Genomic DNA, 57,671 nt, shown 5'->3' with positions numbered 1-57,671 from the left:
TGTTGTTTTACCTACCCCAGTTGGTCCTACAAGCACTATTCTACCTTGTAACTTTGGGCTAGTAACATGAATCATTTTTTTTAATACGTTTTTCAATTTATTAATTTCATTGTTCTGTTTGTTTTCATCCTCAGATTTGTTATATAGAGTGTCCTCATCTTTAATTTTATTCATTATATTTTCAATGATTTGTTGCTCAACATCATTTTCTTCAAGTAATCTTTCTACATCGCTTTTATCATTATCAGAAGGCTCACTGGCTAGTGATCCTTCTCTAGTAATTGCGAGTTCACTCGCAAGCGATAGTTCACTCGCAAGCGATAGCTTACTTATCATATTCTTCATTTTCATTATTTCACTCATTAGGTTATTTGAATTATTATCATCTTGTTTTTCACTCTTTTGAAGCTTGTGCAAAGAATTCTCATTTGTTTCTTTATCTAATGCTTGAACCTCTTTAGGATAAACTTTAATCGCATTTTCCTGCTGCTCAACTTTTTTTATTGCTTCGATACTACTAAGTGCATTGCTACTAATCCCATTGCTACTTAATCCGCTATTGCTTAGTCCATCGGTCTTTAGTATATTGCTATTCAATACACTATTATTTAATGAATTATTTTTTACTACATTCTGGTTATTCTCATTAGTTTGATTTTCTACAGCCGCAGTAACTTCAATTATCTTTGAGCTAAACAATCCTTTTATTCCTGGTTTTCGTATTTTTCTTTGACTTATAATTACAGCGTCTGTGCCTAGTTCATATCTTATTCTTGTCATGGCTTCGTTCATGCTACTTACTATGTACCGTTTTATAATCATTGTAGAGTCACAACTCCTTCAGTTTTAATCTCAACTTCATTCGGTATCTCATTAAGAGAAAGCACGCAAACATTAGGAAATACCATTTCAATTAACCTTCTAAATGCTGGTCTTATTTTTGGAGATACTAGTATTACTGGTTGATTATTGTGAAAATAAATTGTATTAATATTATTCTTAATAGAATTTAGAATTTTCCCGGTTGTATCTGGATCTACTGCTGGGAAAGACCCTTGTATAGATTTTTGAATATTGTTTGATATAATATTTTCAACTTCAGGTGCAAGCGTTATTATTGTTATGCTTCCATTCTCATCAACAATTTCATTGCAAATACTTCTTCCAAGAGAAAAACGCACATATTCTGTTAACACTTCTATATCTTTAGTTATTCTAGCATTATCTGCTAATGACTCGAGTATTGTTACCATATCTTTTATAGCTACTTTTTCTTTTAAAAGACTCTGAAGAACTTTCTGCACTTCACCAATAGTCATAAGGTCTGGTATTAATTCCTCAACTACAGTATTATATTTCTCTTTTACCGAATCAATTAGTAGCTTAGTTTCCTGCCTACCTAGAAGTTCAAAAGCATGTGTTTTTATGGTTTCTGTTAAATGAGTTACCATTACGGTTGTTGGGTCTACTACTGTAAGTCCCTTAATCTCAGCATCTTCTCTTTGATCATTATTTATCCATACTGCAGGAAGTCCAAAGGTTGGCTCTATAGTGTTAATACCTTGAATTGTAACATCTTCAGAACCTGGATCAATGCATAGTAACATACTCGGCATTAAGCTTCCCTTAATTATCACTGTACCACGAATTTTAACTACATATTCATTTGTTTTTAATTGCAAATTATCTTTTATTCTAATTGGTTGAACAACAATTCCCATTTCCAGTGCGCATTGCCTTCTTACCGATGCAATCCTTTGTAATAAATCCCCCCCGGTAGCCTCGTCCGCTAGGGGTATTAATCCATATCCTATTTCTATTTCCATAGGTTCTACAGATATCAGGCTCATTACATTTTCAGGTTCTCTATTTTCTGTTTCGTAATTTTCTTGTTCATCACTTTCTATTTTCATAATTTTTTGATCTTTTTCATCTTTTCCTAAGAAATATGCACTCGTAGCCATAGCAATCGATAGTATAATGAAAACAACATGGGGCATTCCTGGAATTGCAGCCAAAATAAGTAATGTAACTGAACCTAATGCAATAACTTTTGGAAATGCAGTAAGTTGCGTAGTTATTTGGGTTCCTAAATTTACATTACTACCAGATCTAGTAACCAAAATACCAGAAGCAGTTGATATTAATAGTGCCGGAATTTGACCTACAAGGCCATCTCCTACTGTAAGTCGTACATAAGTTGTTGCCGCCGTTCCAATTGGCATTCCAAGCATTACTACACCTATAATTATCCCGCCAAAAATATTGATTATTGTAATAATTATGCCAGCTATTGCATCCCCCTTTACGAACTTAGATGCTCCGTCCATAGCGCCATAAAAACTAGCTTCATCTTGTAGTTTTGTTCTTCTTTCTCTTGCCTGTTCTTCAGTTATAACGCCTGCATTTAAATCAGCATCAATACTCATCTGTTTACCAGGCATGGCGTCTAGAGTAAATCTTGCAGAAACTTCTGATACACGACCTGCACCAGCTGTAATAACAACAAATTGTATAATTATTATTATTAAGAAAATAATTACTCCAACTACATAATTACCACCTACAACAAAGGATCCAAACGCTTCAATTATATCACCTGCATAAGCCTGCGTTAATATTAGCCTTGTAGATGAAATATTTAATGCAAGTCTTAAAAGTGTTGTAATAAGTAGCAATGTTGGAAATACTGAAAACTGTAAAACTTCTGTTGTAAACATTGTTAGTAGTAAAATTACAACTGCCAGCGTAATATTAATCGCAATTATCACATCAAGAAGTGCTGGTGGTAATGGAATAATTATCATTAAAACTATTCCAATAACGCCAAATGCTACTAAAACATCTAAATTATTTTTAATATTATATCTTGATTTTTCAGCCACAAATATCATCCTTTACTTTTTTTTCTTGAGTTTATATACCACTGCTAGTATCTCTGCTACGGCTTGATACATATCCGTTGGGATTTCTGAGCCTACATCTAATTCCTTATATATTAACCTTGCTAAAGGTTTGTTTTCTATAATTGGAATATCATTCTCGCTTGCAACCTCTTTTATTTTTATAGCAACATTATCCGCGCCAATAGCCACAACTATAGGTGCGCCTTCGGTGCCTTGCTCATATTTAATAGCAATAGCTAAATGAGTAGGATTTGTAATAACTACTGTGGCATCAGGTACATCTTGCATCATTCTATTAGATGCCATCTCCCTTTGCTTTTGCCTGATTTTGGATTTAATTTGTGGATCTCCTTCTTGCTGCTTATATTCTTCTTTAATCTCTTGTACACTCATCTTTAATTCTTTATTATGTTTATAATGCTGATAAGCAAAATCAATTATAGATATTATAAGCATAATGAGGCTAATCTTAAAAAATATTTTCACTACCAAACTTCCGAATACACCTAAAATTGCTTCAACTTTAAGACTTCCATATGTCATCATATCTAAATAATTATCTTTAATAAAGCTATAAGATACATAGCCTATAGTTGAAACTATGGCTAAATTTTTAATTAGGTCAACTACAGATCTCATAGAAAAAATCTTCTTAAACCCGCTTATAGGATTTAATTTTTTTAAATCTGGTTTAAGTGGCTCTCCAGTCAATAGAAAACCAGTTTGTATTAAGCTTGCAACTATTCCCATAATCATAATGGGAATTACAATTGGTAAAATTATAAGTCCAAATTTCATTAGTGATACAAGTAGTACCGTCTTAAAAGTAAATTCAGTAAGAGAAAATGATAAATAATTGCTTAGAAAAAGGCTTAACGTATTTTTTATAGTAGAGAAAGCATACTCCCCAATAGTAATCATAAGAAGTGTTACTGTAAGAAGCGTAAATGTTGAAGATAATTCCTTCGACTTTGCCACTTGGCCTTTTTTCTTTGATTCACTTTTCTTTTTTGGAGTAGCCTCTTCAGTCTTTTCACCACTATCCGCTGAAATAAAAACAAGCATGGGTATTACCTTATAAAAAGCTTTAATTATATCAGGAATAGTATAAAAAGAATTTACTATTAGATTAAGCATTGCAGGTAAAACTAGAGAAAAGCAAGTCAGTCCTATAAGTATTTTAATTGGCATACCCAATATCATAATATTTAATGATGGTACTGTTCTTGATACAAGTCCCATGCTTAAATCAGTTATAATAATTATTGAAATAATTGGTATTGCTATTTTAAGTCCTAGTGTGAAAAACTGTATAAAAATTTTCACCATCATCATAGCAGTCCCCTGCGATAATATAAACTTTCCGATTTGGACAACGTTAAAAGAATCAATTATAGCCCTAATTAACATATGATGACCGTCCACAACAAAAAACATTACCATACTTATCCTATAAAGTAACGTTCCAAGTAAAGTAACGTTCTCATTAGATACAGGATCAAACATACTCATCATAGAAAATCCAACTTGAAAATCCATAAACTGACCAGCCATTTGTGCTGAGAAAAAACAAAACTTTGTTATGTACCCAAGAAGTAGCCCTGTGATAACTTCTGATATACAAAATATTATTAGCGTCCCATTAGTATTAATTAAATTCACATTTTCGTAATTAACCCCTGGCATAATTAAAAAAGTGAAAACAGCACAAAATCCGACCTTTACAAGTGCAGGAGCAGACTTAGGGAAAAAAATTGGAATACTCATAAAGAATGCTGATATTCTTAAGAGTACAAATATAAATCCTAAATAATAAGCTGTATCCATCAATTCTTTTCTCCTAACCTCCCATATTAGCAATAAGTTCAAATATTCTTGTTGTAAAAGAAATCATTAAGTGAAGCATCCAACTTCCCATTAATAATCCCATAAGAGCTACAGCAACTAATTTCGGAACAAATGTTAATGTTTGTTCTTGGATTTGTGTAGTAGCTTGAAATATACTTATTATTAATCCTACTAAAGTAGCCGTAACTAAAATAGGAGCTGATAATAAGATTGCAGTTGTAATAGCATCCTTTACCACAGACAAAACAATATCCTCAGTCATTTAATTCACCTCAACTAAAACTCATAATCAATGATTTTACAAGTAAATTCCAACCATCAACCATAATGAATAACAATAATTTAAATGGGAGGGAAATCATAACTGGTGGTAACATCATCATTCCCATAGCCATTAATATACTTCCCGTAACAATATCTATAATAATAAAAGGTATAAATAGCAAAAATCCCATTTCAAAAGCTCTTCTTAGTTCACTTATTAAAAACGATGGAACCACTGCATATAATGGTACTTTGTCATATGTAACTTTTGGTTTTCCATTTGTAAGTATTTCTTTGCCATTTGCGTCAACTTCATTTGTAACTGTATCTTCTAGGTTCCCAACTTCTAAAAAAAGTTTCAAGTCTTTTGCTCTAGTCTGTTTTAGCATAAAATCCCTCATGGGCTTGGACCCTTTTTCAATGGCAACCTTTTGAGTTATTTTACTATTTAAATATGGAGTTAAGGCATCATTATTAACTTTTGTAAAGGTTGGTGCCATAGTAAAAAATGTTAAAAATAATGCAAGTCCAATTATAACCTCTTTGGGTATTGCCTGTTGAACCCCTATGGCACTTTTAAATAAGGATAGCACTATAATTATTCTTACAAAACTAGTGGACATTATAATAATTGATGGCAATAGGGTAAGAACTGTAAGAAGCATTAATAGCTTTATATTATCAACATATTCTTTTGGCGTATTTGCATTATCAACCGAAATATTAATATTAGGTATTGGTAATGTATTAGCATTTACTACTTGTACCCCTACGATCCCTATTATTATCAAAACTAGTGCAAAAACAAATAAGTTTTTATTTTTCATTTTCATAATTAACTTCCTCTTTAGTTTTCTTTTTCAGAATATGTTTTTTAAATACTTCCTTAATGTCTTCATATTGAGGTAGCTCTTTAATGCTTTCAATACTAACAATTTCTTCCTTTGGCACTTCGAACAAAACACTAATTTCTTTTGAACTAGATGACATAGCATATGCTTTTTCACCAATTTTTACAACTAGTATGCTATTTTCCTTAGACAATGCAACCCTGTCTAATATTTTCATATATCTACCATTTTGTAATTTTTGTAGTTTATTCCCACCATATCTTAATGATAAATATAAAATTAATAATACAAAAGGTAAAAATATTATAATCTTAAAAATCAATATCCAAAATTGTCCATCCATTTTATCACCTACTTATTACTATAGAATTAAAGTATATATTTGAAATTTTTCCTTTTGTTAAAATTGGATTTAATCTAATTATCAAGTCTTTCTTTACAGTGACAACTCCGGTGTCGCTAAAGTCAGCACTTTTCTTTGTCCTTAGATATGAATTGACTGTGTCCCTAATAATTGGTAACTTTGTTGTAATTTCAGCAGTCAAGTCCGAGTTTTCTTCATACCCAATATAAACTGTGCTCTTAAGGTACAATAGTCCACCATCGTCTAAAAGATTCACTAAGAACTCATCTAAAGAATAAGTTGATTCAACAACTACTTTTGTTTTTGCAGATGTTGTTACTATGGACTTACCTCCTAGAAAATACATAGCTGCAAAGGCCCCACCACCAACAACAATTAATAATAATAAAACGATAATAACTTTTTTAAAGACATTGCCTTTTTTAGGTTTCTCACTCATTTTGTAATGTCCTCCTTTTGATTTGCTACAATTAAGATATTCACTCTTCTATTTAAAGCCCTGTTTGCATCACTGTTATTCGCTATAATAGGTTGGTATTCACCGTAAGCAATAGATTTAAACCTCTCAGGTTGTTTTTGAGCTTTGTCACCTACAAAATATTCAAGCACTTTTAACGCTCTTGCGGAAGATAATTGCCAATTATTTTTATATTCACTATTACTTATTGGTATATTATCTGTATGACCCTCTACTACAATATCATTAGAAAATGTTTCAATTAATGAATTTATTGTATTAAGCACTGGTTTACTCTTATCTAAAATTTCTGCTTTACCACTTTCAAATATAATATTTTCTCTAAGTTGAATAATAACTCCTCTACTATCAGTTTTTATCACTACCGTTGTTTCCATGTTTTTACTTTTTATAAAACTTTGAACCTTTTCATAAATGGCATCTGTATTATCAACAACTGCCTCAACTGGCGTCGTTTCTCCAACTAATGGGACTTCTCCACTTTTTGCATTCAAATCTAAAACGGTTTTTCCACCCTCACCGGTTAATACCGATTGCATAGATGATGCAATTTGCTTGAATTTTGCGGCATCGACCGTAGAAATCGAATATAACAATACGAAAAAGGTAAGTAAAAGTGTCATGGTATCTGAAAATGTTGCCATCCACTCATCTGTTCGTAACTCTTCTTTAGGCTTTTTCTTTCTAGACATTTTCGCTCACCTCGACCTCACTTGCTTGCTGCAAAATAAATTTAGCTCTGTCTGAAGGTGATAAGTAAGATGTCAATTTTTCTTCAACAATTCTTGGATTAACTCCAGATTGAATTGCAAGAACTCCTTCAATCATCATTTCACGACTATTTACTTCTACAGTAGATTTATAGCTTAAATTTTGCGCCATAGGACTTAATACTAAGTTAGCAAGTAGTGCACCATAAAATGTAGTTATTAATGCTTTTCCCATACCAGACGCAAGCGCTGTGGAATCAGTTAAATTAGCAAGCATTTGAATAAGTCCTATAAGCGTACCAATCATACCAAAAGCTGGTGCATACCCTGCCCAAGCTCTTAACATATTTATTCCATCACTATGACGTCTTTCCATTTCCCCAATTTCTAGCTCCATAATATCCTTTATTGTATCAGGTTCTAATCCATCAACTACCATTTGAAGTCCTTTTTTTAAAAATTGATTGTCTAGTTTTTCCATTTCATCATCAAGGGATAAAAGCCCCTCGCGTCTTGCTTTTTGTGATAGCTCTTTAAAACTCGTAATAATATCTGTTCTAGCCATTGTATTTTCTTTAAATGATTGCACAATAACATTAAGTACTCTCTTCATCTCTGAAATTGGGTAAGCTATAATTAGTGCCGCAAAAGAACCCCCTACTGTAATTGCTATTGAAGATGGATCAAAAAATATCTTTAGATTAGCTTCACCAGCTGACATACCCCATAAAATCAACGCAGCTCCTGCTACAATTCCAATACTGGTCAATAAATCTTGTTTTTTCATGCCACTTCCTCCTATAACTCCCCGATAAATATCCTATGTTTATATTTTAATACTTTCTCAATTACTTCATCTGTACTTTCCATTACTATGTATTTCTTTCCATTAATCAAGGTTATTAATGTTTCCGGCATAATTTCAATTTTTTCTATAACTTCTGCATTTAAAATAAATTCTTTTTTATTAAAACCTGTGAGTCTTATCATAGGCCCTCCTACTAATTATTATAAATTTAAATAATTTGGTAAGTCTCAAATACTAATAGTATTTGAGACTTATTACAAACTGATTTTATCTTTTAGTATACTATCTCTTTAGGCCTATTAACTCCTGTAATATTTCATCTCCTGTAGTAATTGATTTACCTGATGCCTGGAACGCTCTTTGTGCAATTATCATATCTGTAAACTGCTCAGCTAGATCAACATTTGACATTTCAAGCATTTGTGAAAGAACATCACCGTAAGCATCACTGTTATCCTCATCAGGATCAGTTCCAATTCCTGATCTTACTACTGCTTCACCAGAGTTAGATGTATTTTTAAATAAATTTCCTCCAACTTTAGATAAGCCAGCAGCATTTTTAAATGACGATGTTGCAATTTGTCCAAGAACTGACACTTTACCATCCTCTAAGACAGCTTTTATTTGACCATCTTTTTCTATAGAATATGATATAACTCTTAAAGTTTTTGTTGCATCATTAGGGTCTTCGATTTTTTCTGGTATAACAAGTGGGATTAAAGTTGTCTCTGTAGTTAGAGCTTTATTTGCATCAACAAACTTTGGAGTAGCGGCTCCTCCACTATAAGCTAAACTTATATTTGCGCCTTCTTTAACCGCATATCCTAATATTCTTAATCCATCGGAATTCAATAAGTTTCCGCTCTTATCTAAAGTTAAAGCACCATCTCTTGTATAAAACAATTCAACTCCATTTGGATCATCTACTACGTTGTCAGTTCCTAAAGTTATACCATCAGCATTAGTATCTGGTACTTTCCCTTTAGCCACCATTAAATACCCCTCACCATCTATAGCAACATCTAGTGTCCTAGAAGTTGGTTGCATCGCTCCCTGACCTACCATAGTATCTATACCTGAAACTTGCACTCCAAGACCTACTTGTTTTGGGTTAACTCCGCCTTGGCTTGTTCCAGGTGCTCCAGACTCATTAACGCTTTGACTTACCATATCTTTAAACCTAACTCTTGAGCTTTTAAAAGCTGTAGTTCCAACGTTAGCTATATTATTTCCTATTACGTCTAACTTCACCTGATTTACTTTCAATCCACTTACCCCAGAATAAAATGATCTTAACATAATGTTACCTCCACTTTTCTATTTTTTGAATTCCGATATATTAAAAATATAATTATATTTTTTTATAAATCACTTTGCTTCTATCCTTCCACAAAGTTAAGCTCCCTAAAAAGGTCCGGCTTATATCATAACTACACTATCTATATTGGTTATTATTTTTCCTTGACTTTCACTTTTGTCTAATGCAGTAATCACAGTCCTGTTTTTAATACTTGTAATCAGTGCCATGTCCTTGTATAATATCAAGGATTGTTTCACGCCTTTACCCTCAGCCATGTTTATCCCTTCGTTAATCCTCTTCATGTCATCATCGCTAAAATCAATATTTCGGCTATTAAGTCTTTGAGCTGCATGTGAAGACACGGTAAAGCACTCTTCATTTTTTATTTGCTTATCTAAAATTTTATTAAAGTTACTTTTTTCATTACCTGTTTTGTTACTTTTATTTTGTAATCCTCCTGCAGAATACTCTGTAAAGTCGACTGTTGAATATAGTTTACCATTTATCACTCTATATGACATATCATAACATCACCTTACCATATTAATTAGATATTTCTATTCCTGTACACTTGAGATATCCTCATAGCTTATATCTTTTGTCGTTTCTACGCCATCTTGATCATAAGAGATCGTTAGTTTAATTCCAGTTGTATCTTTAAAAGCACTCTTAACAGTTCCCGAGTATGTTTTACCATCCGCTAAAGTTCCTGTCTCAACTTGTTTTCCAATTATACTTATAGCTGAAGAAAATGCCATATTGCCATTTAAATATTCTAATGTATTATCTGGAACATCTATAACATCCGTTAAAGTGTCCGCTGGAAAATCCTTTGTAGTCCCGTCTGAAAGTTTTACTGCCATATATATTGCTCCTGCTTCTTGGAAAACCGCCTGAACATTCCCTCCATATTGCATTCCTGATGAGTCATAACTACTAAAAGCTACAGTCTTACCAACCAGTGAAGCTGATGTTGAAAAAGATATTGAACTATTTACATTAGTCATCTGCTCTAGTGATGCAAATTGAGCCATTTGAGCTACAAATTCTGTACCATCCTTAGCATTAGTTGGATCTTGGTTAGCAAGTTCTGCTGAGAGTATCTTTAAGAAAGAATTTTGATCCATTTCTTGACCTTTCTTTACAATTTTAGTTCCTCTATCCGTTGCCCTTGATAAACCTGCTAGTTCTGAATTAGTAAGTCCTGTTGTCACATCGGTTGCCATCTTATCACCCCTTAAATATTGATTTGTATTTGGTCATAATTAAACAAATTTATTTACCTTATTCTCTTCTACAACATAGTTGTTGGTTATCTGAGTATCTTCATCATCTAAACCCATATTCGTCGCTTTTTTATTGCTATGGTCTCCATTGCTATTTCTGCTACTAGAACCCTTACCAAAGAAAGTTGAATCCTCATAAATATTTATATCTAAGCTTTGAATTTTTATGTCCATATTTTTTAACCTATCACTGATATCTTGAATATTTTGGTTTAGCAAATTAAAAGTTTCTTTATTTTGAGCTGATATGCTAGCCTTCATAATTCCACTTTCCATAGTAAGCTTAATTGTTATTTCTCCAAGATCCTTTGGATTCATTTTTACAGTTAAATCCTTAATACTATTAATTTCCATGAATTTTATATTTTTAATTACATCTACTTCAAAGTTATTTTTATTAATGACTAAATTGTTTGGTATTTCTATTTTTGGACTTTCCGTAGTTTTTACAGTTTCAAATTGATTCATAAAATTAACTACTTTTGATATTTTATTTTCATCCTTGTTGTCACTAAGCAAATTACTAAGAAATTTTTCCTCAAACGATCTATTGCCTGAAAACTTATTCGCTTGTCTTGAATCATTTGAACTTTGCATTTGACTAATACGTGAAATTTCAGAAATTGTTTTTACAATCTTAGGACTTATTTGCATTTGCTTATTATCATTAAATGATTTTTCCTCACTTTTTACGTTAACACTTTCAAAGCTAAGAGTTCTTAATAAATTTAAATCACCCTTTACAACTTTAACCTGGGTAGTTAGTTTTTGAATCACATCAAGTATTTGAGGTTGAGCCTGGTTATTTCTTGTTAAATTTTCTATCGAAACTATTATCTCCTTAAGATTATTTTTTAAGATACTTTTTGTCTCAGGTGATAATTTTTCTACGCCAACCAAATTTTCTAGATTAATAGGATTAAGTTCATTTCCTTGATTAGGCGTTACCGGCTTTTCGTAAGTACTTTGGATCACTGCACTCAAAGATTTTAATAACTCTTGAATTTGTCCTACTTGAACTTGTGTCACTTTTTCAATAGAACCACTGTTTAGGTTCAATTCTTCTGATGGTTTATCTGTAGCTTTATCACTTACTACAAATTCTTTTTCAGGATCAACTGCATCTTGTTTTAAAACATCAACTGCTACCTCAACAAAATTTATTATCTTTTGTTTTAACTTGCTATTATCGGCAGTGTTACTCAACTCTTTTGTGGTATTGCTTTCCAATTCTGCTCTTTGATTAACTCGTTTTAATAAGTTTAAATCTCCCTTAACCTCTTGAACCTGAACCATTAGTTTTCGCACCACATCAAGTATTTCCGGCTCAGTACCCTTATTTACTTTTAATTGTTTTACTAAATCCACTATTTCACTAAGATTATTTTTTAAAATACCTTTTGTCTTAGGTTGTAGTATCTCTATTCCAACTAATTTTTCTAGGTTAATAGGATTAAGTTCATTCCCTTGATTAGGCGTTATCGGTTTTTCGTAAGTACTTTGGATCACTGCACTCAAAGATTTTAATAACTCTTGAATTTGTCCTACTTGAACTTGTGTCACTTTTTCAATAGAACCACTGTTTAGGTTCAATTCTTCTGATGGTTTATCTGTAGCTTTATCACTTACTACAAATTCTTTTTCAGGCTCTACTGCATTTTGTTTTAATGCATCAACAGCTACCTCAACAAAATTTATTATCTTTTGTTTTAACTTGCTATTATCAGTAGTGTTACCCAACTCTTTTGTGATTTTGCTTTCTAATTCGGGTCTTTGATTAACTCGTTTTAATAAGTTTAAATCGCCCTTAACCTCTTGAACCTGAACCGTTAGTTTTCGCACCACATCAAGTATTTCTGGCTCTGTACCCTTATTTCCTTTTAATTGTTTTACTAAATCCACTATTTCCTTAAGATTATTATTTAAAATATCTTTTGTCTTAGGTGGTAGTGTCGAGACTCCAACTAATTTTTCTAGGTTAATAGGATAAAGTTCATTTCCTTGATTAGGCGTTATCGGTTTTTCGTAAGTACTTTGGATCACTGCACTCAAAGATTTTAATAACTCTTGAATTTGTCCTACTTGAACTTGTGTCATTTTTTCAGCAGAAGCACTGTTTACCTCCAATTCTTCTGATGGTTTATCTGTAGCTTTACCACTTACTACAATTCTTTTTTCAGTCTCCACTGTATTTTGTTTTAACGCATCAACTGCTGCATCAACAAACTCTATTATCTTCTGTTTTAACTTGCTATTATCGGCAGTGTTACTCAAATTCTTTGTGATTTTGCTTTCTAATTCGGGTCTTTGATTAACTCGTTTTAATAAGTTTAAATCGCCCTTAACCTCTTGAACCTGAACCGTTAGTTTTCGCAGTACATCAAGTATTTCTGGCTCTGTACCCTTATTTCCTTTTAACTGTTTTACTAAATCCACTATTTGCTTAAGATTAATATTTAAAATATTTTTTGTCTCAGGTGGTAATGTCTCTATTCCAACTAATTTTTCTAAGTTAATAGGATTAAGTTCATTTTCTTGCTTGGATACCTTTGATACTTCGTAAGTACTTTGGATCATTGAACTTAGAGATTGTAATAACTCCTGAATTTGCACCACTTGAACTTGTGCCACTTTTTCAGCAGAACCACTGTTTACATTCAATTCTTCCGGTAGTTTATCTGTAGCTTTATCACTTACTACAATTTTTTTTTCAGTCTCCACTGCATCTTGTTTTAAAACATCAACAGCTACCTCAACAAAGTTTATTATCTTCTCTTTTAACTTGCTATTATCAGTAATATAATTTATCTCCTTTGTGTTTTTACTTTCCACTTTGGGTCTTTGATTAACTACCTTTAATAAGTTTAAATCTCCCTTAACCTCTTGAACCTGAACCGTTAGTTTTCGCACCACATCAAGTATTTCCGGCTCTGTACCCTTATTTACTTTTAATTGTTTTACTAAATCCACTATTTGCTTAAAATTATTATTTAAAATATTTTTTGTCTCATGTGGTAGTGTCTTTATTGCAACTAATTTTTCTAGGTTAATAGGATTAAGTTTATTTTCTTGCTTGGATACCGTTGATACTTCGTAAGTACTTTGGATCATTGCACTCAAAGATCTCAATAACTCTTGAATTTGCACCACTTGAACTTGTACCACTTTTTCAGCAGAACCACTGTTTACATTCAATTCTTCCGGTAGTTTATCTGTAGCTTTATCACTTACTACAATTTTTTTTTCAGTCTCCACTGCATCTTGTTTTAAAACATCAATAGCCACCTCAACAAAGTTTATTATCTTCTCTTTTAATTCATTGTTATCATATGAGTTATCGGAATTATCATTGGTAAAACCTTCAACTGTAGTCTCACTAGTTTCAATACTCTTATTTCCATCAATTTCTTTATCCAAGTTTTCGATCTTCGTTTTACCCAAAAGTTGTTCTTTATTAGATTGTGTAAGTCCATTACCATATGTTGAACCCTTAGATCGATATTGATGACCATCTAAAATCGTTTTAAATCCTTCTTTTGAATTTGATTTTCTTAGAAAACCGATATTTTTATAATCAGTATTACCACTTGTTATTATATTGTTATTGACGTTCACTTGTCTCACCTCCCTTCCCTTTCATTCAATAAATAACAATTTAATTTAGTATGCCTTACGATTATTTCTAATAAAAGCGAAAAGTGCAAACTCATCATTGCTTTTTTGTTCTATCATATTTTGTTCTTTTAAAAATGCAATCTTCTGCTTTTCTTTTAAAATTTCAACAGTTTTCTTCTCAACTTGACATTTTTTTAATTCTTCTCTTTTTTGCTCTAGTATCTCGCTTTTTTGTTCAAAGACCACTGTATTTTTATCAATTGCAAAACTTAAAGCATTTAAATAGTTCTGTTTGATCTTCTGATGCACGATTGATTGATGTGCATCTATATTTCTATGATTCACATACTTTTCTTGTAAATCAATTATCTCAGTTTCTACCACATCTTTTTCTCTTTGCGCCTGTCTAAATTGAATTTTACTTTTATCTTCAAAATCTTTTCTGATATCAAGAAGTTTTTGTAATCTAAACTTGTATGCACTCTCCAATAAAATTGCTCCTCCTTAAAAAACTTTATTTAAACATATTTTGTAGAACATTTAGACTTACTTCAAATTCTGTATTCTCTTCTACGCCTTGTTTTAAAAAATCCTCTATGTTGTCATTATACTTAATTGCATTATCAATTTTTTTGTTACTACCCTTTACATAGGCACCGATATTTATTAAATCTTCTGAGTCTTTATAAGTTGCCATCAAATCCCTTGCCAAAGATGCTGCTTGTTTATGTTCCGTTGAAGTTATTTCAGACATCAACCTACTAACACTATTTAAGACATCAATTGCAGGGTAATGATTTTTACCTGCTAGTGCTCTAGATAAAACTATATGTCCATCCAGTATCCCTCTAACAGCATCTGCTATTGGTTCATTAAAATCGTCACCATCTACTAGTACTGTATAAAAAGCTGTAATAGAACCCTTATCTGACATTCCGCTTCGCTCCATTAATTTAGGTAGCATTGCAAATACTGATGGAGTATAGCCCTTACTAGCTGGTGGCTCACCTATAGCTAGTCCTATTTCTCTTTGCGCCATTGCAAATCTTGTCACTGAATCCATCATTAAAATTACTTTTTTTCCTTGGTCTCTAAAATATTCTGCAATAGCAGTGGCTGTAAATGCACCTTTTAATCTTACTAGAGCTGATTTATCAGATGTTGCACATACGATAATTGATTTTTTCATTCCATCGATGCCTAAATCTTTTTCTAGAAAATCTCGGACCTCACGCCCTCTTTCTCCAATAAGTGCAATAACATTTACATCAGCTTTAGCTCCCCTTGCAAGCATTCCAAGTGTTGTACTCTTACCTACTCCGCTGCCTGCAAATATACCAATTCTTTGACCTTCACCACAAGTTAAAAACCCATCAATTGCTCTAATTCCTGTAGGTAAAACCTCTGTTATTCTGCGTCTTTTTAATGGGTCTGGAGGCGATGCATTTAGAGAATAAGTTGTATAACTTGTAATCTCATCACCATTTAATGGATTCCCAAGCCCATCAAGAACTTTTCCAAACAATTCATCAGAACATTTGACGCTTAATGGTGTTCCAGTCGGTACTACCCTACATCCAGCTGATATACCAACGAGTTCTCCAAGAGGCATTAAGATTACATCCTTATCTCGAAATCCAACAACTTCGCAGGGAATTTCTTCATTTAATTTATTATAAATATTACACACTTCACCAACAAAAGCTGTTATACCTTGAACTTCAATAGTAAGCCCTATAACATTTTTCACCACACCTTCGGTGTAAGTGTAATTAATTTCAGGGATTTTATTCATTAAATACTCAAAATTTAGAGCTATCATAATGATTTCCCCTTTCTATGTTTATATTTGTTCTTCACGCATAAGCTCTACTATTTTTTCTATGCCATATTGTATACTTAAAATGCTTTTACCAGTTTCTTTTTCAATAACGGCAGTCTCATCATCTAAAAAGTCATCCTCTATTACGAAAATATCTCCTTGAAAAGCAAGTTTTGCTTTAAAGTTTTCAACCTGGCTTTTTACCATTTCAAAATGAGAATTATTAATTTTAATAATATATAGCTTTATATTTCTTTCAGCTTTTAGAGTGTTAAAAATCATTTCATTTAGAGCATCGGCCTGTGTTACTTCTTTCTTTAATATACTTTCTGCTATATTTACAATTAAAGCTTTTATATGATTTTCTTTTTCTATTAAGTAAGCATTATATTCAGCTTTTGCTTTAGTTAATATGAAATCGGCTTTTGCTCTCACACTAGTCGCTTCTTCCATTGCTGCACCAATAGCTTCATTATAAGCATTATCGTAACCTTCCTTACTGCCTTTTTCAAGCCCTTCTTTATATGCTTTTATTTTCGTATCTTCTGCATCTACATAGGCCTTTGAAATGATTTTTCGTCCTTCGAGACGTGCATTGTCTAATATATTGCTAGCAATATTTTGATAACTTTCCATGTTAGCGATATTGCTAGCCTCATTCTCTTCGTTAGTTAAAATTACACAAGTCTCACTTAACTGGGTGTTTATTTCACTATGACCATGTGCTGTAACTCTTGAGTTTTTTATTACTTTAAAAGACAATTGCATTCTCACCACCCCTAGAGAGCACAATTTCTCCAGCTTCATCTAGTCTTCTTAAAACACCAACAATCTTCTGTTGTGCTTTTTCAACATCCACAAGTCTGACTGGTCCTAAGAATTCCATATCTTCTCTTAAAGATACAGCAGCTCTCTTAGATTGATTTTTAAATATAATATTTGTAACTTCTTCTGAGCATCCCTTTAATGCAAGCGATAAGTCCTTCGCATCTATTTCTCTTAAGAATCTTTGTATAGATACATCATCCAATGTGATAATATCTTCAAATACGAACATAGAGTTTTTAATTTGTTCTGCAAGTTCACCATCTTCTCTTTCAAGCCCTTCGGTAATGTTCTTTTCTGTGGTCCTATCTACTTGATTTAAAATATCCACTAGTGATTCAACTCCACCAATCACAGTAGTATCTGTTCTAATTACAGAGGATAATTTTCCATTTAAAACATTTTCGATTTCTTTAATAACCATAGGAGAAATATTGCTCATAGTTGCAATTCTATATGATACCTCACTTTGCAAATCTAGAGGTAGCGCTGCCATTATCTGAGCTGCTTTATCTGCCTGCATATAACACATAATAAGGGCAATTGTTTGCGGATGTTCGTTAACAATAACATTTAAAAGTTGAGTTGCATCCGCCTTCCTTAAAATAGCGAAAGGTCTATACCTCTGAGTCTCTTCCATAACCTTATCCAATATATCCTTTGCTTTTTGAGAACCAAGTGCTTTCGAAAGCAGGTTCTTAGCGTATTCAATTCCACCCTCTAAAATGAAATCCTTTGCCTTATTCATTTCCATAAATTCATCTAGAATTATTTGCTTTTGATCAGATTTAACTGAAGTTATATTTGCAATTTCATAGATTATCTTTTGAATATCTTTTTCCGGTAATTTTTTTAATATACCAGATGAAGCATCCGGCCCTAAAGTTATAAATAATATAGCTGCCTTCTGAATCCCTGTAAGTTTATCACCTTTAGCCACTATTTATCCCCTCTCATCATCTGACAGCCAGGACTTGATTATGTCTGCAACTTGTTCTGGTTTATCTGCTGCATACTTCTTAACTTCATCCTCCATCCGAGCTTTTTTAGACTTGCCTCCAAATTCAATAGGCTCAAATTTTTCTTCAACCTTTGGATCTATATTATCACTTATAATCATATCAATACCCTTTGGAACAGCCTGTGTCTTCTTACTAGATCTACGAATTGCAACTAACACTATAATAAATAACATAATAGCTAATGCTCCATATGCAATGCGAGTGTATAATAATTTCTTTGCAGCCGCTGCATCTGCGTTTTCAATATCAAGCAAAGATTGCTCCGCCGCTTTTTTACTAACAGAATCAAAATTCAGTCCTTCTATACTTATAGTGTCTCCTCTAGTCCCAGAATACCCTATAGCTTGCGCAACTAAATTATTTACAGAAGTTCTAGTAGCTTGGTCCAGATTACCATCTAGTACAACTGAAGTAGTAAGTTTCTTAATTCCTCCAGGTGCCTGCACAACATTTTCCTCTGTTTTTGAATTTTCATAGTTTTTTGTGCCTTCTTTATTAACTATATTCCCATCTTTAGTAGTTGTAGGTGAAGTGTTTTGGGCAGCTGCATCTACAGGGCTAGTTGATAGCCCTGTGCTAGTGCCTCCATTCCATGTTTCATTATCATTTGAACTTACAATTACTCCCCCCTTAGGGTCATATGTAACACTATTCTTAGTAATTGCATCAAAATCAAGCTCTGAATTGACAGAAACCTTCACTCCATCTTTATATATAGGCTCTAGGACTTTCATTATTTTTGCTTCTAAAGCCTTTTCAACTTGAGCTTTTAACTCTTGTTGATCTCCTGTAGATTTCGTTACAGTAACGTCTTCCTCGTCATATAATCCCTCTGTTAAAAGGACAAATTTATCAGATATAATGCTTACATTTTCCTTAGGAAGATTCTCAACAGCACCCGTTAAAAGTGCAACTATTGCTTTCACTTGTGAATCATTAAGTTTAGTCCCTGATTTAAGTATTAAAACTACTGATGCACTAGCAGGTTCCGTTTCTTTAACGAAAGCTGTGCTATCTGGTAAAACTAAATTAACCTTAGACCCTTCAATTTCCGAAAAAGACTTAATAGCCCTTTCAATTTCTCCAGATAGAGCCCTTTGGTACATGATTTTAGTTTCTGTATCCGTTGGCGCCATTTTACTCGAATCAAAGAGTTCAAATCCTTGGCTTCCATTTGTCATAGTGACTTCTGACATAAGTTGCATTCTAAGGCTATCAATATCTGCTTTAGGTACTAATATAGAAGTACCTGTTACCTTATATGAAACTTTTTTTTCATCTAGTTTTGTTAAAATAGCTCCTGAATCCTCTTCTGTCATATTTGAAAATAACACATCATATTTAGTTTGCGATGCTGCTACTATAAACGAGCCAAGAGCTATTATAATAACGCCCGCAAGTATACTATAGGCTATTTTTTTGTTTTTACTTAAATTACCCCAGCCTTGCGAGAATTTATTTCTCATTTCAAGTAGCTTGCCCATATTGTGCTCCCTTTCTATACCTGCATTCTATTAAATGCATCATAGGCATCTACAAGTTTATTTCGAATTTGCACTGCCATTTCGAGTGACAGCTTAGCTTCTGCTGTAGACAACATAACCTTATGTACATCCGTTTCTTCACCCTTTATAAACTTTTGAGTAAGATTATCTGCATCTATTTGTTTAACATTAACTTCATCTAATTTTTCTTTTAAAGTATCCAAGAAACTGGTTCCCGTCGCACTACCAATTGAATCATTTTTATTAACACCATTAAGTGTTGATGCACTGTTTACACCTGTATTATTGATACTCGCATTAATATTCATAAAACGCCCTCCTATTTACCTATTTCTAAAGCCTTAGAAAACATACTTTTTTGAGCATTTATAGAATTTACATTTGCCTCATAAGCTCTTGTAGATGCAATCATATCCGCCATTTCATTCATAATATTTACATTAGGCATAGTCACGTATCCATCCGCATCTGCATCTGCATGTGATGGATTATATACTCTCCTTAAAGGTGACTGATCATCAACAACACCAACAGCCTTAACACCTTTAAAGCTTGTCTTATATGTACCAGTAGATTTATCTATTTCCTTTTCCAAGTTTTCTTGAAATACTGCTATCTTTCTTATGTATGGTTTTCCATTTTCTCCCCTTGTAGTTGTTGCATTTGCTACATTAGAAGCTATTGTATCCATTCTTAGTCTTTCTGCCGTTAGTCCACTTGAACTTATTCTCATTCCCATAAATGCATCATTCATAATCTACTATTTCCCTCCCCCGATAATGTAACTAGTAAGTGAAATTTTACTACTCGCCTGTTGAACCAATGCATTAAACATCAGTGTGTTTGCCGCTTGATTTGTCATTTCTAAGTCTATATCTACATTATTACCATCTTGCCTCATGCTAGTATTTTCATCCCTTTGCACGGTTATATCTCCAGTACTACTACCAGCTTGCATATGTTTATCATTATCGGTTTTCATTTTATTTAATCCCATGTTATCATTTAAAGTCTCCTCAAATGTAACATAAAGTTTTTTATAATTTTCAGTATTGATGTTGGCAACATTATTTGCAATAACTTTACCTCTTAGTGCTGAAGCGTCCATGCTTTTCTTTAATAAATTATAAGTAGCGTCCCCTGTAGAACTTCCAACTATATTCACCGTTCCATCTCCCTTAACCTATTAATTAGACACAAAATGATAAATTCCTTCTTTATATCTATAATTTTACTTTATATAGCTAAATTTGTTTCTAAAAGTAATATATCCCAGTGTGCTACCATTAGTATATACTACTTGCTTATCAGTGTGAACATTTTTTTAATTATTTTTTATTAAATACATTAACTTACAAATTCAAAGCGACATAATTCACTGTTAAAGTGCTTGTTTAAAGGGATATGTTTATCTTGATATAATTTTTATACTGTTCATTCATTGTTTACATTGCATAATTATATTATACATTAATGTTGTAATATGTCTATATATTAGTTGTTTTATCCTATATAAATTAAAGATAATTCAGCGTCTCTAATAAATTCCCAAAATAAATAGAACAAAAAAATAAAAAGAACTCAAAGATACTAAGTTCTTTACCTACTTCTAACGTTCTCTAAAATTCTTAGTGCATCCTGTGGTAATTTATTTGATTGAGCCATCATTGCATTTCCTGCTTCCACTAAAATATTTGACTTAGAATACTCCATCATTTCCGCAGCTAAATCTGTGTCTCTTATACTACTTTCAGCGGTTTCTACTTTATCTGATATATCAATTATAGAATTATAAGTACTTTCAAATCTATTTTCTAACGCTCCAAATTTGCTTCTTGAACTTAGAACAGTATCGAGAGCATCATCTACAAGTTTCAGCGCATCATCTATATTGTTCACATCTACTATCACTCCGCTAGCATCCTTAAGTTTTAAGCCAGTTGTAGTTAAATCAAATCTTGGTATGTCTATTTTTTCTCCTACAGTAGCTCCCGTAACCATTGTTATATTATCACTGCCATCATTTGCACCACCAGATAAAAGCTTAACTCCATTAAATTCAGTATTATTAGCCATGTCGTCTGTTCCATCTAGCATTTGGTCTATTTCCATTTGAATATTTGCTTTATCCGACTCTGTTGTAGTTCCTCCAGCTTGAACTAACAACTCACGAACTCTCTGCAGACTACTAGTTATCCCCTCAAGACCACCTTCTGCAGTTTGAAGCATGCTAACTCCATCTTGAGTATTTCTTGCCGCCATTTGAAGTCCTCTTACCTGCATTCTAAATCTCTCGCTTTGTGCAATTGCATTAGGATTATCCTTTGAACTATTTATTTTAATACCAGAAGATATCCTCCCAAGTGATAAATTTTGTTTAGTAAGATTCTTACTGTATGCTTTATATATATTTAAAGATGCCATATTCTTATTAACTCTCATAAAATCATCTCCATTAAAGTTTTTAGTATGTTTTATTTAGTACTTCACTTAATACTTCGTTTAAAAAGTTGAAAACTTTATATTATTTTGGATAAATGTTTTTTAGCTCACATTTACCTTAATGGAGCATCAAGCGATACATTTTCTACAGGCGTATTTATAAATTTATTAATCCTCACAAAAACATTTCAATACTGGATTATAGTACACTTTTTTTGTATCCTTATTCCCTCTTGATATAATCTCAACATCATATTCAATCAAAGGAATTATATACACAACACCATAATCCAAAGAAATATCAACATCTACAGTGTATTTATTTATCATCTCACTCTTTTGTTTTTCTCTCTCAAGTTTGTATGAATCACATTTTTCCAATAGTTCACTTTTCCTTTTTTCTGTTATGCCTTTTCGCTGCATTAGTTTTAAATTTTCTTTCTCTATTTCATCATAATATTCATCAATTCTTGTGATTTCTCTATTAAATTCTAACCTATTAATAACTTTACTACTACTTTCTTTAGTTATCACATTTATCTCTTCATAAGCTTTTTCAAAAGCCTTAATTGTATCAACTTGAAATGGAAGTTTATAATTATATTGAGGATTATTTTCAATATATAAACTGTTTTTATTTTCTCTAATTTCATTGTCTACTTCACCATTTTGAAGATTTATCCATACATCTCTTAGTTCTTCTAATCTCTCCTCCGATGTATATCCGACTCTATAATTAAAACATATCCATCTTCCCATCACACCTTGCTCATCTAATATTTTCATAGTTCCTCTGTCAATACCAAAATATCTTTTTATTTTTTCTTCAGCTTTGGATAATGAAATATTATCTGCAATAATACAACGCACTGTGCTTATTGCTTTTATGCTAGCTATGTTCATTATTTTGTCAAGTACAAAACTTCCAAATGTTACAAACTCAGATTCAGGATTTTCCTCTGCTACTTCAAAATCAAAAGCTAATAAAATTTCAGTCTTTCCATTAAATATATAACTATATTCCTCGGGTATCATAGCGTAACACAAAGAGTATTCTAAGAGTTCTACCTCACCTCCTATTGCTTGTATTACTTCTATAACAAAATTTTGAAGTCCCATAATTAATTCTCCTCTATATTATCTGAATTAAAAGAATTTCCGAATAAACCCTCATCAAGCTCCTGCATTTTAATATACTTTTTCTTATTTTCAAGAAGTTTTTCTCCTAATTTATCTATTTGCTCATCCATATCTTTCATTGTCTCTGCATTAACCCAAGTGTCCATAATAATTTGGGAAAATTCAGTTTCCTCTTCGATATCTCCTAAAATCATGTCTACTTCACCTATAACCAGTTCAAACATGTTTATTTTCTTATCTAAAAGTTCAAGTATATAATGTTCAACGGTGTTTTGAGCTGCTAAATTATACACATAGACATCTCTAGTTTGTCCTACACGATGTATCCTTCCTATCCTTTGTTCTATTGCCATAGGATTCCACGGTAAATCATAATTAATCATAACATTACAAAATTGTAAATTCCGTCCTTCCCCGCCTGCTTCAGTACATACAAAAATTTGAGCTTTTTCTTTAAAGTATGCAACTTGTTCTTCCTTTTCTTTTCTTTTAAGACCACCATGAAATTCTGCAACAAGATATCCTTCGTTTTGAAGATATTCTACTATGAATTTCTGCGTAACCTTATATTTTGTAAATATGAGCACTTTATCATTTACCTCTTTTATGATATTATGCATTTGTTTTATTTTTGCATTTGAGTATGATTCATTGATTATTAGATTCTCTGCCCTATTACTAAATTCACTAACAATGCTTTTCTCATCGCTTGTAAGCCTTTCATCCTCAGCATATCTTTTAAGTGTAGGAATTGCAGCATAAATGCTACTTCCCATTTGTTCTTGAAGATTTTTTAACGTAAACCGTGTAAGTACACTATTATTTTTACTTATGTATTTTTCACGAATAAACATACTTATATCATCATAAAGCTTTATCTCTTCTTTTAATAAATTCACGCTATATGTAATTGCCGTTCTTTTCGTAAATTTTATATCTACATCGCTTCTTTTATTTCTTATCATAACACCAGATAGTAAACTTCTTAATCTATCCACATTCTTTGCTTGTATACCTTCCTTATCTCCTATAAAGTTATTTTTAAAATAAGTATAGGTTTTAAGCTGACCAGGTTTTAATAACGTTATAAGATTATATAACTCTTCAAGTTTATTTTGAACTGGAGTTGCTGTTAAGAGGAATATATATTTCTTTTGGAGAGTATTTACGAACTTCCAGGCAGTTGTAGTTCGATTTTTTAAATGGTGTGCTTCATCTACAATAACAAGATCATAATGAATCTTAGCTATTATACTACTATGATTTTGTCTTTTTGCAGTAGCAATAGACACAATTACTTTATCGTAATATCCCCATGCCACATCTCCCATATTTTTAAATTCTGGGTCATATGCTTTTATAAAATCTAAATTAAACTTTCTTTTCATTTCAGTGTACCATTGCTCAACAAGAGAAGGTGGTACAATAATTAGTATCTTTCGTGCAAGTCCACGAGTTATATATTCCATCATAGTCATTCCCGCTTCAACAGTTTTACCAAGACCAACTTCATCGCAGAAAAGCACTCTACCTTTAAATCTATTAATTGCAGCTTTTACAGTTTTTATTTGATATTCAAACAATTCAAGGTCTCTTACATATGGAAGGCATAGTAATTTATCGTCATTCACTTTATATGTAAAATCTTGTGCTCTATCATAAAGTTGAAACCACTTTTCGTCTCCTTTAGTCATGTTACATAATTTTTTTATAACTTGCTCCATTCTCTCTCTGTTTTCAATATTTACTTAAAATTTATTTAACTCCGTTTTAGAAGGTTTCTCGCAATTATATATTTTGATCTTATTTTTTGATAAAAACTCTATGAGAATATACTCAGCCTCATACTTTTCAAAAAAACCTTTTATTCCTCTTCCTTCTATAATCTTTTCTTCTCTATTTAGTTTGAACTCTTTACTTTCTCCATCTTCGCTCGTAAATTCTATATTCTCACTTTCTTTTATTTCATCAAATATACTCATATATCTATCATCTATTTTTATTGCAGACAAATCTAGAAGTTCCTTGTTTAGTTTGAATAAATATTTGTACATATATTCACACTCACTTTGAATTTGATTTCAACACTAATTATTATTCTACATTTTTTATTATTGATATCTTCGATTTTAAAATTATATCCGTTAGTTTATGACTTATTTTCTATTTTAACATATTTAGTTTTTTATTTAATAAATACAAAGCAGCAGTTTTTCCGTACTGTCTTGGTCTATTTATTACGAAATATTCTCCTTAAACTAGATCCATAATTTCCTTTAATTTATTATCTATATTAACCATATAATGTTTTTCTGGTATACAAGTTACTGTAATTTATTTTTTATGTATATATATATTCCAAAATTCACACCACAGAATGGGTGCTTGTGAATACTTGCCTAAACTTCTAAGAAATCGCAGACTCCACATATATTTTATACAATTCTATATTCTTGTTTTTAAAGTAAGATAATACTCTATTACTACAAATAAACTTTTCTTTTTCATTTCCTATATACATAGAATAACTACTCCACTGGTAATTATTTGGCATTTCAACCATCTTCGCCCTGACAGGATTTAAGTGTATATATCTACTTGTTTCTAGCACATAGGAATCTTGCTCTATAAGTTCTGACCCATACCTTGCTTGAAAAAGATGTCCAATATAAAGATACTTATTATTAAAGTATTTTGCATAAAACCTATTAACTCTCATCATTAGGTACTTTATATGCTTATCCTTTGTTTGTACTTAAAGATGTACATGATTAGTCATTAAACAATAACTTATTATCTCATATTGGTTTTCTAAAAATTCTATTGCTTCTTTTACAATTGTAATATAAACTTGATAATCTTCATCATCTCTAAAAATATCATTTCTTCTATTCCCTCTAGATGTAATATGGTACATTGCATTTGGATACCATTCCCTTAACTTTCGTGAGCGTTTTATTTTCTCCATAAATATCTCCTGTTTTCATTATTTATTAAAATTATACCCTCTATTGAATTGATATAATCATTATTAAACAATGAAAGTATTTATATTTATCTTTCGACAAAACCAACTAAAAACCACCAGATAGCAGGTAGCATTGCGAGGAAGATTGACGAGCTCGCTAAAGGTTTGCTTGAACTTGCTATTTAATCCCACTCGATTTGTATTAAATTATCTTCATGATTAGATTCAAACTTAATAATTTTAGCTTTATATCCTAAATCAATTAGTCTTTTAGGCTGAAAACCAATAATCTTTTGCCATTTATTACTACAGCATATATATGTCATATTATAGCTTCCACTTTTGGCTGATATTTCTACTTGTGATAATATATCTTTTAACATTTTTTCAATTTCAACTTCGGTTATAATCTTTTCTTCATTTTTATTATTGGCTATAATTTTCATTTCATTGGCTGTTTTAAAACTAGTTACATTTTTATTTGGCTTGTTATTTTCCATTTTGAAACCCCCTATTTAATAGCTTTAAAAGTATTACAATTATAACACATTTTTTAATCACCACCACGCAAAATCTAGACACCTTAATCATTTTCAATTAGTATATTTCGACATAAACCACCAGATAGCAGGTAGCATTGTGAGGGATTGCCTGAGCTTCTTAAGTATGAAGAAAATATTATATTGAAATATTTGTTATAATGAATTAAAATGAAAATATATTAGATAGACAAATGGTAAGGTCAATTAGTAAATATTAGAATTAGTTAGTATTCATTAAAAAGTGTCTAGAATATAATACAAAAAAAGAAGGAGCTAATTTTGTGAATAGAGAGGTTAAATATTCATTAGATGTTAGTTTAAGATTAGAAATTGTAAAAGTAAAAAATGCAATACTTACTAATTTGCATGGCTCAAAAATATTTCTCTTTGGTTCAATAGCAAAAGGTTGTTATTCCAAGTATAGTGATATAGATTTACTTGTTTTAATTGATTCATATAAATCTAAAAGGGAATTAAGACAGGTAAGGCATGAAATAGAAGATTCTATAGAAGATTTAAATATTTCAAAAGAAGTTGATATTAAGTTGTATACAACTGCTAGATATAATGAAATATGTATAGAACCAAGTTTTGAGAAAAGCATATTAGAAGATTTTATAGATATAGGAGGTTGGTAATATGGTACAGCGAGATATGTTTTACTTTGCTGATATTGATGAAAAGTTTATAGATACAGCTAAAGACTGTGAAGGATTAGAAGATGGTGTACTTGTGCATTGTCAGCAGTGCATAGAAAAAAATATAAAAGGAATTATATTAAAAAAGTATGGAATGGTTAGTCGCGAACACAATTTAGTTAAATTATTAGAGGTTCTATATTTAGCTGATTATTCAAAATTAAAAGAGTATAAATGGTTATGCAGAGATTTAAAAGATTTTTATTTTAGCAGACGCTATGCATCGGATGATTATGAATTTTTGACAAAGGATGAATATAATGATTACCTAAAGAAATTTCATACATTATTAAATGAGTTGAAAATAATAAGGGAAGATATTTGTGATTGAACCATCCCTCCACCTGCTTACGCTGCGGTGGGGGCTTCTTTTTTATAAAAAAGTTTGCTTTATCTTTCGACCTAATAACTTAGGTAGCCTTATTCCTTTTGGCGTGATTGCTGTACTCTTGCTTGACTAATTATCATTGATAGTGCCCCTATGTCCATTATATTACCTCCCATTTGCTGATTTAATGCTGTATACAATTATATAATTTCCAAATTATTCACACCTGACGTGCATGTAAAGGGGAGTGCATGTGAATGCTTGCCTGAGCTTGTTAGCTATTTTACTGTTTTTCCCAAGTCACAGTTACCTTAGCGGGGCACAAAGTGACCCACTTGATACGGTATAATAACCGCATTATTTCTTTTCAATTCCATAAAACTCAGCTCCCTTTTCTATTATTATATCATAATCATATTATTAGTAATCATAATTTTTTAAAAATACTTTCATACATATAATATTTTTGTAAAGATAGTAGTGCACAGTTCTACCGCTGATTTGTCATTCTAATTTCCGCCCTATAATATGAAACGTGCCATGTATATGATTGGAATAAATGTAATATTGATTTTAACCACCAGATATGAGCTAGCATCGCGAGGGCTTGCTGCAGTATCAGCTCTCTATTTTACTGTTTTTCCCAAGTCACAGTTACCTTAGTGGGGCACAAAGTGACCCACTTTGACAGTTTTAATTTTTTAAAACTTTTGTTTTTACATTATTTAACAAGTGCCTGGCACCTTTGTGAGGAGGTTTGCCGACGAACTTGCTTTGCTTTCAAGTGTTCATAGCCATCTTCATTACCACTATTCCAGCTGATTGTTGTACTCTTGATTGACTCATTACCATTGATAGTACCCCTATGTCCATTATAATACCCCCCGATTTAAAAGTTTTTATATGATTCCATTTGCAAGCCTATCACCCTAGTTGGTTTAAGTTTAGAAAATTTTTACCCCCTAGCTTTCTAATTATTCGTGACTAGTTATTTTTAAATATTAATGACTAATCGTACTTATAGTCTCCAATAAATTAAACCTTTCCCTTGAGCCTCTGACTTATCAAAAATCCCCTTAACATCTATAAGAACATCTTGTTTTTTCAATTCATCATCATATGTAACTGCAAGCTCATTTAAATTAGAACTATCCCTATACATTAGTTTCAATTTATCTAGAGATAAATGTTTGAACTTATCATGAGAGACTGCTACCACAACAGCGTCCACACTATTAACATCCTTTATATCAATCAGCTCAATACCATACTGTTGAAAAACATCTTCTTTTTTCGCAATTGGGTCATAGGTAACTATATTTATTCCGTACTCCTGGAGTTCCCTTATAATATCAATTACTTTTGAGTTTCTTACATCTGGGCAGTTTTCTTTAAATGTCACACCTAATATAACAACCTTGGCACCTTTAATTTGCTTGTTTGCCTTAATTAAACTTTTAACAGTATACTCAGCAATATATTTTCCCATTCCATCATTTATTCTTCTACCAGCCATTATTACTTGCGAATTAAAGCCTAATTGTTGAGCCCTATATGTTAAATAGTATGGATCAACTCCTATACAATGCCCTCCAACTAGTCCTGGATTGAAGTCAAGGAAATTCCACTTCGTTCCTGCTGCATTAAGTACCGCTCTTGTGTCTATACCCATCCTATTGAATATCATTGATAGCTCATTAACAAATGCAATATTAATGTCCCTTTGCGAATTTTCAATAACCTTAGCAGCTTCAGCTACCTTGATGCTTTCGGCCCTATAAACGCCGACATCTATTATAAGTTCATACACCTTTGCAACCTCTTCCAATGTTTCTTCATCCATACCTGAAACAATCTTTATTATCTTCTGAATTGTATGAACCCTATCACCTGGATTTATTCTTTCTGGTGAATAGCCTATTTTAAAGTCTATACCACATTTCAGCCCTGATTCTTTTTCAAGTATAGGCATACAAACTTCTTCAGTTACACCAGGATAAACCGTTGATTCAAAAACTACTATAGACCCTTTTGTTAAGTTTCTTCCTACTATTTGTGCTGCACCTACAACAGGTGTTAAATCTGGAGTTTTATCCGAATTTACAGGAGTTGGAACAGCTACTATATAAAATTTAGCACTCTTCAAGTCTAGTTCGTTTGATGTAAAGCAAACATTTGTTGCTTTTAATTTTTCATTTCCAACCTCATTAGTAATGTCATTGCCTAATTTATACTGTTTAATTTTCCGTTTGTTAATATCAAACCCAATAACATCTATCTTCTCTGCAAAGGCAACAGCTAATGGCATACCAACATATCCTAATCCTATAACAGCAACTTTCTCTTCCTTATTGACGATGTTTTGGTAAAGTGTCATATTAGACCTCCTTCTGTTTGAAGTTTATTAATCATTACAGAATTAAAACTAACCATTAAAGAATTTGATTTAAAATCTACAGAATTAAATTGCGTACTTCTAGAACATTGATAATTCATATAATGATTTAAGAGTTATCACATACATAGAAATATTGTGATATATATCATTAACTTGTTTTATGATAGCACAGATTTCAACTTAATAACTACTTGTATTCAAAGTGTTCAAACGACTCCAAGTTAACCTAAATGTTTTTAAAACGGCTATTAATTAATTTATTTGCATTATTTTTAAATAAATTAATCAAATTATACTTTTTAATCTCATCGTTTTTGTTTAGTTCTTTTTCCATACTAGTTAATTTCGAATTTATTTCATCATAATTCCATATATCATTAATATTAAAATCTATTTGCACATTATTAATCTTCTTTTTAATTATCAAAACTTTTTGTGATAATCCAAATGAATTTGTAATTAAACATTGTTTATCTAATAATGATATCCAATGTGCTAAATCTTGCTTAATGTTATCCACTATATCCGAGCTTCCAAATACCGATTGTATCATATCAAATGTATTTTGTACTATGTCTGCTTTACCTTTCATAATATCTTTATCAAAAGGATTATTCATAAAAAAAGCAGAAGGTAGCATGCCTATAATCTCTAAATTATTTTCATTTAGAATATTTTCTATATACTTTATATCTCTTATAACTAAGTGTGGAGATACGCTTTTTGAGTTTATTACTGTTATAGGGTCAAAAATTATGATATACCCTTCCTCATTTAATACGTTCGATAAATTTTTCACTACGTTTTTATATTTTTCTTCATCTGTTAAATGTAACAATACATCAGCTGCAAAGATTAAGTCATATTTTTCTTTAGGATAGTCTTCTTTTTCTGATATATCTCCTAGTATAAACTCAAATTCGTTATATTTTCTACTTAATTCTCTTTGTGATTTCTCACTTATATCTATAGCACAATAGTTTATACGAGTAATATCATGAAAATACTCTGTGAAAATCCCAATTCCTGGCCCTAGTTCTAAAACCTTTCTACTTTTAAAACCCCCAAAAATTTTTTTTATTATATAGTCTAACATTTCAAGTCTAGTTTTATATAAAAACATATTATAAGTTTTACCAAGACCTCTATAACCCACACCTTCTATGTCAAAATTATCATTTAACCTCTTATTCCAATATCCTTTGTAATCAAATTGTTCTTCATTTACTTCATTATCATCTTGTGTCATAAGCAATCTTTTCACACTATTTAAAGCGTATTGCATTCCATAGTTATTTTCTACAAAGTCAAGATATTCTTTAGAGTTATATTCTCTATTAGACAACATCGTAATTGCGTCACTTATAGAATTCCAAACATATTTTTCAGGATATATCCCCTTACAGCCGACGAAATTATGTATAATAGGCTTTATTCCTTTGGCCATTGCCTGCATCACGCTCATATTTTGTGATTCTAGTACACTCGTACACAAGATATAATTTTTATCATCTAACCACTTATCTATATTATTCTGCCAACCTTCATTAATTACATTTTTTTCAATCCCAAATGCTCTAATCATTTGCTGAAAATACAAAACGTCCCTATCGTCTTGAAATTGCCCTGCTATGTATAGCTTATATCTATGATCTTTATCATAAATCGCCTTAAACGTATGCAATAGCAACATAGAACCTTTTTTATAATTAATATATCCAACATAGGCTATATTAAAACCGGAATTTCTAACTTGAAATTCATATTCGTTAACGTTAACACCGTTTGCAATTATTGCCGTTTTAGATTCAGCAATTTTGAACTTATTCATAACAATTTTTTTAATACTGTCAGCCACAAATATCAATTTATTAACCTTAGTCCAATCAACTTTAGACGGATATATACTAAATGCCTCATAACTATGTAATCTACATATTATCTTCTTCTCAACTGCCAATGTATGCCTACTCCCGTAAGCCACAAGCTCATCACACCATTCAAACCAACAAATATCAGCCCATCGCATACCCTCATCTATTTGCTTATAGTCTGTAACCCTTATATGCTTAGTCTCAAATTCTTCTGATAAATTATTTATTATATCCCAAATAAATTTATCATCACCTTTATCGAAAAACACAATCTTCTTTTTTAAAATTAATTCTACAACATTTGGATGAATTTTCTTAATGTTTAGTATTATATTACTTATTTCATTTTTTGCCTTAAGATCTCCACATTTTTTTTCTGCAAAACTATAATGTAAAATTGCTTTATTATAATCCTGATATTGTTCGTATACATAGCCGAGATTGTAATTCAGATCAAAATCATCATTATATATATTCACTGCATTAATTAATATGTCTTTTGCATCATCTAGGCGATTTTCCGTTATTGCAACTACAGCTTTCATTGAATAAATTTCGGGATCAGCTTTAATTATATCTTCATACTCATCAATTAATGCATTAGCCTGATTAAAGTTTCCCATCTCTATAAACTCAGAAATACTCTCCTTAATTTTTTTCTTGAATACTTCCATTTCGTTATTTTTTTCTATCGCCCTATCCTTGACCTTGTCCTGTAGTATTTCTATACCTCTTTTCATGTAATTACATGAATCTAATGCTTTTCTAAGATATCTTACATAAATTAACTCACTATTTTCATTTTTATTTGCAAAATGCATATACATTAAGAATAAATCTTCCTCATCCTTCATGCAGTTAATAAGTTCATTCCGAATTATGTTCTCATTATATATTTGATTTAAATATTTTTCTCCAATCTCTAAATATTTTTCTAAAATCTGTGAATACTGTTCGTTATCAATATCCTTATCCTGTAATAGATATACTGCCATAATTTTATAAATTCTTATCTCATTAAGATTTAATTTTGTAATTTCACAATTGTTTAAATAACTATATAAATTTTTCTCGAAATTCTCATGACTAATGGCTAAATAATTGAAATAGTTTTTAATTTTAAAATCGTTAACACCCTGCAAATATTTTACTAGTGATATATTTTCACATAAGAAATAATACAGTATATCTCCAAAATAGTCTGGAAGATTGCTAAAGTTCAAATTGTCTATATCTTCATCTAATTTATACTGTAAATTAGATGAAGATAATCTTACATTATTTAACAAAGAATATTCTGAATCATCCTCCGAAAATATTTTATAGATATTTTCTTTAGTTTTTTTACTTGATTTTATTAAATATACTTCTACTGCATCTATAAAATTGCTTGCTATAAAACTGTGGTTTTTAGCAATATCGCAATAAAAGTTTTTTAATTCATCATATTTATTTAGCTTATCATATGAGGATATGCTTATACTATGAGTTGAATTCAATACCTTTTCTGATTTTATTTTTTTTATGAACTTTAATGATTCTTCATATTTTCCAATTCTTTCATATGAGGTAGCCATATCCAGATATGCATATTCATAAAGCCCTATTGTATAATTTATTATTGAAAGATTATCAGCTACTTTAAAATCATTAAAATCTTTAAGCTTTTTAAAATAAATATTATATGTCTCTATAGCTTCTTCATTTTTATACATCGAGCATTGTGCATTACCAAGGTAATAATACAAGTCAATATAGAAACCCTCTTTTCGGGTTGCTTCTAAACATATTTTTTCTACTTCTCTAAACTTTCCTCGTGTTAAATACATTTTCGCTAAAAAAATACTTACATACATATATTTATTTAAATCAATTCTCTTCGATTTCATCAAATCATAAGCCTTTTCTATTGTCTCTAACGCAAGCTGATGTTCTCCATGCATTGCATAGGAAACCGCTAATTGATAAATATAGTAAATATTTTCTGGATTCTTCTCTAATTCTGTTTTTAATATTCCTGATGTTCTTAAGAATTTTTTATCCATCAATTTTCTATCATTATTTATATACCCATAATGATAGAACTCCGAATTTAACTTGATCATCGGCTTCTTCCACATGGGTTGATTATGAATAGCACCCTCAAAACGAAAGTCCTTATCCTTTTCAAAAATTCTTGCTGCAGTAAAAACTGTAAAATCATCTTCATTATCAATTGAAGTAAAGTTCTTTATAGTAATGCTAGCTGTTTTATTTGTTTTAAGTTCATTAGAATTAAAAAACTGTATTATTCCATTGGGATTGTTTATAATTTCATCTCCATCTATGTAAAAGAACCATTCACCAGTGGAGTATTTTAAAGTAATATTCCTCATCTCAGAAAAATCACTATTCCATTCATGATAATATACCTTATCAGTAAATTCTTTTGCAATCTCTGCGGTGTTGTCAGAAGATCCTGTATCAACAATAATTAACTCTGATTCAATAGCATCTCTAATTGGCCTAAGACTTTCAAGACATTTTCTAAGATATTTAGATTCATTTTTTACCATCATTCCAATACTAAGTTTCATAATTTGCTTCCTCCTAGAAGTTAGATATTATTTTTATACAAAGTTCAGTAAATTCTCTATAAAAATAATAAAAAAAAGAGGTAGATCAACTCCACCTCCTTTTTTTAACAAGAATTATCTTAATAATGCGAGAACTTGTTGTGGTTGTTGATTAGCTTGAGCAAGCATAGCTTGGGCAGCCTGATTAAGAATGTTGTTCTTTGAGAAAGTAGACATTTCTTTTGCCATGTCCACATCTCTGATTCTTGATTCAGCTGATGTTAAGTTTTCGCTTGATGTTCCTAAATTAGCTATTGTGTGTTCTAATCTATTTGAATATGCACCAAGTTTAGCTCTTTCTCCTGATACTGATGCTGTAGCTGCATCAAGAACTTTAATTGCAGCTGAAGCCTTTGTAGCATCAGAAATATCAAGTCCTTGTTCACCATCTGTTGAAACATCTGACAAAGTATCAGTTCCAGTTGTTCCAGCAACAAAAGATGCACCAGAAACTGCTGTAGCCGAAACTCCTGCAGCTGTGGAGCCTGCTGTTCCTGCTAATCCTAAAGCAGCAGCACGCATATCACTAATATTAGCAGTAAACTGTTGTCCTTGATTTGCACCAATTTGGAATGTAAATGCTGATGATGCAGTTGTTGTACCTGTTGCTGCTGTTGTTACTCCTGCTGTACCATTAAGCAATTTTTGACCATTGAACTCAGTGTTAGTACCGATTCTGCTTACTTCTGAGGTTAACTGATTCATTTCTTTTTGTATTTGTTTTCTATCCTCAGTTGTATTAGTATCATTAGAACCTTGAACAGCAAGTTCTCTCATTCTTTGAAGAATTGATGTAGTTTCATTTAATGCGCCTTCACCAGTTTGAATCATTGAAATACCATCTTGAGCATTTGCTCCAGCTTGGTCAAGTCCTCTGATTTGTCCTCTCATCTTTTCTGATATAGCAAGACCTGCTGCATCGTCTCCTGCTTTGTTAATTCTAAGACCTGAAGAAAGTTTTTCCATTGATTTATTAGCATTACCTGAATTAATGCCCATGTTTCTGTTAGCGTTTAAAGCACCTAAGTTGTGATTGATTATCATAATAATATTCCTCCTTGAAATTTTAGTAGGACATCCTTGTCCTCTATTGGTTATCTATAGTTAAGCTCTTTGCGAGCCATACTAACTAAATTGTGAAATGTTGCTTTTCATTTTGTCATTGTTGCTTTTTTATTGAAAATTCATCATCTTGTGATATCAAGGCTTTCAGAGCATTGTAAACATCAAGTTGATTTTCAACAGTTAGGCAACCATCCGCCGTCCAAATATCCGATTCGAATGTTTTTTGTTTTTGTTGCTACTATATATATCGCTTGTATATATAATAACTTTATACTTTATTAAAAATAAATTATAAATTAAACTTTTTTGCTTAAAAAAACTGCTTTAGCCGATATATTGTTATATCCAGCCATCCCCATTTGTTTGTTTTCATTAACTTTTATCTTTTTTAATATTTGCGCTTTTCTAGTTTTCATATCAAAATCTAATTCTTTTTCTAAATCCTCTATTGCATATTTTGTATAAAATTCTCCAAGTTCTTCTTTTAGATAATTTTCTTTATTTATATCATCTAAAATTATCTGCCTTTGCGCAAAGATTTTATCCATTTTTTCATATTCCTCAACTTTAACTGTTTGAATGATAGTCAAAGTGATATCTTTATATTTAATAAATTTTTCTTCTAAACTCAATTTATCACCCGCTTTATATTGATCGAATTAATATTTGCTACGCCCTACTATATTTTTTTCTTTATGAACTTGTTCCCATCATTGAGCTAAGTGCACTCTGTTGTGAATTCAAAGAATTCATTGCTTTTTCGAGTGCTGTGAATTTAGCATAATATCTTGTTTGAGCATTCTCAAGTTGCGTCTGAAATTTACTAACATTTTGTGTCTTACTATATACTTGATCAGGTAATGTATTTTTACCAGCAGCACCTGAAATACTAAAATCATATTGTTTATTGACAAATATATTCATGTAACCGCTTAAGGTATATGTACCATCTTTCCCTAGTCCAGGTGATGCTACATAGTCCCTCAATATGCTGTCCATTCTTGTGAATATGCCATCTTCCTTATATTTCTTTGAACCTATATAAGCTTCATTTGTAGTTAAAGAGCTACTAGAACTTCCAATAAATAATTTCTTAAAATCTTCCAAGTTATTTTCAATAACACTTTTTAATTTTGCCTCATCTTCATCCTTAATTACTAGTTTACCACCATCTATAGTATCTGATGAAGTTCCTATGCCTACAGCACCACTACCATAACTTCCGAAATTTAATGCTACTTTTCCTGAAGTGGCATTGGCACTGTCATAACTACTGTATACAGGTGAATAAAGTGTTCCCCTTAGTTGAGTTAATAAACTACTTAAATAGTCATCGTTTTTAAGTATTCCAACCTTTGCTTTAGCTTCCCAGGTTTTAATTTGGTCCTCACTCATACTTGTTCTTTGATCATCTGTTAATGGAGCATAGTTTTTATCTTTTTTTTCTGTTAATTTGGTACTAATTGTTGCTAGTATTGTATTATAATCCTCAATAAATTTTTTCACATTACTAACAACAGTATCTGAATTTGCTGTTACTGTTACATTTGAAGTTTCATCTGCTTTACTAGCTCCAACAAGATTATAGGCAACTCCATTTATGGTGAATTTATTAGAACTTTGAGTAGTTGTTATTGCTGATTGTCCTGGAGCAGTAATAGATACTATAGCATCTGTTCCTAATTTTGTTATTGTGTTTGTATTTGTTGTAACTTCATTTGGGGCTACTCCTGTAGTTTCTGAAGTTGATACTTCTCCAGTTAAACCTAACTTTGTTAGTATACTATCTGTTACATCAGTTGTAGTCTTTGACTCTTCTATCTTAAACACAGAAGTAGATCCGTAATTTTTTGATTGAAATGAGACTTTTCCAGTTATATCATCTATTCTCATTGTAACTGCTCCACCAGTAGCACTCTTAACTTTATCCATTAAATCCTTAATCGTCGATGTACTAGTTGAAGTTATAATTACTGGTTTTGCATTCGTAGCTGCATCATAGGATAGAGAAAAACTAGTATTTGTTGTAATTCCCAAATCTGATAATTTGGAAGCTGATGATATTCCACTATTAATAGTGGTATCATTTATATCCGTTATAGTATTATTAGCATGAACCAGGTTAATTGTATCTGTATTGTAAGAAGCTTTTGTAAACTTAATAGATTCAATATTGCCCTCTTGAACATAAGCTGCAGTAATTTTGCCATTTAAAGCAGAACCTGCAATGTTTTTGTTTATTTCCGTTACTAAATCCTTTGTTGTAGTTGCAGTTAGTATTGGCAATATAACTCCACCTGGTATTGCAACTCCGGGTATAGTATTTCCATCTGTATCCACACTGCTAGCTGTTGTTAAATCAAATCTTAGGCTTTTACCAGTCCAGTTTGCAGCTGTTACAGCTATCATTGAGTTCTTTGAGGTACCTTCAATTTTAGCTTGCTCAGCTAAATTCGTAACATTCACTTTATAAGTTCCAGCCTTAGCAGCCGATCCTGAGGTTGCAGAAACTACAGAAGGTTCATCAGTTGCAGCTGTATTAATGTTAAAAGAATCTCCAGACATCATATATTTACTAGAAAGTGGATCAAAATAATCCTGTAAACCTTTTACACCTTTAATAATTTCTCTATACCCTTCCTGCTGCCACTGCACTGTCTGCTTTGATGCATTTGCTTTATCTATCTTAGATTGATAGTTTGAAACCATAGATTTAACTAATGCATCTGTGTCAATACCGGATGCCATACCAGATATTCTCATTAAATTAGCACTTGAAGTAGCAGTACTATTACTACTAGGATAAATACTAGCCATAATTAATCACCCCTTTAAATTTTTATCCTACTTGCTTCCTTTAGATTTTTTATAAGCTTCACTCCAAGTATCACGGACGTCATCAATCAGCGGGATTATTTCATTCATGATTTCTTCGCTTTTCTTAATATTAGCATCCGTAAGCCTCCGAGTTATAAACTCATAAACCTGCATTAAACTTTTTGCCCATTCCCCGCCTTTTGGCACATCCAAAGTTGCCATTAATTCAAAAAATATATTTTGTGTTTTCACAATGTTTTCATGAGCCTTTTTAACATCTTTGTCGATTATGGCCTGTCTACCTATCTTTGAAAACTTTGCTGCTCCTTCAACTAGCATTAAAAGCAATTGATCCTTTGATGCGAAATTTATACTATTGCTTTTATACGTATTGAAGGCATTTCCATATGCGTTCATTGCCATGTTTTTCCCCCTACTTTTTTGTATCTATAAAATTACCAATATTTTTTTGCTCTTCTTCTAAGACCTCTTTAAAAACCTCTACCTCATATTGAGTATTTCTATATGCTCCCACAGCTATTTTGTGTTTTTTCTTATATTTTGAAATCTTATACTTAAACTCTTCGTAGGAACTTGAATTATCGCTTGGATTTCTATCTTTATTTACAGTGATTGATTCTTTCCTATGAATTACACCAGACTTTGTCGTATCCTTAACCCGCTGTCTTAATTCAACATCAATTTTATTTAATTTAAATTCCATAATAGCCCTCCTATCTTTTTTCTAAGGGGTTATGCCTTTTACTATAAATGCTAAGCTTTTTTATCAACTAGAATACCAGCCATTTCGCACATTTTGGCTACCATGTCTAATATTTTTCTTGAGGGAATCTCTTTTATAACTTCATTAGTATCATTATCAATTACGCTTATAACCATTTGATTAAGCACATCATGCTTTTGATATTGTACATGAGTGCCTTCACCAACTAGAAATTTATTTATTCTGCTGACTGCATTTTTAATTTCTATTTCATTATTTTCTTTTTCACTTAGTGAATTATTGACTTCAGTTGGTTTTGTAATTTTAGGATTTTCTGGAGTTTTATAAAATTTATCTAAATTCGTCGATATATTTTTACTACTACCTCCTATTTCCATCTTTACCCTCCATCTTATTTTTTTAATTTTTCTAAATCCGAAACATCGAAAACTATAGCTCTTTTATTCTCATCAGTGACTTCAACATAAAGCTCTTTTCTAAGTATTCCAACTTCTCTTGGTGCATTTATAGCAATTTTTACAGATCCATTTTCAATCTTAATTATAGTTATTTCAACGTCATCACCTATCAATAGTGATTCACCTTTTTTTCTACCTATTACAAGCATTTATCTGACCTCCTAAATCATCACCTGCGGTGCTACATTAACGACTTCAGAAGGAAATTTACACTTCCACTGAAGTTTTCTGTTGTTATAGTGTTTGACTGTTACTTATAGAAACGGGGGTCTTCCCTTCTGAAGTGTCGTTAAATAGAGGTTCCTTTATTTTGTATTTTTCATTATCAAGTATTAATTGTTCACCTAATTTCTCTTTTATATTAATAATGATTGGCGCCTTTAAATTAGTAGTCATATTCTTTATCTCTGAACTTAAAGTTACTGTAGTTAATACTAATACTTCTTTTGGACTCTCTATTTTAAGTTCCAATACATTGACGTCAGGTATTTTAAACTCATAATCTTGTATTACAGAATATGGAGATACCAAAACTAACCCAATCTGGGCATCTTCAATTGAATGCAATATACTGAAAACCTCATTGCTTTCTAATGGAAAAATTATAAATTTCTTCAACATTTTAAACCCTGGTATACCTTTTTTAAACTCTATAACATCCTCATTACTATAAACTCTAATTCCATGATGTTTAGTAACTAACTCCATAGTTCAAATCAACTCCTTTGTAAATAACTACTTTTATTTTTCTACACCTTTAAAGATAATCAAGTAAAGTAGGTTGGATTACCTTTGCACTAGTTTGCAGTGATGCTAAATAGATTGTTTGCATAGTTGCAAACTCCATTGCTTTTTCTGTAATATTTATATCCTCTATTGAAGATCTTATTTCTATCATATTTAAATTCTGATCTGTATTTCTAGATTCTGCACTTTCCATTCTATTTTGCTTAGCTCCAACCTCTGAGCGTAACTTTAATACATTTGTCATAACAGCTTGAATTCCCGTTAAGTCTTCATTTGCTAATTTTTTAATTTCTGTCGGCTCAGTAGAACCAAGGTGGCTTGTAATATTTCCAAGTAATTTCATAAGATTGTTATCACCATCTCCATAGTTTATTACCTGCGATGCCGTAACGTTGTAATCCATAGTTACTCCTTGAGATACTTCAACTTGTAACTTAGAATTTATCTGATTATAATCTATAGTACCTAGATCTGTAGAATCCGATAAATTAGAAATATCTAATTCTCCTCCACCAACCTTAGCATACATTAATTTAGCATTTCCAAGTATATCCTTTGTTGCAGCGTCCACAGGTTTATTTGTACCTCTTGTACCACCAAATATATATTTACCATCAAAATTCGTATTGAGTAGTCCTGCAAGCTCTTCTACTTTTTGATTTATTTCATCCTTAATAGCTGATTGTGAAGATGCATCGTTAGCATTTCCAGAAGATATTAAAAGTTCATTGATTCTAGTTATTGCCACTCCAAATTTATCCAATGTTCCATCCGTTACATCAAGCCAATTTGTTGTATTTTTGATATTAGCATTATATTGGTCATTTGAATTTATATCTGAATTCATTTGCATTATCTTAGCTGCTTTAACAGGATCGTCTGATGCTTTATTTATTTGATTACCAGAGGCCATTTGATTTTGTATTTTACTTAAATTATTTAAATTCGTGTTCATATCTCTTAAAAAATTATTTGAAAGCATTTTGTTGGTTATTCTCATAACTTCACCCCTTAATTATCCCTATAATCTCTATCTCTTTAATCCATTAATAACTAGATCTAGAAGTTCATCAACAGTTGATATAATCTTCGCATTTGCTTGATATGCATGTTGAAATTGAATCAAATTAGCCATTTCCTCGTCGAGAGACACACCTGAAATAGAAGTTCTCGATTCTTCTAGGTTTGCTAAAAGAGATCCATAGTTAGTTACGTTTTTTTCAGCAACTTGTTTTTGAATTGCGAGTGTACTAACCATATCTGCAAAATAACCACCAATAGTAGTTCCATTTGAGGATGAACTAATTAGCATATCATCTTTTGAATCATCAAAAAATCCTTCCAAAAACGATTTCCTTGTAGTAGGAGTAAGCACAGCCGTCGTAGTATCCGTATCTGCAACTATGCTTTGGATTTCTAACTTAACATATTTAAGTCCAGAAATAGCTAGTGCTCGACTTCCATCTGTATCTCCTGATGTACTATCTTTACCCGCGTTAATAAGCATAACATCCTCTAAAATGTCTTCATTAACTGAAATGTTCCCCGCTGTAATTTCACCTTCTTTATCTACATCATCACTGTTAACAAAAAAATTAAGTATGTCTGTATCTATGGTTGAATCACTTTGACCGCTATGTACTGCATTAACAGAAAAAGCAATACCCTTAGCTAAATCATTTAATTTCCCTATATATACATCTATATCCGCTTGGACAGACATATACCCATTTAGTTCTCCTGTTACCGGTTTAAAAAGATTAATATTATCCATAGTGGCTTCTACATTTCCACCTTCTGTTCCCTGCAGAACAGCAGTCCCAGAGGCATCAGTCCCGTTAATTCTATTTCCATCTGTATCAATAGCATATCCATCACTATCTGCCCAAAGAACCCTACCTTGATCTAACTGCGTATATTCTTTACTAGTCATTGTCATATTCATAGTTACTTTATTTGCATCTGTTGTCGTATCACCATTTTTATAATAAGTTACTTCATAACTTCCAGCTTCACCCGGTTTTTGTGCAACTGTTGCTGGTGGTACAGCTTTTGGCACAACACTATTTATATAAGAAAATCTTCTAACTTCATCATTAGGATCAGACTTTATAAGGTATGAATTCACAGGTCCACCATCCTGATTTGGTTTAAGATCTTCTCCTGATAATGATTTTTTATCAATTGTAATTCCGAATTTTGTACTTAACTGGTCTACTAGCAAATCCCTTTTATCCATTAAATCATTAGGTTCATTTCCACCATTTTTTACGCTAATTACCTCTTGATTTAGTTTATTTATCTGGTCAAGCATATTATTTATGTCAGTTACATCCTGCTTAATAACTTGCTTACTATTATCTTTTAGTTTTATTAATTGTTTATAAGTACTATTTAATTGATCGGTTAACGCTTTAGATTGTTGAGCTACAACGGTTCTTGTATTTGATACTTGTGGGCTTAATGAAAGATCATTCCAAGATTTAAAGACGTTATCAATTGTTGTTGATATACCTGTACCGTCAAGTTCATTAAAAATCCCTTCAAGTTCTGTTAAAAACTTCTCACGTCCCTCATATAATCCCATAGTACCACTTTCTGCTCTTACCCTATAATCTAAATAACTATCTCTAATTCTTGTTATAGTGGAAACCTGTACACCTGTACCTAATTGGCCTGCACCTGAAGCATCACTAAATGGACGCGTAGTTTCCATAGTTGCCCTTTGCCTTGTATATCCCTCTGTATTAGCATTAGCTATATTATGACTTGTTACGTCTATTGCTTTTTGTTGAGCACTCATACCTCTTGTAGCTACATTAAAAGTTGAAAATAATCCTGCCATTCCTTCACCTCATACTATTTTTTACTTTACCATATGCGTTGTAAGTCATTGTTTCTCTTGATGGATTTAACACATTTAGCATTCTATTTGTAAAATTAAGTCCTTGTCTTATAAGTAACTCGTTTGTATCCTTTTGAAGTACAACTCCTTGTAACAACATTTTAATTTTATTATAATTTTTTTCCAGTTCTGAATTGTTAGCCTCTTCAATTATAAGTCCCATAGCCCTATTTTTAGTAATTCTTCGCCTCTCAACTTCCATAAACGCTATATTTTTATTAGCTTCTTTAATCTTGCTTACGCAGCCTTCCATTCCAAAAATATCATTTACAATTATACATCTATGCTGCTCCTCAAGTTCTAATAAAAGATTACTTACAGCCTCTGTTTCCTGAACCATAACATCATTTAATTTTTGCACCATGACTATATATCTCTTCCTTTCATAGCCTCAATCATTTTTTTAGCTGTTAGTTTTGGATCAACACTATATGTCCCTAGTTTCACGCTATTTTTAATCATTTCTATCTTCTCTTTAGAATTAACTGACTTACCCTCAATTGATAATGCACTTAATTTTTTCCCTTCAGTCGATAATTCAATCGTATCTTTTTTCATAGCATTAACCTTAACCTCAGCTTTAGGTGTACTTTTTTTATACGGATTAATTACTTCATGTTTAATTCCATCTATTTTCATTTTAATCACTCCTAGCTTTTTTTATATCTTTAAGCCTAGATTTTATTTCTTCTACTTCTATTATCGTCTATAATTTAAAAAAGTTTACAGGATAAACAAAAAAGGGATAAATTTATTTATCCCTTGATTTTTCATATCTCAAATCATGTGTACCACATCTGCAGCCTACGGCTAAAAGATTTTTTAATGAATTTTTTTTCTTTTTACTCCATCCATATCACATACATCTTAGGTAAACACAATATAGTATGAAATTTCTCCGATAGTAGCACCAAATAAGAAGAGCAGAAATATTGAAATCCCATTTAAAATTCTTCTTTTGAAAATATAAAATTCTCGTAAGACTGCCAGGAAGGCAGTCTAGCGAACCCGAGACAGGACGTCGAGTGTGAGTGGTAGAGAATTTTATATTTACAAAAGATTAGAATTTCTTAATGGAATTTCACGTTTCAAACTCTTATTTGGTGCCACTCAGGAGAAAGTTCATACTGATTGCACTATTTTGCTATTGCCTTTACTCTTTCTTCTCCACTAATTATACTAGTTATTCTAACTCCAAAATTCTCATCTACAACTACAACTTCTCCATATGCTACCTTTTTACCATTTACTAATATATCTACTGGTTCTTCAGCTAACTTATCAAGTTCAATTAATGACCCAGTTCCCAAATTCAAAATATCTCTAATGTTCTTTTTAGTTTTCCCAAGCACTACAGAAATTTCTAGTGGAACATCTAATATTAAATCAATATTCTTAGGGCAGTTATAAACTGGTTGCTCTGTTAGTGGTTTAAAGGCTGCCTTGCGAACCTCTACTTGCGGCTGTTGCCTTTCAATGGGTTTTGAATAATACTCTTCTTCTTGCTCAGGTTCCTCATTAACTGGTTCATATTGAGGCTTAGCTTTCGTGCGTACTGGTTTAGCTACTGGTATTTCTTTTTTAGGCACCTGTTCTACCACTTCTGTTCCCATCATAATAGAAACTATTTTTTTAGCAGTTTCTACAGGGAGCACTTGCATTATGTCACTATCAATTAAATCACCAATAGTTAATTTAAAAGCTACCTGAACAACTTGTTCATCATCATCAATGCTTTCACTTAAAGGAGTAGTTTTCTCATCCCATATCATAGATTGTGGAGGTGCGATATTCACTTGCCTTGAAAACATTGTTGCCATAGATGTTGCAGCAGATCCAATCATCTGATTCATTGCTTCTGATACAGCACTAATTTCAATTTCTGAGAGTTCTGGTTTCCCTTCTACCTTGCCATCTCCACCCATCATGAGGCTTGCTATAACCGCTGCATCAGTAGTTTTTATTACTAGCAAGTTTCCACCTGTAATACCACTTGTAAACTTTACATCTAAAGCAATATTAGGAACCTGAAAGTTAGCTCTTAATTCTTTAAGTGTACATAATGAAACCACTGGCGTTGCAATATTAACTGGTTGACCAACTATTGTGGAAAGAGCTGTTGATGCTGAACCCATAGATATATTCCCAACTTCACCTAGCAAATCTTTCTCACTATCATTTAGCTCAAATGCTTGAACTGATCCTGAACTTATCTCTTTAGCCTGTATTGTATCGCTGTCTTGACTTTCGCCCTGTGCAGCAATTGCTCCGTCTCCGTTTAAGAGAGCGTCGATTTCTTCTTGCGAAAGAAAGCCGTTACTCATAATTTTCCACATCCTTATCTATTATATCTAATATCTGGATCCCTTTGTTTTTGCCTATGATACCAGGTTTACCTGTATAACACAGATGTCCCTCCACAAAAACTTTAACCTGGCTGTCACTAGTATTATCCAGTGTTATTACATCACCCTCAGTTAATTGTAAAAATTCATCTACACTAATATTTGTGCCTCCGAGAACCCCGGTTAATGGAACACTTACTATATTTAATCGCTGCTTTAATTTACTTCTAGAATCAGTTATAGTTTCATCATCATTTTCTCTAAACCAATACTGAACAACTAGTTTATCAATTACTTTTTCAATACTTAAATAAGGTATGCAAATATTTACAAAACTACTGCTATTATTCATTTCTACTGAAAAAGTAATTAAGGCAACTGGTTCATTTGGCGCTAATGTTTGATTAAGTGCTGGATTCGTCTCAAGTGCTAAAATTTCTGGTTCCACTTCCAAAACATCTTGCCATGCAACTTTAAGATTAGATATAAGCCCAGCGTTAACATTTTTCAATATATTTTTATCTATATCAGAAAATTCTTTCACTTTTACCATTCGGCTTCCCATTCCACCAAGGAGTATATCGATTATTTGAAAAGCAAACTGGGGATTCATCTCAAATAATATAGACCCACTTAAAGGTGGCATTTTAAATATAGTTAAGACTGTGGAGTTAGGAATTGAATGAATAAATTCGTCGTATGTTATTTGCTGAGTACTTTCAATTTTAACCTTCACATTATTTCTTAGCTGCGCTGATAAATAACTTGCCATAAGTCTTGCATAATTATCGTGAATAAGCTCAAGCGCTCTCAAATGATCCTTCGAGAACTTTTGAGGACTTTTAAAATCATATAATTTTATTTTATGCTTTTCCTCTTCATTTGGGATTTGATCTGCTTCTATTTTCCCAGATGATAGGGCAGATAATAGTGAATCTATATCACTTTGCGATAATACTTCTGCCATATTCCAACCTCATCTCTCTGAACGGAGTATTCTTCTATTGTTAACTAGTTTTCTATTTATTAATACTTCATTTTATATTTTTAATAAGATCTTATTTTTCTATAAGTTTTGCAATATCAATCAACGTAACTATTCTATCTTTAAAATTTATAACACCTTTAATATATGCTCTTTTCCTATCAGTTTCAACCTTTTCAATTAAATCTTCTTTGATTTCTAATACTTCATCCACTTGGTCTACAGTTACCCCCACAGACTCTTCGTCTAGATTTAATATAATAATATTTTCTTGGAGTCCATCGCCTTTTTTAATATCTAAAAGAAGATTTATATCTAGTAGAGAAATTATATTACCTCTTAGATTAATTAAACCTTTTATGTATATCTCAGATTTGGGTACTTTTGTAATTGCCATCATATCATTAATACTTTGAACTTTTGATGCTTCTACTGCAAACTGTTCATCATTAACTTTAAATATAACTACCTGCATAACGTTCTCCCTCCTAACCTAATACTTTTTTAATTGCCTCAAGTACTCTATCTGCTTGGAATGGTTTAACGATAAAATCTTTTGCTCCGGCTCTTATTGCATCCATAACCATTGTTTGTTGTCCCATAGCGCTACACATAATTATTTTTGCAGCAGGGTCAAAAGCTTTAATTGATTTAACGGCTTCAATACCATCCATTTCAGGCATGGTAATGTCCATCGTAACAATATCTGGTTTTTCTGATTTATAAAGCTCTACTCCCTTTATCCCGTTGCTTGCTTCACCAACAACATCGTACCCATTTTTCTCTAATATATCTTTTATCATCATTCTCATAAATGCCGCGTCGTCAACAATTAGTACTCTAGCCATTTTATATTACCTCCAATTAATTTACACCTAATGAATTAAAAATTTTCTCAAGTGATCCAGGCATCGGTATATAGTAAAAATGCCCGTTCATTTTTTGATTTTCTTGTAAAAACTGTGTTTCTAAATCAAGTACATATTCATCGAATTGTCCTGATTCAATATAAGTTGTTGATAGTATAGCTGCCATCATGTCTATTGCAATAGCTGGCACAGATGCCTTAACTGTTAAATTTGTAAGCTTTGCTATTGCATTCATGAAAGAACTTGCAATAATATTCCCAATTTCACAAAGCACAGAGTTTCCAAGTTCCGTTATCTGCTTTTGATCCTCGCCTATAAGCCTAAAAATAATATTTATCGCAGCTTCTTTATCTATTGTAAACAAAATATTTCCTGGTATGTCACCTAAAACTCGTACAATAACACTAACTACTACTTTCTCAACTCCTACTTTAGAAAAAACATCATCAAAAGGAACAATATTTACCGCAGGTACTGTCATATCTACTTTTTCGTTTAATAACTCTGATAATGCAGTAGCTGCATTTCCTGCACCAATATTCCCCACTTCTTGAAGAACATCTAATTGAACGGAGCTAAGTTCACAATAATCCATATTATATCCTCCTTACACTAAAGCAGCAACGTCTAGTATCAATGTAACTAAGCCATCTCCTAAAATAGTTGCTCCTATATATTCTTTTAATCCTTGCAAAGTTTTTCCTAGTGGTTTAATTACAATTTCTTGTTGACCAAGAAGTGAATCTACTAAAAGCCCTACTGTTTTCTCTCCAACTTTTACAATAACAATGTATTTCTTTGTGTTTTCATTAGTTTCTATTTGCATTTTTTCATTTACGCGTGCTAGTGGAATTACAGTATCATTATACACAATAACTTCCCGATTATTAGTTTTCTTAATCAATTCGTCTTTGTAATCTATTACTCGATCTATATATCCAAGAGAAATAGCCATAGTTTCATCGCCGATTTTAACAAGTAAAGCTTGAATAATTTGAAGTGTCAAAGGTAATCTTATAATAAATGAGGTTCCTTTGTCAATTTCACTTATAGCATCTACCGTTCCTCCTAAAGCTGCAATTTTAGTTTTAACAACATCCATTCCAACTCCACGACCAGAAATATCAGTTACTTTCTCGTTTGTACTAAATCCTTGTGCAAAAATTAAATTTTTCACATCTGCATCTGTCATTCCATCAGTATTTATACCCACTTTGTTAGCCTTTGCTTTGATTTTATAAACATCAAGTCCTGCTCCATCATCTTCTACCTTAATTATTGCTTTTGTACCTTCAGCATAAGCTATAAGTTTAATTGTTCCAATAGGATTTTTTCCTTTTGAAATTCTCGCGTCTCTTGATTCTATACCATGATCCGCCGCATTACGAAGTAAATGTAGTAATGGTTCACCTATTTCGTCTATTACTGTTCTATCTATTTCTGTATCTTGTCCTTGAATTACAAGTTCCATTTCTTTATCTAATTCTTTTGATAAATCCCTTATCATCCTTGGAAATCTATTAAAGACTACTTCTAGAGGTAACATTCTGATTTTCATTACTAATTCCTGTAGCTCTGAAGTTGCCCTAGCTACTTGCTCTAATGTTTCATTTAAATCAGTTAATTTATGATTGCTACTTATTTGCTCAAGCCTTGTTCTATGAATTACAAGTTCTGATACCATGTTCATAAACTTATCTAATCTTTCTAATTCAACCCTCACAGATTGATGAGCTTTTTTATGAACAGCAACTTCCTTTTTATCAGTACTTTTATTTTCTATAGTTTTAATATTATTTTCAGTAATAACTGACTCTGTTAATGTATCAACTTTGGTAGCATTTTCTATGGTTTTAAAGTCACCTAATTCTTCCGTTACATTATCAACATGATTTTTTATATAAACATTTTCTACCATTACTTTTTCCACTTCAGATACGCCAAGCAAAAGATTAATAACTTCTGCTTTATCTTTAGTAGTTATATATATCAAATTTATTTCAAAATCAAAGTTCTCATTTTCTAAATCTTCAGATGACGGTATAGATTTTATTATTTCACCATAATCTTCTAAACTTTTGAAAATAAGAAATGCTCTCGCTGCTTTAAGTAACGTATTTTCGCTTATTAAAATGTTTATTTCATATGCATTAAACATTTTCTCTCTTGCTTGCTTAACAACATTAATATCATATTCATTAAGACTAATACGTTCATTAATATTCTTCTCACTATCATTATGGATGTCATTTACTTTTGGAGTTTTTTCAGCAGTATCATTCCCATCCACCATTGAATGTAGATCATTTATTATATCATCAATTGAAAATTCCTCTGAAATTCCTTCTGAAATATTATTCACCATTTTTTCTAAAGTATCCAGACATCTAAATAAAACAGTTACCACCTTTTCTGTTACTTTAAGTTTACCTTCACGGAATTTAGATAGTACATCCTCCATTTTATGAGTCAATTCAGCCATTTGATTAAATCCCATAGTTGCTGCCATTCCCTTTATTGTATGAGCAACTCTAAATATTTCATTTAACTTATCTATGTCTTCAGGTCTTTGCTCAAGCTCAAGAAGAGATTCATTCAAGGTTTGCAAATTTTCCATAGACTCTTCTAAGAACATTGACATATATTGTGATGTATCCATTTTATCCCCCTCCACACTATTTGTTTTAAACTTAATTATTATCCACTTTATATTTTTTTATAAATAAATGTAGATGTTTTTTCAAATCCATATTCTTTATAATTATAAATACTTTCAGTGGCTCCAACAAAAAGTAATCCACCTTTTTTAAGTGACTGGCCAATCTTTTTATATATTTTATCCTTTACATCTCCATTAAAATAAATAACTACATTTCTACATACCACTAAATCAAAATTGCCTTCAAAATTATCTAAAATAAGATCATGTTTCTTGAACTCCACCATTTTTTTAATTTTTTGATTTATACAGTATTTGTCACCATTCTTCACAAAATATTTATCCATAAATTGTTTTGGCACATTTTTAACTTCTGAATAAACATATTCACCATTTTTCGCCTTCGAAAGTATTGTACTGTCTATGTCTGTAGCTATAATTTTATGATTGACTCTTGGACTTAAATTATCCATAATCATAGCAAGTGAATAAGGTTCTGCACCAATAGAACATGCTGCACTCCAAATTTTAAGCCCTGAATTATATGGCAGTTCTGAAGTGATTTTTTTTGTAAGCTCATCAAATATTTCAGAATTTCTAAAAAATTCTGTTACGTTTATAGTAATAAAATCTAAGAACTTTTGTTTTTGGCTTGGGTCTTTTTTTAATAGCTTTATATATTCTTCTACAGAACTAACCTCAACTCTTGACATTAAACTTAAAATTCGTCTATGCAATTGATTAGATTTATAAGCTGATAAATCTATATTATACTCTTTTAAAACCCACTGCTGAAAATATATTAAATCCATTAGCTATGCTCATCTCCCCATTACTATTTTAATAATTTCATGAGCAATATTCCCAAGAGGTATAATTTCATCTACTTTACCTGTCTCAAAAGCCGCCTTTGGCATGCCATATATAATACAAGTAGACTGGTGCTCTGCCATAGTAATACCTCCGTTGTCTTTAATTATCGCAGTGCCGTTTGCTCCATCTCGCCCCATACCAGTAAGTATAACGCTTAAAAGTCTCGATCCATAAATATTAGTTGCAGATATAAATAGTTTATCTACTGCTGGCCTCACTCCCCAAATTGTAGGCTCGGTGTTAAGCATTATCCTCTTACTTTTTCCTACTTGCATATGATATCCACCAGGAGCTATATAAACAACATTTTTCTCAATTAGTTCGCCATCCTCGGCTTCAGTAACCTTTAATTTGCTGTTTAAATTAAGTCTATCCGCAAAAGCCTTCGTAAATCCTACCGGCATATGTTGCACTACTAGTACTGACGCTCCTAAATTACTTGGCAAAGCCGTTATAACCTCGTATAACGCTTTAGGTCCTCCAGTAGACGCTCCAATTACTACGGCCTCTATATTGCGTTCTAGTGTACCTTCTACTCTATTAGCACTCCTATTAGATGCTTCTCTACTAGATATAACCTTTTTTTGAGGAGCTTTAGTAAGTTTACCTTTGTTTTTCATAAACGCCAATTTTATTTTTTGCAAAAGTTCTTCTTTAACTATGTCTATATTAATCGATATCGCCCCTGATGGTTTTGATACAAAATCGAAAGCTCCCTGTGCAAGAGATTCCATAGTTGATTCTGTCCCAACTTTCGAAACACTACTAATCATAATAACTGGTATATTTATATTCATTTTCTTTAATTCCTTTAATGTTTGTATACCATTCATCTTAGGCATTTCAATATCTAAAGTTATTACATCAGGAGTTTTTAGTACTATTTTCGCTAATAACTCTTGACCATTTTTGGCTGTGTCTATAACTTCCATTTCTTCTTGCCCATTTATCATATCAGAAATAATTTTTCTCATCAATGCTGAATCATCTACTACAATCACTTTAACTTTTGTAATCAATATATATCACGCCCTTAGCTTTACGAAAAATTTAAATGTCTACGGTTCCCATTCCTACAGTCCTAATTGAAAGCAATCCATTTGCGGTATCAAATATTAACGTTCTCCCTTTGTTACCACCAATATCTTCTGCGACTATTGGAATAGCTAGAATCTTTAGAGCGTTTTTCACTGCGGTGCTGTTTCGGCTCCCAATATCCATCACTATACTTTTATCTGAGAAGTTAAACATAGATGCCCCACCTGCTATTTTAGCCCTCATGTTTCTTAAATTTGCGCCTTTTTTCACCATTTGTGAAACTAATATTGGTATAGCTAAATCCGCAAATTTTATTTCATTGGTTATTTTGTTAAACTGAAGGCTATCTGGAAGCATTATATGTGCTAAGCCACCAACTCGTGTAACTTTATCATAAATCGCAATGCCCACACAAGATCCAAGGCCTACAGTTATTAATTTATCTGGTGAAAGTGATACAAATAGATCTGAAATTCCTACTTTTATTTCTTTATATTCCATAATTACACCCTACGATAATATTTGTATTTTTTCGTCTTCCGTCAATATGGTTGACATATTTAAGTATATAATTATCTTACCATCAATTTTAACAAGTCCTTTGATATATCTTTTAGATATTCCTCCTACTATTTCCGGAGAATCTTCTATGTTCTCTTTTAAAACATCCCTAACTTCTGACACAAAATCAACTATTATTCCTATTTTACTATGATTTTGTTTTGCAACTATTATTTTAGATTCTTTCTGAACATCAGAATCAGGCAAATTAAATCTTTTTGATAACATTATAACGGGCAAAATTCTATCTTCATAATTTATTACGCCTTCAACAAACTGTGGAGAATCCGGAATTTTAGTTGCCTTTTCATACTCTAATATTCTTTCTACCTCCATGATATTTGTTGCATAAAACTCATTATTTATGCTAAATATCAATATCTTAATTTCTTGTTCCTTCATAATAAATCCCCCTACAATTGTAATTTATCAATAACTAATTCTCTAGCATCGTCTAAATAGGCATGGACATTTTTGCTAGCTACTTCTAGAATGTATTCTCTATCACCTACAATAAATCTAGTATTCTGGTAAGCAATGTCCGCCCATATCTGACCATGACTTTCTACAATGAGTTTTGTAGATACTCCCCTTGTTCCTCCGACTATTTTGCATTTAATCTCTTTTCCAGCTTTTATAACTCCACCACGAGCTAAACTTCTATCTTTTTTAAATATTATACTATCACTTGCTATCATTTGTGATACATATTCTCCTTTACCAGTGAAGATAATATTACCAGAGCTTTTAACTACTGAGTCTTGGCAATAGTCTAGCACTACATCTACCGGCAGAGTTAAATTCATATCAAGAGTGGCTATTTTACTATCAATAACTGCTAAAATCTCATTTAATTCCTCATAACTATTTATATTGAGAGTACCAATATTAAGTATCTTATTTTTAATTATAAATAGTAATTCATCTTCAGGATTACCCTCTGCAAGGATTCTTTTAGCCACCTTAATCGAGGTAAGCGGAAGATTTTTGTATTTAGTCTCAAGTAAAATCTTAACAAGTTCCCCGTCAGTAGTATCATTACCAATAACATTCAAGCCTTTTATTTGGCTTATAGACGCTACTAATTTAGAGACATCGTCTTTCATGCTCTTTAGGTCACTTAAATAGTCCAGAGTTAATACATCTTCTTTTCCTGCTGCAATGTTAGAGTTAATTACATTACCCTTTATTACAATATCACCACTTGCATTTATCTCTGCTTGTGCTACATTGTTTTTAACTAAAATAGAATTACCTGCTTCGACTTTCATACCTTCATTTACACTGCCACTAACTATTATATCCCCTACAAATTGGATATTACCTGTTTTGAGTTCCACATCTCCATCTATTTTATGTGTCTTATAAACGAAAAATGTATTTCCCCTTGATGATGGCCTACCCTCGTTTGTTGAAACAACAGTACATTTATCAGTTATCTTGCAACCTTCTCCTACACATAGCACTATCTTTTTTGCATCCTTAGTCACTATATTCATGCCAGTAACATCTATTCCATCTTCACCATTTTTACCTGGATAAAGAACAGCTAAGACTTCTCCTTTTTCTACTCCATCAACAGTTCCTATAGCCTTATAGTCTACTGACTTATAATTCTCATCCTGCTCATCTTCATCATTTTCCTCATCTAACTTGTTTTTTGCATTTTGTTTATTATATTTAATTTCCATTCTGTCATTTATAGAGTCTACATTTTTCTTACCGCTTGCAACAAGAGTTTCTGGTTCATCATAAGTCTTTGCACATTCCATAATACTTTCACTTATAATACCATATTTGATATTATGATTTAAAAGTTCATTCTTAATTTCATTCTCCGTAAATAATGAGGGCATTTTCTTTTCTTTTACATCTGCTTCTAACATTAGTGAATTTCTAGGGCTGACGTCCTTTATCATATACGTTATATCAGGTTCATATATAATACTGATATAAGCTTTCATTCTGTCAGGACTTGTCCTTAAATTCATGCACCTCTTAGCTTCACCTTGTGGTATATTAACCACAACAAGACTTTTGTCATTTACTGTAGTGCTTTTACTAATTTTCTCACCATTAACTATTAATTTAATATCTTCCGTAGTACTTATTGTGGCTGGCTTTCCACCTTCTTTAGGATTTACTATTATAAATTTACCTGATTTAACCTCTATAGTTCCATTTATTTTATCAGTATCGCCTTTTAAAGTAGAATCATCTTTAACAGTATATTCATCCTTTAACCCTTCTATAACATCCACGGAAATTACAGCATGTTTCTTAAAAAAACCTTTTTTTTCCTCTAGCACTAAATATTTAATGTTTTCCTCACTAACCCCTAAACTAACACTTGCATTTTGCAAACATTCAGAAACATTAACCCCTTCAAATTTCCGGGTGAAAATCTTATCAGTCACTAATAGCACCCCTTTCCATAAAAAATTATACTATGACATCCTCAATTTTTACATTATTTTTTAATTGATTCTTATGTATACATAACATAACATTTCAAAGGTTTTATTTAGTTATCGTATTATTTTCAATATACTTTACAAATTTCTGTTTATTTTCTTTTAATTCAACATCAAATCCATCTTTTATTAAATTTATAGTTGAATTTAGTGATGAATTAAAGTCTAATTCACCCACACTTCTTATTGGTAGAACATTCGGTGATGTTCCAGAAATAAATAAACCATCATATAATTCGAGTTCATTTAGATGAACATTTTTTTCTTCAAACTCTATATTAAGTCTTTTACAGGTTTTTATAATAAATTGTCTTGTAATGCCAGGCAATACATTTATAACTTCTGAGGTTACAACCTTAGACCCCCTAACCATAAATATATTTGATTTACTACCTTCAGTAATAAAACCATCATCGTCCACTAAAATTGCCTCATATACGTTTTCATTGTGTATTTTCTGATTTATTTTTTCTCTGAAACTATTATTAATAACTTTAGCATTGGGATTACTTCTTTCAGCGTGATAAGCAATAGTTTTTACGCCTAACTCATATTGCTGCTTTGTAGGGTATGAATGTTTAACAAAATAAGCTAAAAACTTTTCAGCAGAATCATTATTATCATTATTATCATTTTTTTCATGATTTAAGCTATAATTTACAACTAATTTTATGTTCCCATTTTGTACTCTATTCTTATTTATTAGCTTAAGAACTCCTCTTATAATCTCATTCCTTGTAATAACTAAGCTGTATTCCATTATTTTCGCAGAGTTTTCAAGACGTTCTAAATGCTCCATAAAAAAAATAGGAATTCCATCACTTATCCTTATTACCTCGTATAGTGATTTACCTGTACTAGTGTTGTAACTCTCAAATTCTCCACTTATTTTAATATCATTTCCATATAAAAAAAATTCATTTATAGATGAATCCATATAAATCCCTCCTGCTATTTTTTATAACATAGTAATTGATCATTTTTATATCATAAAATTTAATGTTTATGCTTTAAAACTTTTAATAAAAAAACTTATCTCCATTTTAAAATTTCTATTTTATCATGTGTTTTTTTATGATTTATTAAATATGGATGTCCAACTAAATTAAAAAGCGGTAAATCTGATAAAGAATCAGAATACATATAAGAGTTTTCAAAGTCAACTTCTATATTTTCTTTTTTTAACACTTCTTTTAATCTGCGAACCTTTTCTTCACCTTTACAATTTTCTCCTAAGATCTCATTTCTATGTAGCCCATTTTCCCTTACGAAACGTGTTCCTATTACTTTATCTACTTCCTTTATATTGTAAAACTCACTTAAATAGAATTCAGCAGAAGCTGAAATTAAATAAATTTTATATCCTTCTAACTTCCTTTTCTTTATAGTATCAATAGCATCCTTATATAATATTTTACTTAAACGTTTTTCATAAAATTCTTTGACGAATTTTCTCATTTTCGTTTCCTCTATACCATCAATAAATCTTATAAAGGTTTTTTTTGCTTTTGAAGCATCGTATACTTTCAAAATGTATAACAAGGATGAAAATGCACTTTTAGGCAGATATTTTATAAATTTAGGATTCTTTTTTAACATATAAAAATAGAATTCGAGTAATGTCTCTCGTTTTGTTAATGTAAAATCTATATCAAAAATAGCTAATTTTTCTTTCATTATTTTTCCTCCCTTAAACCATCTCCTGCGGAGCTACAATATTAATATCATTTCCATAATTTAAATATTAATGCCCATATAACAACTAAAAAAAGCCGTTGCATTTGCAACGACTCTTTTAAAGAATTATTTTTCGTCTTTAATTAATTCTTCGTAATATGCTGTTACTTCTGCAAATTCTTCATCTTCAGGAATAACTAATTCTCCTGTTTCTTCATCTCCAATTACTTTGAAAAGATATATTGAATCATCCTCCGGATTTTGAACTAGCGCATACTCATTATCTTTATACGTAAATCCATCTACTATTTCACATGGAACTACGTTCCCATTTTCATCTTCTAGGTCTACTGTTAAAGCTTCGCCTTCGCTTTCGCCACAACCGCAACCACAACCTTCACTTTCTTCATCATGTCCACCACATCCACAACCTTGGTTCTCACCATCGTTATCATGACTTCCACATCCACAGCCTTCATTTTCGTGATTATGTTCGTGCTCACCGCATCCGCAAGGTGCATTTTTATCTTCATTCATAATGTAGTACCTCCTACTTTCAGTTTATAGTTTATTCTACCCTAAATTGCTATATATTAAAAGGGTTTTTTTTATTCTTTTTGTTAAGTTAATGTAAAGTAAAAAGAAGGTGGAGTTTATTCCATCTTCTTTTTACTTTATAATCTTAAATTCTATTTTTCACTTGCAAGTTTTTTGTATCCTGCTAATCTTTCTTTAGCATCATTTTCTGTTTTAACAAATAATTCTTCTGCTACTTCAGGGAAAGTTTTAGCAAGTGAAGAGTATCTAACTTCACCCATTAAGTAATCTCTAAATGAAGTAGTTG

The 57,671-nt window shown here is 31.5% G+C and carries 60 protein-coding genes (1 of these 60 running past the window's edge); 2 read left to right on the top strand and 58 right to left on the bottom strand.

All coding sequences use genetic code 11. The annotated features are described in order from the left end of the window. From flhF to ACREVX_RS03300, 29 genes are all read right to left on the bottom strand, one after another. Positions 1 to 822: the 5' portion of a flagellar biosynthesis GTPase FlhF gene (gene flhF / locus ACREVX_RS03440; protein ID WP_431542770.1), read on the bottom strand. Its footprint begins 546 nt before the window's first position; only the first 822 of its 1,368 coding nucleotides appear in the window; it begins with the start codon at positions 820 to 822; its stop codon lies beyond the left edge, outside the window. Continuing rightward, a complete protein-coding gene (gene flhA / locus ACREVX_RS03435; protein ID WP_431542769.1) occupies positions 819 to 2,894 on the bottom strand; it encodes a flagellar biosynthesis protein FlhA in 2,076 nt (691 codons plus the stop codon). Before flhA ends, flhF begins: the two co-directional genes overlap by 4 nt. A 3-nt stretch (positions 2,895 to 2,897) precedes the next feature. Next, the gene (locus ACREVX_RS03430) at positions 2,898 to 4,736 is read right to left on the bottom strand and encodes a fused FliR family export protein/FlhB family type III secretion system protein (RefSeq protein ID WP_431542768.1); all 1,839 of its coding nucleotides are present in this window, start codon (positions 4,734 to 4,736) and stop codon (positions 2,898 to 2,900) included. Between the two features lie 10 nt (positions 4,737 to 4,746). Beyond that, the gene (gene fliQ, locus ACREVX_RS03425) at positions 4,747 to 5,016 is read right to left on the bottom strand and encodes a flagellar biosynthesis protein FliQ (RefSeq protein WP_431542767.1); all 270 of its coding nucleotides are present in this window, start codon (positions 5,014 to 5,016) and stop codon (positions 4,747 to 4,749) included. 10 nt (positions 5,017 to 5,026) lie between these two features. Beyond that, positions 5,027 to 5,845, bottom strand: a complete 819-nt coding sequence (gene fliP, locus ACREVX_RS03420) for a flagellar type III secretion system pore protein FliP (RefSeq protein WP_431542903.1) — start codon at positions 5,843 to 5,845, stop codon at positions 5,027 to 5,029. Continuing rightward, positions 5,835 to 6,212: a flagellar biosynthetic protein FliO gene (gene fliO, locus ACREVX_RS03415; protein ID WP_431542766.1), complete on the bottom strand. Its 378-nt coding sequence runs from the start codon at positions 6,210 to 6,212 to the stop codon at positions 5,835 to 5,837. Before fliO ends, fliP begins: the two co-directional genes overlap by 11 nt. A gap of 4 nt (positions 6,213 to 6,216) precedes the next feature. Further along, positions 6,217 to 6,672, bottom strand: coding sequence for a flagellar basal body-associated FliL family protein (locus tag ACREVX_RS03410; RefSeq protein ID WP_431542765.1), 456 nt, complete (start codon positions 6,670 to 6,672; stop codon positions 6,217 to 6,219). After that, positions 6,669 to 7,403, bottom strand: a complete 735-nt coding sequence (locus tag ACREVX_RS03405; RefSeq protein WP_431542764.1) for a flagellar motor protein MotB — start codon at positions 7,401 to 7,403, stop codon at positions 6,669 to 6,671. The genes ACREVX_RS03410 and ACREVX_RS03405 overlap by 4 nt, the downstream gene beginning before the upstream one ends. Continuing rightward, positions 7,396 to 8,208: a motility protein A gene (locus tag ACREVX_RS03400; protein ID WP_431542763.1), complete on the bottom strand. Its 813-nt coding sequence runs from the start codon at positions 8,206 to 8,208 to the stop codon at positions 7,396 to 7,398. The genes ACREVX_RS03405 and ACREVX_RS03400 overlap by 8 nt, the downstream gene beginning before the upstream one ends. Positions 8,209 to 8,219: 11 nt before the next feature. Beyond that, on the bottom strand, positions 8,220 to 8,411 hold the full coding sequence (locus ACREVX_RS03395) for a flagellar FlbD family protein (protein ID WP_431542762.1): 192 nt from the start codon (positions 8,409 to 8,411) through the stop codon (positions 8,220 to 8,222). A 100-nt stretch (positions 8,412 to 8,511) separates the two neighbouring features. Further along, positions 8,512 to 9,528 (bottom strand): flagellar hook-basal body complex protein, encoded by a 1,017-nt coding sequence (locus ACREVX_RS03390; RefSeq protein ID WP_431542761.1) that lies wholly within the window; start codon positions 9,526 to 9,528, stop codon positions 8,512 to 8,514. Positions 9,529 to 9,648: 120 nt separating this feature from the next. Then, positions 9,649 to 10,050: a TIGR02530 family flagellar biosynthesis protein gene (locus ACREVX_RS03385; protein ID WP_431542760.1), complete on the bottom strand. Its 402-nt coding sequence runs from the start codon at positions 10,048 to 10,050 to the stop codon at positions 9,649 to 9,651. A gap of 36 nt (positions 10,051 to 10,086) precedes the next feature. Beyond that, positions 10,087 to 10,755 carry a flagellar hook capping FlgD N-terminal domain-containing protein gene (locus ACREVX_RS03380; RefSeq protein WP_431542759.1) on the bottom strand — a complete coding sequence of 223 codons (669 nt, stop codon included), beginning with the start codon at positions 10,753 to 10,755 and terminating at the stop codon, positions 10,087 to 10,089. 39 nt (positions 10,756 to 10,794) lie between these two features. Then, positions 10,795 to 14,430 carry a flagellar hook-length control protein FliK gene (locus ACREVX_RS03375; protein ID WP_431542758.1) on the bottom strand — a complete coding sequence of 1,212 codons (3,636 nt, stop codon included), beginning with the start codon at positions 14,428 to 14,430 and terminating at the stop codon, positions 10,795 to 10,797. A gap of 45 nt (positions 14,431 to 14,475) precedes the next feature. Then, on the bottom strand, positions 14,476 to 14,919 hold the full coding sequence (fliJ, locus tag ACREVX_RS03370) for a flagellar export protein FliJ (RefSeq protein ID WP_431542757.1): 444 nt from the start codon (positions 14,917 to 14,919) through the stop codon (positions 14,476 to 14,478). 25 nt (positions 14,920 to 14,944) lie between these two features. Further along, positions 14,945 to 16,252, bottom strand: a complete 1,308-nt coding sequence (fliI, locus tag ACREVX_RS03365; protein WP_431542756.1) for a flagellar protein export ATPase FliI — start codon at positions 16,250 to 16,252, stop codon at positions 14,945 to 14,947. 21 nt (positions 16,253 to 16,273) lie between these two features. Beyond that, positions 16,274 to 17,020 carry a FliH/SctL family protein gene (locus ACREVX_RS03360; protein WP_431542755.1) on the bottom strand — a complete coding sequence of 249 codons (747 nt, stop codon included), beginning with the start codon at positions 17,018 to 17,020 and terminating at the stop codon, positions 16,274 to 16,276. Then, positions 17,004 to 18,017, bottom strand: coding sequence for a flagellar motor switch protein FliG (gene fliG / locus ACREVX_RS03355; RefSeq protein ID WP_431542754.1), 1,014 nt, complete (start codon positions 18,015 to 18,017; stop codon positions 17,004 to 17,006). Before fliG ends, ACREVX_RS03360 begins: the two co-directional genes overlap by 17 nt. Positions 18,018 to 18,020: 3 nt before the next feature. Beyond that, a complete protein-coding gene (gene fliF / locus ACREVX_RS03350; RefSeq protein ID WP_431542753.1) occupies positions 18,021 to 19,583 on the bottom strand; it encodes a flagellar basal-body MS-ring/collar protein FliF in 1,563 nt (520 codons plus the stop codon). A gap of 14 nt (positions 19,584 to 19,597) precedes the next feature. Further along, entirely contained in the window at positions 19,598 to 19,912 is a 315-nt protein-coding gene (fliE, locus tag ACREVX_RS03345; protein ID WP_431542752.1) for a flagellar hook-basal body complex protein FliE, read from the bottom strand. A gap of 11 nt (positions 19,913 to 19,923) precedes the next feature. Beyond that, the gene (gene flgC / locus ACREVX_RS03340) at positions 19,924 to 20,358 is read right to left on the bottom strand and encodes a flagellar basal body rod protein FlgC (protein ID WP_431542751.1); all 435 of its coding nucleotides are present in this window, start codon (positions 20,356 to 20,358) and stop codon (positions 19,924 to 19,926) included. A gap of 6 nt (positions 20,359 to 20,364) precedes the next feature. Then, a complete protein-coding gene (gene flgB, locus ACREVX_RS03335; protein WP_431542750.1) occupies positions 20,365 to 20,769 on the bottom strand; it encodes a flagellar basal body rod protein FlgB in 405 nt (134 codons plus the stop codon). A gap of 434 nt (positions 20,770 to 21,203) precedes the next feature. Next, on the bottom strand, positions 21,204 to 22,046 hold the full coding sequence (locus ACREVX_RS03330) for a flagellin N-terminal helical domain-containing protein (RefSeq protein ID WP_431542749.1): 843 nt from the start codon (positions 22,044 to 22,046) through the stop codon (positions 21,204 to 21,206). A gap of 168 nt (positions 22,047 to 22,214) precedes the next feature. Next, positions 22,215 to 23,165, bottom strand: a complete 951-nt coding sequence (locus ACREVX_RS03325; RefSeq protein WP_431542748.1) for a hypothetical protein — start codon at positions 23,163 to 23,165, stop codon at positions 22,215 to 22,217. A gap of 2 nt (positions 23,166 to 23,167) precedes the next feature. Next, positions 23,168 to 24,880 carry a DEAD/DEAH box helicase gene (locus tag ACREVX_RS03320; protein WP_431542747.1) on the bottom strand — a complete coding sequence of 571 codons (1,713 nt, stop codon included), beginning with the start codon at positions 24,878 to 24,880 and terminating at the stop codon, positions 23,168 to 23,170. Between the two features lie 54 nt (positions 24,881 to 24,934). Beyond that, the gene (locus tag ACREVX_RS03315) at positions 24,935 to 25,240 is read right to left on the bottom strand and encodes a hypothetical protein (protein ID WP_431542746.1); all 306 of its coding nucleotides are present in this window, start codon (positions 25,238 to 25,240) and stop codon (positions 24,935 to 24,937) included. 353 nt (positions 25,241 to 25,593) lie between these two features. Continuing rightward, on the bottom strand, positions 25,594 to 25,908 hold the full coding sequence (locus tag ACREVX_RS03310) for a transposase (protein WP_431542745.1): 315 nt from the start codon (positions 25,906 to 25,908) through the stop codon (positions 25,594 to 25,596). A gap of 33 nt (positions 25,909 to 25,941) precedes the next feature. Further along, complete coding sequence (locus ACREVX_RS03305) at positions 25,942 to 26,154, bottom strand: transposase (protein WP_431542744.1); 213 nt, start codon at positions 26,152 to 26,154, stop codon at positions 25,942 to 25,944. A 182-nt stretch (positions 26,155 to 26,336) separates the two neighbouring features. Then, positions 26,337 to 26,654 (bottom strand): hypothetical protein, encoded by a 318-nt coding sequence (locus ACREVX_RS03300; protein ID WP_431542743.1) that lies wholly within the window; start codon positions 26,652 to 26,654, stop codon positions 26,337 to 26,339. Between the two features lie 323 nt (positions 26,655 to 26,977). Between ACREVX_RS03300 and ACREVX_RS03295 the strand changes: the two genes are divergently transcribed. Both ACREVX_RS03295 and ACREVX_RS03290 read left to right on the top strand, forming a co-directional pair. After that, positions 26,978 to 27,334, top strand: coding sequence for a nucleotidyltransferase domain-containing protein (locus ACREVX_RS03295; RefSeq protein ID WP_431542742.1), 357 nt, complete (start codon positions 26,978 to 26,980; stop codon positions 27,332 to 27,334). A 1-nt stretch (position 27,335) separates the two neighbouring features. Then, the gene (locus tag ACREVX_RS03290; protein ID WP_431542741.1) at positions 27,336 to 27,725 is read left to right on the top strand and encodes a HEPN domain-containing protein; all 390 of its coding nucleotides are present in this window, start codon (positions 27,336 to 27,338) and stop codon (positions 27,723 to 27,725) included. 777 nt (positions 27,726 to 28,502) lie between these two features. Here the strand turns inward: ACREVX_RS03290 and ACREVX_RS03285 are convergent. The 29 genes from ACREVX_RS03285 to ACREVX_RS03145 all read right to left on the bottom strand — a co-directional run bounded on the left by ACREVX_RS03285 (position 28,503) and on the right by ACREVX_RS03145 (position 57,364). Continuing rightward, entirely contained in the window at positions 28,503 to 28,595 is a 93-nt protein-coding gene (locus tag ACREVX_RS03285) for a putative motility protein (RefSeq protein ID WP_431542740.1), read from the bottom strand. A gap of 145 nt (positions 28,596 to 28,740) precedes the next feature. Then, a complete protein-coding gene (locus ACREVX_RS03280) occupies positions 28,741 to 30,099 on the bottom strand; it encodes a nucleotide sugar dehydrogenase (protein WP_431542739.1) in 1,359 nt (452 codons plus the stop codon). Positions 30,100 to 30,346: 247 nt separating this feature from the next. Beyond that, positions 30,347 to 34,570, bottom strand: a complete 4,224-nt coding sequence (locus ACREVX_RS03275; RefSeq protein WP_431542738.1) for a glycosyltransferase — start codon at positions 34,568 to 34,570, stop codon at positions 30,347 to 30,349. 114 nt (positions 34,571 to 34,684) lie between these two features. Next, a complete protein-coding gene (gene hag, locus ACREVX_RS03270; RefSeq protein WP_431542737.1) occupies positions 34,685 to 35,653 on the bottom strand; it encodes a flagellin Hag in 969 nt (322 codons plus the stop codon). 317 nt (positions 35,654 to 35,970) lie between these two features. Further along, complete coding sequence (locus tag ACREVX_RS03265) at positions 35,971 to 36,306, bottom strand: hypothetical protein (protein WP_431542736.1); 336 nt, start codon at positions 36,304 to 36,306, stop codon at positions 35,971 to 35,973. A 61-nt stretch (positions 36,307 to 36,367) separates the two neighbouring features. Beyond that, entirely contained in the window at positions 36,368 to 38,491 is a 2,124-nt protein-coding gene (gene fliD, locus ACREVX_RS03260; RefSeq protein ID WP_431542735.1) for a flagellar filament capping protein FliD, read from the bottom strand. A gap of 27 nt (positions 38,492 to 38,518) precedes the next feature. After that, positions 38,519 to 38,914, bottom strand: coding sequence for a flagellar export chaperone FliS (gene fliS / locus ACREVX_RS03255; protein WP_431542734.1), 396 nt, complete (start codon positions 38,912 to 38,914; stop codon positions 38,519 to 38,521). A 10-nt stretch (positions 38,915 to 38,924) separates the two neighbouring features. Beyond that, positions 38,925 to 39,215, bottom strand: coding sequence for a hypothetical protein (locus ACREVX_RS03250; protein WP_431542733.1), 291 nt, complete (start codon positions 39,213 to 39,215; stop codon positions 38,925 to 38,927). A 50-nt stretch (positions 39,216 to 39,265) separates the two neighbouring features. Continuing rightward, complete coding sequence (locus ACREVX_RS03245) at positions 39,266 to 39,613, bottom strand: flagellar protein FlaG (protein ID WP_431542732.1); 348 nt, start codon at positions 39,611 to 39,613, stop codon at positions 39,266 to 39,268. 14 nt (positions 39,614 to 39,627) lie between these two features. Next, on the bottom strand, positions 39,628 to 39,843 hold the full coding sequence (gene csrA / locus ACREVX_RS03240) for a carbon storage regulator CsrA (RefSeq protein WP_431542731.1): 216 nt from the start codon (positions 39,841 to 39,843) through the stop codon (positions 39,628 to 39,630). A gap of 85 nt (positions 39,844 to 39,928) precedes the next feature. Continuing rightward, the gene (gene fliW / locus ACREVX_RS03235; RefSeq protein WP_431542730.1) at positions 39,929 to 40,402 is read right to left on the bottom strand and encodes a flagellar assembly protein FliW; all 474 of its coding nucleotides are present in this window, start codon (positions 40,400 to 40,402) and stop codon (positions 39,929 to 39,931) included. 49 nt (positions 40,403 to 40,451) lie between these two features. Then, a complete protein-coding gene (gene flgL / locus ACREVX_RS03230) occupies positions 40,452 to 41,441 on the bottom strand; it encodes a flagellar hook-associated protein FlgL (protein WP_431542729.1) in 990 nt (329 codons plus the stop codon). A 30-nt stretch (positions 41,442 to 41,471) separates the two neighbouring features. Continuing rightward, complete coding sequence (flgK, locus tag ACREVX_RS03225; RefSeq protein ID WP_431542728.1) at positions 41,472 to 43,286, bottom strand: flagellar hook-associated protein FlgK; 1,815 nt, start codon at positions 43,284 to 43,286, stop codon at positions 41,472 to 41,474. A gap of 4 nt (positions 43,287 to 43,290) precedes the next feature. Further along, the gene (locus tag ACREVX_RS03220) at positions 43,291 to 43,710 is read right to left on the bottom strand and encodes a flagellar protein FlgN (RefSeq protein ID WP_431542727.1); all 420 of its coding nucleotides are present in this window, start codon (positions 43,708 to 43,710) and stop codon (positions 43,291 to 43,293) included. A gap of 2 nt (positions 43,711 to 43,712) precedes the next feature. Continuing rightward, positions 43,713 to 43,985, bottom strand: a complete 273-nt coding sequence (locus ACREVX_RS03215) for a flagellar biosynthesis anti-sigma factor FlgM (RefSeq protein ID WP_431542726.1) — start codon at positions 43,983 to 43,985, stop codon at positions 43,713 to 43,715. Positions 43,986 to 44,482: 497 nt separating this feature from the next. Beyond that, positions 44,483 to 45,670, bottom strand: a complete 1,188-nt coding sequence (fliY, locus tag ACREVX_RS03210; RefSeq protein ID WP_431542725.1) for a flagellar motor switch phosphatase FliY — start codon at positions 45,668 to 45,670, stop codon at positions 44,483 to 44,485. Continuing rightward, positions 45,663 to 46,658 carry a flagellar motor switch protein FliM gene (gene fliM, locus ACREVX_RS03205; protein ID WP_431542724.1) on the bottom strand — a complete coding sequence of 332 codons (996 nt, stop codon included), beginning with the start codon at positions 46,656 to 46,658 and terminating at the stop codon, positions 45,663 to 45,665. The genes fliY and fliM overlap by 8 nt, the downstream gene beginning before the upstream one ends. A gap of 91 nt (positions 46,659 to 46,749) precedes the next feature. Continuing rightward, a complete protein-coding gene (locus ACREVX_RS03200) occupies positions 46,750 to 47,151 on the bottom strand; it encodes a chemotaxis protein CheW (RefSeq protein WP_431542723.1) in 402 nt (133 codons plus the stop codon). A gap of 13 nt (positions 47,152 to 47,164) precedes the next feature. Continuing rightward, positions 47,165 to 47,524 (bottom strand): response regulator, encoded by a 360-nt coding sequence (locus ACREVX_RS03195; protein ID WP_431542722.1) that lies wholly within the window; start codon positions 47,522 to 47,524, stop codon positions 47,165 to 47,167. Between the two features lie 16 nt (positions 47,525 to 47,540). Next, on the bottom strand, positions 47,541 to 48,140 hold the full coding sequence (locus tag ACREVX_RS03190; protein WP_431542721.1) for a chemotaxis protein CheC: 600 nt from the start codon (positions 48,138 to 48,140) through the stop codon (positions 47,541 to 47,543). Positions 48,141 to 48,152: 12 nt separating this feature from the next. Then, entirely contained in the window at positions 48,153 to 50,204 is a 2,052-nt protein-coding gene (locus tag ACREVX_RS03185) for a chemotaxis protein CheA (protein ID WP_431542720.1), read from the bottom strand. Between the two features lie 47 nt (positions 50,205 to 50,251). Further along, a complete protein-coding gene (locus ACREVX_RS03180; protein ID WP_431542719.1) occupies positions 50,252 to 51,016 on the bottom strand; it encodes a CheR family methyltransferase in 765 nt (254 codons plus the stop codon). Positions 51,017 to 51,025: 9 nt separating this feature from the next. Then, positions 51,026 to 52,093 (bottom strand): protein-glutamate methylesterase/protein-glutamine glutaminase, encoded by a 1,068-nt coding sequence (locus tag ACREVX_RS03175; protein ID WP_431542902.1) that lies wholly within the window; start codon positions 52,091 to 52,093, stop codon positions 51,026 to 51,028. Positions 52,094 to 52,127: 34 nt separating this feature from the next. Further along, positions 52,128 to 52,616 (bottom strand): chemotaxis protein CheD, encoded by a 489-nt coding sequence (locus ACREVX_RS03170; RefSeq protein WP_431542718.1) that lies wholly within the window; start codon positions 52,614 to 52,616, stop codon positions 52,128 to 52,130. A 9-nt stretch (positions 52,617 to 52,625) separates the two neighbouring features. Further along, positions 52,626 to 53,078 (bottom strand): chemotaxis protein CheW, encoded by a 453-nt coding sequence (locus ACREVX_RS03165; RefSeq protein ID WP_431542717.1) that lies wholly within the window; start codon positions 53,076 to 53,078, stop codon positions 52,626 to 52,628. An 11-nt stretch (positions 53,079 to 53,089) separates the two neighbouring features. Next, complete coding sequence (locus tag ACREVX_RS03160; RefSeq protein WP_431542716.1) at positions 53,090 to 55,093, bottom strand: flagellar assembly protein A; 2,004 nt, start codon at positions 55,091 to 55,093, stop codon at positions 53,090 to 53,092. Between the two features lie 103 nt (positions 55,094 to 55,196). Beyond that, positions 55,197 to 56,087 carry an aminotransferase class IV gene (locus ACREVX_RS03155; RefSeq protein ID WP_431542715.1) on the bottom strand — a complete coding sequence of 297 codons (891 nt, stop codon included), beginning with the start codon at positions 56,085 to 56,087 and terminating at the stop codon, positions 55,197 to 55,199. Between the two features lie 95 nt (positions 56,088 to 56,182). Next, positions 56,183 to 56,827 (bottom strand): HAD-IB family hydrolase, encoded by a 645-nt coding sequence (locus tag ACREVX_RS03150; protein ID WP_431542714.1) that lies wholly within the window; start codon positions 56,825 to 56,827, stop codon positions 56,183 to 56,185. A gap of 126 nt (positions 56,828 to 56,953) precedes the next feature. Further along, positions 56,954 to 57,364 carry a DUF1292 domain-containing protein gene (locus tag ACREVX_RS03145; RefSeq protein ID WP_431542713.1) on the bottom strand — a complete coding sequence of 137 codons (411 nt, stop codon included), beginning with the start codon at positions 57,362 to 57,364 and terminating at the stop codon, positions 56,954 to 56,956. Positions 57,365 to 57,671 lie beyond the last annotated feature (307 nt).

The organism is Clostridium sp. (assembly GCF_050717545.1).
Classification (GTDB): domain Bacteria; phylum Bacillota; class Clostridia; order Clostridiales; family Clostridiaceae; genus Clostridium_AD.
Note: the sequence above shows the minus strand (reverse complement) of the source record. Positions and strands in the feature narration are given on the sequence as shown.

Bases quoted from the DNA above. Each gene is read 5' to 3' on its own strand.
- ACREVX_RS03300 (WP_431542743.1), bottom strand. From the start codon at position 26,654: ATGGAAAATAACAAGCCAAATAAAAATGTAACTAGTTTTAAAACAGCC.
- fliS (WP_431542734.1), bottom strand. From the start codon at position 38,914: ATGGCAATGAACGCATATGGAAATGCCTTCAATACGTATAAAAGCAAT.
- fliI (WP_431542756.1), bottom strand. From the start codon at position 16,252: ATGATAGCTCTAAATTTTGAGTATTTAATGAATAAAATCCCTGAAATT.
- fliE (WP_431542752.1), bottom strand. From the start codon at position 19,912: ATGAATATTAATGCGAGTATCAATAATACAGGTGTAAACAGTGCATCA.
- ACREVX_RS03410 (WP_431542765.1), bottom strand. From the start codon at position 6,672: ATGAGTGAGAAACCTAAAAAAGGCAATGTCTTTAAAAAAGTTATTATC.
- ACREVX_RS03400 (WP_431542763.1), bottom strand. From the start codon at position 8,208: ATGAAAAAACAAGATTTATTGACCAGTATTGGAATTGTAGCAGGAGCT.
- fliD (WP_431542735.1), bottom strand. From the start codon at position 38,491: ATGGCTAGTATTTATCCTAGTAGTAATAGTACTGCTACTTCAAGTGCT.
- ACREVX_RS03275 (WP_431542738.1), bottom strand. From the start codon at position 34,570: ATGAAACTTAGTATTGGAATGATGGTAAAAAATGAATCTAAATATCTT.
- ACREVX_RS03165 (WP_431542717.1), bottom strand. From the start codon at position 53,078: ATGAAGGAACAAGAAATTAAGATATTGATATTTAGCATAAATAATGAG.
- ACREVX_RS03380 (WP_431542759.1), bottom strand. From the start codon at position 10,755: ATGGCAACCGATGTGACAACAGGACTTACTAATTCAGAACTAGCAGGT.
- fliF (WP_431542753.1), bottom strand. From the start codon at position 19,583: ATGGGCAAGCTACTTGAAATGAGAAATAAATTCTCGCAAGGCTGGGGT.
- fliO (WP_431542766.1), bottom strand. From the start codon at position 6,212: ATGGATGGACAATTTTGGATATTGATTTTTAAGATTATAATATTTTTA.
- ACREVX_RS03405 (WP_431542764.1), bottom strand. From the start codon at position 7,403: ATGTCTAGAAAGAAAAAGCCTAAAGAAGAGTTACGAACAGATGAGTGG.
- csrA (WP_431542731.1), bottom strand. From the start codon at position 39,843: ATGCTTGTAATAGGTAGAAAAAAAGGTGAATCACTATTGATAGGTGAT.
- fliM (WP_431542724.1), bottom strand. From the start codon at position 46,658: ATGGCAGAAGTATTATCGCAAAGTGATATAGATTCACTATTATCTGCC.
- ACREVX_RS03325 (WP_431542748.1), bottom strand. From the start codon at position 23,165: ATGGGACTTCAAAATTTTGTTATAGAAGTAATACAAGCAATAGGAGGT.
- flgC (WP_431542751.1), bottom strand. From the start codon at position 20,358: ATGAATGATGCATTTATGGGAATGAGAATAAGTTCAAGTGGACTAACG.
- hag (WP_431542737.1), bottom strand. From the start codon at position 35,653: ATGATAATCAATCACAACTTAGGTGCTTTAAACGCTAACAGAAACATG.
- ACREVX_RS03150 (WP_431542714.1), bottom strand. From the start codon at position 56,827: ATGAAAGAAAAATTAGCTATTTTTGATATAGATTTTACATTAACAAAA.
- ACREVX_RS03200 (WP_431542723.1), bottom strand. From the start codon at position 47,151: ATGCAGGTAGTTATATTTAAAGTTAATGATGAACAGTTTGCAGTAGAA.
- ACREVX_RS03180 (WP_431542719.1), bottom strand. From the start codon at position 51,016: ATGGATTTAATATATTTTCAGCAGTGGGTTTTAAAAGAGTATAATATA.
- ACREVX_RS03320 (WP_431542747.1), bottom strand. From the start codon at position 24,880: ATGACTAAAGGAGACGAAAAGTGGTTTCAACTTTATGATAGAGCACAA.
- ACREVX_RS03385 (WP_431542760.1), bottom strand. From the start codon at position 10,050: ATGTCATATAGAGTGATAAATGGTAAACTATATTCAACAGTCGACTTT.
- flhA (WP_431542769.1), bottom strand. From the start codon at position 2,894: ATGATATTTGTGGCTGAAAAATCAAGATATAATATTAAAAATAATTTA.
- ACREVX_RS03250 (WP_431542733.1), bottom strand. From the start codon at position 39,215: ATGGAATTTAAATTAAATAAAATTGATGTTGAATTAAGACAGCGGGTT.
- ACREVX_RS03310 (WP_431542745.1), bottom strand. From the start codon at position 25,908: ATGATGAGAGTTAATAGGTTTTATGCAAAATACTTTAATAATAAGTAT.
- fliW (WP_431542730.1), bottom strand. From the start codon at position 40,402: ATGGAGTTAGTTACTAAACATCATGGAATTAGAGTTTATAGTAATGAG.
- ACREVX_RS03185 (WP_431542720.1), bottom strand. From the start codon at position 50,204: ATGGATACATCACAATATATGTCAATGTTCTTAGAAGAGTCTATGGAA.
- ACREVX_RS03145 (WP_431542713.1), bottom strand. From the start codon at position 57,364: ATGAATGAAGATAAAAATGCACCTTGCGGATGCGGTGAGCACGAACAT.
- fliQ (WP_431542767.1), bottom strand. From the start codon at position 5,016: ATGACTGAGGATATTGTTTTGTCTGTGGTAAAGGATGCTATTACAACT.
- ACREVX_RS03315 (WP_431542746.1), bottom strand. From the start codon at position 25,240: ATGTACAAATATTTATTCAAACTAAACAAGGAACTTCTAGATTTGTCT.
- ACREVX_RS03280 (WP_431542739.1), bottom strand. From the start codon at position 30,099: ATGACACTTTACCAAAACATCGTCAATAAGGAAGAGAAAGTTGCTGTT.
- ACREVX_RS03290 (WP_431542741.1), top strand. From the start codon at position 27,336: ATGGTACAGCGAGATATGTTTTACTTTGCTGATATTGATGAAAAGTTT.
- fliP (WP_431542903.1), bottom strand. From the start codon at position 5,845: ATGAAAAATAAAAACTTATTTGTTTTTGCACTAGTTTTGATAATAATA.
- ACREVX_RS03170 (WP_431542718.1), bottom strand. From the start codon at position 52,616: ATGGAATATAAAGAAATAAAAGTAGGAATTTCAGATCTATTTGTATCA.
- ACREVX_RS03245 (WP_431542732.1), bottom strand. From the start codon at position 39,613: ATGGAAATAGGAGGTAGTAGTAAAAATATATCGACGAATTTAGATAAA.
- fliY (WP_431542725.1), bottom strand. From the start codon at position 45,670: ATGAGTAACGGCTTTCTTTCGCAAGAAGAAATCGACGCTCTCTTAAAC.
- ACREVX_RS03390 (WP_431542761.1), bottom strand. From the start codon at position 9,528: ATGTTAAGATCATTTTATTCTGGGGTAAGTGGATTGAAAGTAAATCAG.
- ACREVX_RS03395 (WP_431542762.1), bottom strand. From the start codon at position 8,411: ATGATAAGACTCACAGGTTTTAATAAAAAAGAATTTATTTTAAATGCA.
- ACREVX_RS03330 (WP_431542749.1), bottom strand. From the start codon at position 22,046: ATGAGAGTTAATAAGAATATGGCATCTTTAAATATATATAAAGCATAC.
- ACREVX_RS03285 (WP_431542740.1), bottom strand. From the start codon at position 28,595: ATGGACATAGGGGTACTATCAATGGTAATGAGTCAATCAAGAGTACAA.
- ACREVX_RS03305 (WP_431542744.1), bottom strand. From the start codon at position 26,154: ATGGAGAAAATAAAACGCTCACGAAAGTTAAGGGAATGGTATCCAAAT.
- ACREVX_RS03215 (WP_431542726.1), bottom strand. From the start codon at position 43,985: ATGAAAATAGATGGAATTAAACATGAAGTAATTAATCCGTATAAAAAA.
- flgK (WP_431542728.1), bottom strand. From the start codon at position 43,286: ATGGCAGGATTATTTTCAACTTTTAATGTAGCTACAAGAGGTATGAGT.
- flgL (WP_431542729.1), bottom strand. From the start codon at position 41,441: ATGAGAATAACCAACAAAATGCTTTCAAATAATTTTTTAAGAGATATG.
- ACREVX_RS03220 (WP_431542727.1), bottom strand. From the start codon at position 43,710: ATGGTGCAAAAATTAAATGATGTTATGGTTCAGGAAACAGAGGCTGTA.
- ACREVX_RS03155 (WP_431542715.1), bottom strand. From the start codon at position 56,087: ATGGATTCATCTATAAATGAATTTTTTTTATATGGAAATGATATTAAA.
- ACREVX_RS03195 (WP_431542722.1), bottom strand. From the start codon at position 47,524: ATGGCTAGAGTACTAATTGTTGACGACGCGGCATTTATGAGAATGATG.
- ACREVX_RS03190 (WP_431542721.1), bottom strand. From the start codon at position 48,140: ATGGATTATTGTGAACTTAGCTCCGTTCAATTAGATGTTCTTCAAGAA.
- ACREVX_RS03360 (WP_431542755.1), bottom strand. From the start codon at position 17,020: ATGCAATTGTCTTTTAAAGTAATAAAAAACTCAAGAGTTACAGCACAT.